General features: G+C 57.7%; 49 protein-coding genes and 3 pseudogenes (2 of these 52 only partly in view). 27 read left to right on the plus strand and 25 right to left on the minus strand.

From position 1 onward, the window contains the following. Nucleotides 1-717, minus strand: partial view of an ABC transporter ATP-binding protein gene (locus ACIQUH_RS11350; protein ID WP_400814905.1) — the 5' portion only. It extends 477 nt beyond the left edge of the window; the window shows 717 of its 1194 coding nt (coding positions 1-717); its start codon is at nt 715-717; the stop codon falls past the left edge of the window. A 678-nt stretch (nt 718-1395) separates the two neighbouring features. Between ACIQUH_RS11350 and ACIQUH_RS11355 the strand changes: the two genes are divergently transcribed. Genes ACIQUH_RS11355 through ACIQUH_RS11375 form a run of 5 tightly spaced genes read left to right on the plus strand, consistent with a single transcriptional unit; the run spans nt 1396 to nt 6313 of the window. After that, the gene (locus tag ACIQUH_RS11355; protein WP_400814907.1) at nt 1396-2670 is read left to right on the plus strand and encodes a flavin-containing monooxygenase; all 1275 of its coding nucleotides are present in this window, start codon (nt 1396-1398) and stop codon (nt 2668-2670) included. Between the two features lie 59 nt (nt 2671-2729). Continuing rightward, entirely contained in the window at nt 2730-3143 is a 414-nt protein-coding gene (locus tag ACIQUH_RS11360) for a RidA family protein (protein ID WP_400814909.1), read from the plus strand. 12 nt (nt 3144-3155) lie between these two features. Beyond that, nucleotides 3156-3830, plus strand: a complete 675-nt coding sequence (locus ACIQUH_RS11365; RefSeq protein WP_400814911.1) for a DUF1028 domain-containing protein — start codon at nt 3156-3158, stop codon at nt 3828-3830. A gap of 32 nt (nt 3831-3862) precedes the next feature. Beyond that, on the plus strand, nt 3863-5344 hold the full coding sequence (locus ACIQUH_RS11370) for an aldehyde dehydrogenase (RefSeq protein ID WP_400815196.1): 1482 nt from the start codon (nt 3863-3865) through the stop codon (nt 5342-5344). A 48-nt stretch (nt 5345-5392) separates the two neighbouring features. Then, nucleotides 5393-6313: a LysR family transcriptional regulator gene (locus tag ACIQUH_RS11375; RefSeq protein WP_400814913.1), complete on the plus strand. Its 921-nt coding sequence runs from the start codon at nt 5393-5395 to the stop codon at nt 6311-6313. A 23-nt stretch (nt 6314-6336) separates the two neighbouring features. Here the strand turns inward: ACIQUH_RS11375 and argE are convergent, their stop codons facing one another. After that, the gene (gene argE / locus ACIQUH_RS11380; RefSeq protein WP_400814915.1) at nt 6337-7506 is read right to left on the minus strand and encodes an acetylornithine deacetylase; all 1170 of its coding nucleotides are present in this window, start codon (nt 7504-7506) and stop codon (nt 6337-6339) included. 262 nt (nt 7507-7768) lie between these two features. Here argE and ACIQUH_RS11385 point away from each other — a divergent pair, with 262 nt between their 5' ends. The 9 genes from ACIQUH_RS11385 to ACIQUH_RS11425 all read left to right on the plus strand — a co-directional run bounded on the left by ACIQUH_RS11385 (nt 7769) and on the right by ACIQUH_RS11425 (nt 19384). Continuing rightward, nucleotides 7769-9838 carry an NAD(P)-binding protein gene (locus ACIQUH_RS11385; RefSeq protein ID WP_400814917.1) on the plus strand — a complete coding sequence of 690 codons (2070 nt, stop codon included), beginning with the start codon at nt 7769-7771 and terminating at the stop codon, nt 9836-9838. Nucleotides 9839-9856: 18 nt separating this feature from the next. Next, on the plus strand, nt 9857-10258 hold the full coding sequence (locus tag ACIQUH_RS11390) for a cupin domain-containing protein (protein WP_400814920.1): 402 nt from the start codon (nt 9857-9859) through the stop codon (nt 10256-10258). A gap of 85 nt (nt 10259-10343) precedes the next feature. After that, nucleotides 10344-11738: an aspartate ammonia-lyase gene (locus ACIQUH_RS11395; protein ID WP_400814922.1), complete on the plus strand. Its 1395-nt coding sequence runs from the start codon at nt 10344-10346 to the stop codon at nt 11736-11738. A gap of 48 nt (nt 11739-11786) precedes the next feature. Next, on the plus strand, nt 11787-12536 hold the full coding sequence (locus tag ACIQUH_RS11400) for an electron transfer flavoprotein subunit beta/FixA family protein (RefSeq protein WP_400814924.1): 750 nt from the start codon (nt 11787-11789) through the stop codon (nt 12534-12536). 24 nt (nt 12537-12560) lie between these two features. Next, nucleotides 12561-13493: an electron transfer flavoprotein subunit alpha/FixB family protein gene (locus ACIQUH_RS11405; RefSeq protein WP_400814926.1), complete on the plus strand. Its 933-nt coding sequence runs from the start codon at nt 12561-12563 to the stop codon at nt 13491-13493. Nucleotides 13494-13500: 7 nt separating this feature from the next. Beyond that, nucleotides 13501-15165 (plus strand): electron transfer flavoprotein-ubiquinone oxidoreductase, encoded by a 1665-nt coding sequence (locus ACIQUH_RS11410; protein WP_400814929.1) that lies wholly within the window; start codon nt 13501-13503, stop codon nt 15163-15165. An 850-nt stretch (nt 15166-16015) separates the two neighbouring features. Next, nucleotides 16016-17938 carry a methyl-accepting chemotaxis protein gene (locus tag ACIQUH_RS11415; RefSeq protein WP_400814932.1) on the plus strand — a complete coding sequence of 641 codons (1923 nt, stop codon included), beginning with the start codon at nt 16016-16018 and terminating at the stop codon, nt 17936-17938. Continuing rightward, a complete protein-coding gene (locus ACIQUH_RS11420; protein ID WP_400814934.1) occupies nt 17938-18420 on the plus strand; it encodes a chemotaxis protein CheW in 483 nt (160 codons plus the stop codon). Before ACIQUH_RS11415 ends, ACIQUH_RS11420 begins: the two co-directional genes overlap by 1 nt. A 370-nt stretch (nt 18421-18790) precedes the next feature. Beyond that, a complete protein-coding gene (locus ACIQUH_RS11425; protein WP_400814936.1) occupies nt 18791-19384 on the plus strand; it encodes a beta-class carbonic anhydrase in 594 nt (197 codons plus the stop codon). A gap of 82 nt (nt 19385-19466) precedes the next feature. Here ACIQUH_RS11425 and ACIQUH_RS11430 read toward each other — a convergent pair. After that, nucleotides 19467-19698 (minus strand): annotated as a pseudogene (locus ACIQUH_RS11430) (IS630 family transposase); the annotation flags it as partial. 17 nt (nt 19699-19715) lie between these two features. Next, nucleotides 19716-20000 carry a hypothetical protein gene (locus ACIQUH_RS11435; RefSeq protein ID WP_400814938.1) on the minus strand — a complete coding sequence of 95 codons (285 nt, stop codon included), beginning with the start codon at nt 19998-20000 and terminating at the stop codon, nt 19716-19718. Nucleotides 20001-20394: 394 nt separating this feature from the next. Between ACIQUH_RS11435 and ACIQUH_RS11440 the strand changes: the two genes are divergently transcribed. Further along, nucleotides 20395-21810, plus strand: coding sequence for a purine-cytosine permease family protein (locus ACIQUH_RS11440; protein ID WP_400814940.1), 1416 nt, complete (start codon nt 20395-20397; stop codon nt 21808-21810). A gap of 103 nt (nt 21811-21913) precedes the next feature. Here the strand turns inward: ACIQUH_RS11440 and ACIQUH_RS11445 are convergent, their stop codons facing one another. Continuing rightward, entirely contained in the window at nt 21914-25591 is a 3678-nt protein-coding gene (locus tag ACIQUH_RS11445; RefSeq protein WP_400814942.1) for an EAL domain-containing protein, read from the minus strand. Nucleotides 25592-26213: 622 nt separating this feature from the next. Here ACIQUH_RS11445 and ACIQUH_RS11450 point away from each other — a divergent pair. Next, nucleotides 26214-26310 (plus strand): annotated as a pseudogene (locus ACIQUH_RS11450) (transposase); the annotation flags it as partial. Between the two features lie 370 nt (nt 26311-26680). Here the strand turns inward: ACIQUH_RS11450 and ACIQUH_RS11455 are convergent. From ACIQUH_RS11455 to ACIQUH_RS11470, 4 genes are read right to left on the minus strand one after another with little or no spacing between them, the layout of a single operon-like run. Continuing rightward, entirely contained in the window at nt 26681-27382 is a 702-nt protein-coding gene (locus ACIQUH_RS11455; protein ID WP_400814944.1) for an ABC transporter ATP-binding protein, read from the minus strand. Next, nucleotides 27375-28160 (minus strand): ABC transporter ATP-binding protein, encoded by a 786-nt coding sequence (locus ACIQUH_RS11460; RefSeq protein WP_400814946.1) that lies wholly within the window; start codon nt 28158-28160, stop codon nt 27375-27377. Before ACIQUH_RS11460 ends, ACIQUH_RS11455 begins: the two co-directional genes overlap by 8 nt. Next, nucleotides 28157-29326, minus strand: a complete 1170-nt coding sequence (locus ACIQUH_RS11465; RefSeq protein WP_400814948.1) for a branched-chain amino acid ABC transporter permease — start codon at nt 29324-29326, stop codon at nt 28157-28159. The genes ACIQUH_RS11460 and ACIQUH_RS11465 overlap by 4 nt, the downstream gene beginning before the upstream one ends. Before the next feature lies 1 nt (nt 29327). Beyond that, nucleotides 29328-30248: a branched-chain amino acid ABC transporter permease gene (locus tag ACIQUH_RS11470; RefSeq protein WP_400814951.1), complete on the minus strand. Its 921-nt coding sequence runs from the start codon at nt 30246-30248 to the stop codon at nt 29328-29330. A 186-nt stretch (nt 30249-30434) separates the two neighbouring features. On the opposite strand from ACIQUH_RS11470, the gene ACIQUH_RS11475 reads away from it, so the two are divergent. The 4 genes from ACIQUH_RS11475 (at nt 30435) to ACIQUH_RS11490 (ending at nt 35089) form a co-directional block, all read left to right on the plus strand. Further along, complete coding sequence (locus tag ACIQUH_RS11475) at nt 30435-31562, plus strand: branched-chain amino acid ABC transporter substrate-binding protein (protein WP_400814954.1); 1128 nt, start codon at nt 30435-30437, stop codon at nt 31560-31562. 380 nt (nt 31563-31942) lie between these two features. Next, nucleotides 31943-32497 (plus strand): recombinase family protein, encoded by a 555-nt coding sequence (locus tag ACIQUH_RS11480; protein ID WP_400814957.1) that lies wholly within the window; start codon nt 31943-31945, stop codon nt 32495-32497. A 110-nt stretch (nt 32498-32607) separates the two neighbouring features. After that, nucleotides 32608-33708 carry a serine hydrolase domain-containing protein gene (locus tag ACIQUH_RS11485; RefSeq protein WP_400814959.1) on the plus strand — a complete coding sequence of 367 codons (1101 nt, stop codon included), beginning with the start codon at nt 32608-32610 and terminating at the stop codon, nt 33706-33708. Between the two features lie 106 nt (nt 33709-33814). Beyond that, nucleotides 33815-35089, plus strand: coding sequence for an IS1182 family transposase (locus ACIQUH_RS11490; RefSeq protein ID WP_400814961.1), 1275 nt, complete (start codon nt 33815-33817; stop codon nt 35087-35089). 150 nt (nt 35090-35239) lie between these two features. Here the strand turns inward: ACIQUH_RS11490 and ACIQUH_RS11495 are convergent, their stop codons facing one another. Next, the gene (locus tag ACIQUH_RS11495; RefSeq protein ID WP_400814963.1) at nt 35240-36265 is read right to left on the minus strand and encodes a GlxA family transcriptional regulator; all 1026 of its coding nucleotides are present in this window, start codon (nt 36263-36265) and stop codon (nt 35240-35242) included. A gap of 97 nt (nt 36266-36362) precedes the next feature. Between ACIQUH_RS11495 and ACIQUH_RS11500 the strand changes: the two genes are divergently transcribed. The 3 genes from ACIQUH_RS11500 (at nt 36363) to ACIQUH_RS11510 (ending at nt 39048) form a co-directional block, all read left to right on the plus strand. Further along, complete coding sequence (locus tag ACIQUH_RS11500) at nt 36363-37142, plus strand: MBL fold metallo-hydrolase (RefSeq protein ID WP_400814965.1); 780 nt, start codon at nt 36363-36365, stop codon at nt 37140-37142. Nucleotides 37143-37149: 7 nt separating this feature from the next. Beyond that, nucleotides 37150-38334, plus strand: a complete 1185-nt coding sequence (locus ACIQUH_RS11505; RefSeq protein WP_400814967.1) for an MFS transporter — start codon at nt 37150-37152, stop codon at nt 38332-38334. Between the two features lie 168 nt (nt 38335-38502). Then, nucleotides 38503-39048 (plus strand): cysteine hydrolase family protein, encoded by a 546-nt coding sequence (locus ACIQUH_RS11510; RefSeq protein ID WP_400815199.1) that lies wholly within the window; start codon nt 38503-38505, stop codon nt 39046-39048. 254 nt (nt 39049-39302) lie between these two features. Here ACIQUH_RS11510 and ACIQUH_RS11515 read toward each other — a convergent pair whose 3' ends face one another. Continuing rightward, on the minus strand, nt 39303-39497 hold the full coding sequence (locus ACIQUH_RS11515; RefSeq protein ID WP_400815201.1) for a transposase: 195 nt from the start codon (nt 39495-39497) through the stop codon (nt 39303-39305). A gap of 6 nt (nt 39498-39503) precedes the next feature. Continuing rightward, nucleotides 39504-40742 carry an IS1182 family transposase gene (locus tag ACIQUH_RS11520; protein WP_400814969.1) on the minus strand — a complete coding sequence of 413 codons (1239 nt, stop codon included), beginning with the start codon at nt 40740-40742 and terminating at the stop codon, nt 39504-39506. Nucleotides 40743-40822: 80 nt separating this feature from the next. Between ACIQUH_RS11520 and ACIQUH_RS11525 the strand changes: the two genes are divergently transcribed. The 3 genes and pseudogenes from ACIQUH_RS11525 to ACIQUH_RS11535 form a co-directional block, all read left to right on the plus strand. Beyond that, entirely contained in the window at nt 40823-41500 is a 678-nt protein-coding gene (locus ACIQUH_RS11525; protein WP_400814971.1) for a hypothetical protein, read from the plus strand. 155 nt (nt 41501-41655) lie between these two features. Next, nucleotides 41656-42438 (plus strand): inositol monophosphatase family protein, encoded by a 783-nt coding sequence (locus tag ACIQUH_RS11530; RefSeq protein WP_400814973.1) that lies wholly within the window; start codon nt 41656-41658, stop codon nt 42436-42438. 213 nt (nt 42439-42651) lie between these two features. Then, nucleotides 42652-43005, plus strand: a pseudogene (locus ACIQUH_RS11535) (recombinase family protein); the annotation flags it as partial. 65 nt (nt 43006-43070) lie between these two features. Here the strand turns inward: ACIQUH_RS11535 and ACIQUH_RS11540 are convergent. The 12 genes from ACIQUH_RS11540 to ACIQUH_RS11595 all read right to left on the minus strand — a co-directional run bounded on the left by ACIQUH_RS11540 (nt 43071) and on the right by ACIQUH_RS11595 (nt 55294). Beyond that, the gene (locus ACIQUH_RS11540) at nt 43071-43568 is read right to left on the minus strand and encodes a recombinase family protein (protein WP_400814975.1); all 498 of its coding nucleotides are present in this window, start codon (nt 43566-43568) and stop codon (nt 43071-43073) included. A gap of 313 nt (nt 43569-43881) precedes the next feature. Continuing rightward, nucleotides 43882-44523, minus strand: a complete 642-nt coding sequence (locus tag ACIQUH_RS11545) for a LysE family translocator (RefSeq protein WP_400814977.1) — start codon at nt 44521-44523, stop codon at nt 43882-43884. A gap of 26 nt (nt 44524-44549) precedes the next feature. Then, nucleotides 44550-44876: a putative quinol monooxygenase gene (locus ACIQUH_RS11550; protein ID WP_400814979.1), complete on the minus strand. Its 327-nt coding sequence runs from the start codon at nt 44874-44876 to the stop codon at nt 44550-44552. Between the two features lie 130 nt (nt 44877-45006). Continuing rightward, nucleotides 45007-47700, minus strand: coding sequence for a Tn3 family transposase (locus ACIQUH_RS11555; protein WP_400814982.1), 2694 nt, complete (start codon nt 47698-47700; stop codon nt 45007-45009). 767 nt (nt 47701-48467) lie between these two features. Next, entirely contained in the window at nt 48468-48806 is a 339-nt protein-coding gene (locus ACIQUH_RS11560; RefSeq protein WP_400814985.1) for an FAD-binding protein, read from the minus strand. 71 nt (nt 48807-48877) lie between these two features. Beyond that, complete coding sequence (locus tag ACIQUH_RS11565; RefSeq protein WP_400814987.1) at nt 48878-49231, minus strand: hypothetical protein; 354 nt, start codon at nt 49229-49231, stop codon at nt 48878-48880. Nucleotides 49232-49347: 116 nt separating this feature from the next. Then, a complete protein-coding gene (locus tag ACIQUH_RS11570; protein WP_400814990.1) occupies nt 49348-50106 on the minus strand; it encodes an SDR family NAD(P)-dependent oxidoreductase in 759 nt (252 codons plus the stop codon). A gap of 11 nt (nt 50107-50117) precedes the next feature. Next, on the minus strand, nt 50118-51077 hold the full coding sequence (locus ACIQUH_RS11575; RefSeq protein WP_400814992.1) for an NAD-dependent epimerase/dehydratase family protein: 960 nt from the start codon (nt 51075-51077) through the stop codon (nt 50118-50120). A gap of 138 nt (nt 51078-51215) precedes the next feature. Next, a complete protein-coding gene (locus tag ACIQUH_RS11580; protein ID WP_400814994.1) occupies nt 51216-51977 on the minus strand; it encodes an SDR family NAD(P)-dependent oxidoreductase in 762 nt (253 codons plus the stop codon). Nucleotides 51978-52142: 165 nt separating this feature from the next. After that, on the minus strand, nt 52143-53957 hold the full coding sequence (locus ACIQUH_RS11585; RefSeq protein ID WP_400814996.1) for an NAD(P)-binding domain-containing protein: 1815 nt from the start codon (nt 53955-53957) through the stop codon (nt 52143-52145). 89 nt (nt 53958-54046) lie between these two features. Then, nucleotides 54047-54361: a hypothetical protein gene (locus ACIQUH_RS11590; protein WP_400814999.1), complete on the minus strand. Its 315-nt coding sequence runs from the start codon at nt 54359-54361 to the stop codon at nt 54047-54049. A gap of 144 nt (nt 54362-54505) precedes the next feature. After that, complete coding sequence (locus ACIQUH_RS11595) at nt 54506-55294, minus strand: IclR family transcriptional regulator C-terminal domain-containing protein (protein ID WP_400815001.1); 789 nt, start codon at nt 55292-55294, stop codon at nt 54506-54508. A 315-nt stretch (nt 55295-55609) separates the two neighbouring features. Between ACIQUH_RS11595 and ACIQUH_RS11600 the strand changes: the two genes are divergently transcribed. After that, the gene (locus tag ACIQUH_RS11600) at nt 55610-56485 is read left to right on the plus strand and encodes a transporter (protein ID WP_400815003.1); all 876 of its coding nucleotides are present in this window, start codon (nt 55610-55612) and stop codon (nt 56483-56485) included. Nucleotides 56486-56982: 497 nt separating this feature from the next. Here the strand turns inward: ACIQUH_RS11600 and ACIQUH_RS11605 are convergent, their stop codons facing one another. Next, a protein-coding gene (locus ACIQUH_RS11605) for an MFS transporter (protein ID WP_400815005.1) crosses the window boundary here: on the minus strand, nt 56983-57671 show its 3' portion. 520 nt of this gene lie beyond the right edge of the window; only the last 689 of its 1209 coding nucleotides appear in the window; its start codon lies off the right edge, out of view; the stop codon is at nt 56983-56985.

The following is a 57671-nucleotide window of genomic DNA, read 5'->3' on the forward strand; positions in this document are numbered from 1 at the left end:
CTCCTCTTGATCGTGGGTGACGAAGACGAAGGTAATGCCGGTTTCGCGCTGGAGGCTGCGCAACTCGTTGCGCATTGCCTGACGCAACTTGAGATCAAGTGCAGATAGCGGCTCGTCCAAAAGCAGCACTTGCGGTTCGGGAGCAAGGGCGCGGGCGAGGGCGATTCGCTGGCGTTGACCGCCGGACAACTGTTGCGGCTTTCGATTTGCAAATTTTTCCATGTGAACGAGGCGAAGCATGTCGCCAACGCGGGCATCGCGGCGGTCTTTCGACCAACCGAGATTCTCGAGCCCGAAACCAACATTCTGCTCAAGGGTCATGTGCGGAAACAGCGCGTAGCTTTGAAACACCGTATTGACCCGTCGCTTGTGAGGCGGCAAGCCTTGGATGTTGGCGCCATGCAGAGAGATTTGCCCAGTGGTTGGCTGCTCAAACCCGGCGATCATGCGCAGCAGGGTGGTCTTGCCACATCCGCTCGGACCAAGCAGCGTGAAGAACTCGTTGCGGTAAATATCGAAGGAAACCGGCTTCAATGCCTGATAGGCGCCGTAGGCCTTCGATACAGTATTAATTTCGACGGCCTTTAGATGAGGTAGATGACCGCTGGTGTCATTCATGGCGGAGGGCTCCCTTGGCAATTTCATTTTGGTATTGAGTGGCAAGAGTTCCTTGAACGCACTCATTCCCGGCTGTTCCGTCGTGGTGTTGGTCACCATTCCCATTGTCTCTGCAGGCCGCTCGGAGGTTGCCAGCGATCCGCAAGCTGTACTCCTAGTCTAGGCGTACGACCGGGACGGGGAAATTCGGAAATTGCGACGCCTTGCTTCAGAGTTTACGTGGTATCGCCTGAACATCGATTGCTCGACGTTCCCCGACACTGCCTATGTTTCAGCATGTGCCGGCTCACTCGATGAGGGGCGACGAAGAGTGTGGGGCGCACGACAATCGGATACTCGGGCCTCGAGGTCGAGCCTGCCGCCTGAAAGCTGATGGCACCCATCCGTCTCGATGAGCAAGGGAGCTAGTTGTGCATTTTCCTGGCATCTGTAGGGGGAGCCGCACCGCGGCGGAAGCTTTTCAACGTGACTACGAGCTGACGCTGAGGTGATATGTGTCGGCGTCCGTTCGGCATCACGGCAGTTGGTAAACCGAGCGCCGGAGCGTGAACCGGCGTCCATGCAGGGTTACAACCAATCGCTTTTGTCCCGACCTCAATGATTGCCGGACATTGCGCCTGCGTTCACATCGTAGGCGATTTCGCCCGGTATGAGGGGCAGGCTAATTACTGCCACAGGAAATATTAATTTCCGTGCCCCGGTCCCTCCAATAAACCACAACAACAGGTTTTGTCGCATCCGTAGAAGCTTTTCGGATAGCCAGAAAAGGACGCAGAAATGACGGTTGAAAAAGTAGACACACTCGTTGTTGGTGCTGGCCAAGCCGGGGTGGCTCTCAGCGAACATCTGAGCAAGAGCGGTGTGCCTCATCTTGTCGTTGAGCGGCATCGCATTGCCGAACGCTGGCGTTCCGAAAGGTGGGATTCTCTGGTGGCCAATGGTCCGGCTTGGCATGATCGATTTCCGGGTATGGAGTTCTCTGATGCCGATCCGGATGCTTTTGTCCCCAAAGAAAAAGTGGCGGACTATTTTGTCGCCTATGCAGAAAAGTTCGCGGCTCCAATCCGCTGCGGAGTGGAGGTGAAGGAGGTTCGCAAGATACCCGGCCGCCCCGGTTTCCGTGTCGAAACCTCGGATGGCGTGATCGAGGCCAACAATGTCGTCGCCGCCACTGGACCTTTCCAGCGACCCATCATTCCCCGGGTTGTTCCCGATGATGCAGAGGTTCTGCAGATCCATTCCAACACCTACCGCAATTCCGACCAACTCCCGGATGGCGCAGTGCTCGTGGTTGGCGCAGGATCGTCGGGGGTGCAGATCGCGGACGAGCTGCTGCGTTCGGGGAAGCGCGTCTACCTCTCGGTCGGGCCGCACGATCGTCCTCCGCGTGCCTATCGCGGACGTGATTTCTGCTGGTGGTTGGGGGTTCTCGGCAAATGGGATGCCGAAACCCCTGGGCCGGGCACGGAGCATGTCACGATCGCGGTTAGCGGCGCCCGTGGTGGCGAAACGGTCGACTTTCGGCGTCTCGCGGCGCAGGGGATGACGCTTGTTGGCCTGACGCAGGCCTACGAGAACGGTACGATAACCTTTGCGCAGGATCTCGCCGACAATATTGCCCGTGGCGATGCGAACTACCTGTCGCTTTTGGATGAGGCGGACGCTTATGTAGCACGCAATGGCCTCGATCTTCCGGAAGAAAATGCCGCCCGTGAGATCGGGCCGGATCCGGAGTGCGTAAGCAATCCAACTCTCAAACTGAATCTGGCGGAGGCTGGAATCACGTCGATCATCTGGGCGACAGGCTATGCCGTCGACTACAGCTGGTTGAAGGTGGATGCTTTCGACGAAAAGGGCAGGCCGAAGCATCAGCGCGGTGTTTCGGTTGAGCCCGGTATCTATTTCCTGGGACTGCCATGGCAGTCCAGAAGGGGGTCTAGCTTCATCTGGGGCGTCTGGCACGACGCCAAGCATTTGGCTGACCGAATTTCCACGCAACGCAAGTATCTTGCGTACCATGCTTCCGCGAAACGCGAGCCTGCAACCGCATAGATAGAAATATCAGCCAACCACCCCCAAGGCCGACCAAAACAGAGAACAGGACACAGTTGATGGAACATCGCAGACACCGCACTTTCAATACCAAGATCACCTATCCCGAGCAGAATCTGGACAATGATCTTTGCCAGGCTGTCGTGGCGCGGGGCACGACGATCTTCCTGCGCGGCCAATGCCCGCAGGAACTCGATACCGCGAAGAACATCGACAGCCACGATCCGGTCGAGCAGACCCATAAAGTGATGCAGAACATTCGCCAGTTGATCGAAGAATGCGGCGGCAAGATGGAGCATCTGGTGAAGGTCGTGGTCTACATAACCGATGTTCGTCATCGCGAGGCCGTGTATCGCACCATGGGCGAATACATCAAGGGCGTCTATCCCGTATCGACCGGCCTCGTCGTTCAGGCGCTCGCCCGACCGGAGTGGCTTGTCGAAATCGACGGTACTGCCGTCATTCCAGACTAAGAGGCGATTGCCATGACCTTTTCAATTGTTGCCCGCTGCAATCAGACCGGCATGTTCGGAGTAGCCGTTTCCTCTTCGTCGCCGGCCGTTGCGGCGCGGTGCGCCTATGCGCAGGCCGGCGCTGGGGCCGTGGCTAGTCAAAACATCACCGATCCGATGTTGGGCACGCAAGGTCTCCTGTGTCTTCAAAGAGGCGATTCCGCATCTGAGGCCATGGCTTTCCTCAAATCTAGCAACGCCCACCTCGATTATCGCCAGGTTTTGATCGTCGATCGTGAGGGGGCGACGGCCGTTCACTCCGGTCCGAACGCGCTAGGCATTTGGGGACATGCGACGGGTGAGAACGTCGCATGCGGCGGGAACTTGCTGGCAAACTCCGATATACCCTCCGCGATGGTCAATGCATTTTTGGCCTCGAAGGGGCATCTGGGCGACCGGCTTATTGCAACGATGCGGGCAGCGATTGCGGCAGGGGGTGAAGCGGGTCCGGTTCATTCGGCCGGTATGAAGCTTGTACGCGACGTGGCATGGCCCGTGGCTGATTTGCGTTGCGACTGGACGGAGAATTGTCCTGTCGAAGAACTGGCGCAGCTTTGGGAAATATACAAACCGCAGTTGGATGCCTATGTCCAACGCGCCACCAACCCTTCGGCCGCACCGAGCTACGGCGTACCGGGAGACGAATAATAGACCTCTTATTGAAGGAGTGGTTCACTGTGCTGAGTCATCAAGACTGGATTAAACGAGCAGCGGCGATACGGTTTCGGGACAAGGCGTTCATAGACGGCAAGTTCGTGTCGGCCCGCTCGGGCAGAGTCTTCAACAGCGTTAACCCGGCGACGGGCTACACGTTGGCGGAAGTCGCTTCGTGTGGCCAGGACGATATTGACATCGCCGTGGCGGCCGCTCGTCGAGTGTTCGAGGCGGGGGTCTGGTCCCGGAAAAGTCCGGCTCAACGCAAGGAAGTGCTGCTGCGGCTTGCCGGCTTGTTGCGGGAAAATCAGGAGGAGCTCGCGCTTCTCGAATCGCTCGATATGGGAAAGCTGGTCAGCGACGCCGTGACCATCGATGTCCCAGGCTCGGCCGCAATATTCCAATGGTATGCCGAAGCAATCGACAAGATCTACGACGAAATCGCCCCGGCCGAGGAAGGCAATCTCGCTCTGATCCGGCGTGAACCGCTGGGGGTTATCGGCGCTGTCGTTCCCTGGAACTTCCCCCTCGACATGGCAACTTGGAAATGCGCCCCGGCTTTGGCTGCGGGAAACTCGGTCGTGCTGAAGCCGGCTGAACAATCGCCGCTCTCGGCTTTGCGACTGGCGGAACTCGCGCTGGAAGCGGGCGTGCCCGCGGGGGTTCTGAACGTCGTACCGGGTCTCGGTGAGACGGCTGGCCAGGCGCTCGGACGTCATCCGGATGTCGACAGTCTCGTGTTCACGGGATCCACCGCGATTGGTAAATTGTTCCTGCAGTATGCCGGCCAATCCAACATGAAGCAGGTTTGGCTGGAAACCGGCGGAAAGAGCCCGAACCTAGTCTTCGACGATTGCGCTGACCTCGATGCAGCAGCCGACATGGCAGCGTTCGGAATATTCTACAATCAAGGCGAACTCTGCTCAGCGAATTCGCGCCTTCTCGTACACCGCCGGATCAAGGACAAGCTGGTCGAAAAGTTAGTTGCGCGGGCCGCGGCAATGCAGCCTGGCGATCCGCTCGACCCCGCGTCGAAAATGGGCGCGCTGGTCGACGCACACCACGCTACGAATGTCATGCGCTTCGTCGAAGCGGCAAAGAAAACCGCAAGGCTTGTGGCGGGTGGCGAACAGGTAACGGTCAACGGGCTCGGCAGTTTTGTGACTCCGACCATCTTCGACAACGTTCGGCATGACGATATGATCGCTCGCGAAGAAGTCTTCGGCCCGGTTCTCGCGGTGATCCCCTTTGATGATGAGGACGAGGCTGTTCGTATGGCCAATGACAGTCCATACGGTCTGGCGGCGTCGTTGTGGACCAACGATTTGTCTCGTGCTCACCGTGTCTCCGCTCGGCTGAAGGCCGGGACCGTTTCCGTCAATACGGTCGACGCCCTCAGTCCGATGACGCCTTTCGGTGGCATCAAGCAGTCTGGTTTTGGCAGGGATCTATCGCTTCATTCGTTCGATAAATACACGGCATTGAAAACGGTATGGATTAAATATTAGACTGCTCGGGACTTGCGCCCTTAACCTGAAACGAAGCACAGTCCCGCCATGCCCTTACGCTTTACATTTCGCCAGCTCGAATATTTCGTCGCCGTCGGCGAGGCCGGCAGCATTGCGAAGGCGTCCGAGCAGGTGAATGTGTCGCCGCCGTCGATTTCCGCCTCCATTGCGCAGCTGGAGGCGGAATTCGGCATAGAACTCTTTGTGCGCAAACATTCGCATGGCCTGTCGCTGACCGCTGGAGGACGGGTATTTCTCAAAGAGGCTCGGCGGCTGCTCAGCGCCGCGGATGCTATGCATGATGTGGCCGGAGACATCGCCGACAAGATACGCGGACCTCTTTCGGTTGGTTGCCTCCTAACCTTCGCCCAACTGGTGCTACCGGCCCTGCGACGCAGCTTCGAAAAACAGCATGGCGAGGTGCGATTTCGACAGTTTGAGCGAAATCAGGGGCAGCTTGTGGAAATGCTCTTGCGCGGTGAAATCGACGTCGCCCTGACGTACGACCTCGACGTGTCCCAAGATATCACCTTCGAGCCCCTCATGCCGCTGCCTCCCTATGTAATGCTGCCAGAGGGGCATCCTTTAGGCGCACGTGATGTCGTGATGCCGGAAGAACTTGCAGATGAACCCATGATCCTTCTCGATCTCCCCTTGAGTCGGGAGTATTTTCTCTCGGCCTTCCGTGAGAAAGGCCTCCGCCCGAATGTCGCGGAGAGAACCAGCGATATTGCGATGATGCGGTCAATGGTTGCTAACGGCTTCGGCTACGGTATTGCCAACATGCGGCCGCTCAACACACTTTCACCAGATGGAAAGCCTCTTATCTTCGTGCCGATGGGAGGCAATTTGCGCCCCTTGATCATGGGAGTTGCGCTGCCCCAAGCCGAACACAGGACACAGGCGGTCGACGCTTTCATCAAACATTGCCGGGACTTCCTCAGCGAACAGGGCGTCATACGAAAATAGGGCGGTCAATCCACGGTGCGCCATCACAAAGATGTCAGACCCGACTCATTGCTGAGTCGGTCAAGCAGTGCGTCAAGCATTCGATCGCAACGCCGCAACTGGTCTATCGAAACGAACTCGTCAGGTTTGTGGCCCTGCGCCATGAAACCCGGACCGCAGATCACGACCGGGATGGCGAGCCGCTGATTGAACAGACCACCTTCAGTTCCGAAGGCAACCCTGATCGTACTGTTTGCGCCCGTCAGCGACTTGACGAACGTGACGGCATTCGACGTGCTCGGCACATCTAACCCTGGATATGCGTTGGTGACGTCGACTTCGATCGCCGCTTCCGGTGCGACCTCACGAGCGTTGTCTGCAATTTTCCCCGCTGCAACGCGCAGGCGGTCGATGATTGCATGCGGATCGTCGGCGGCAACGTTGCGGATTTCGAAGTCGAGCGTACAGAGATTCGGCACGATATTGAGAGCAACGCCGCCGTTCATTTTTCCGACGTGCACCGTCGTGTAGGGAATGTCATAGTCGTCGTCGCGGGCACCGTGAACTGCAAGCCTTTCCTGCTCAGCGCGCAGTTCGCCAACGAAATCGCAACCCATGTGAATGGCGTTGACGGCAAGAGGTGCCTGTGCCGAATGGCCTTCGCGGCCGATGCAAGTGCAACGCGCAGCCGTTTTGCCCTTGTGCCCGGTCGCAACCTCCATGCCCGTCGGCTCCCCCACAATGCAGAGATGCGGCCGTACCGGCGACAATTCCAGTATGTCAATCAGGCTGCGCACGCCTATACAACCGATCTCCTCATCATAGGAAAGTGCCAGATGCAGCGGCGCATGCAAGGTCATCTCTGCTGCCCGGAGCGCCGCCGCGAGTGCGCCTGCAATGAAACCCTTCATATCCGCTGCGCCGCGGCCGTAGAGCCGCCCCTCGCGATTTGTCATTTCGAAAGGCGGGACGGTCCATTTCTGTCCATCGACCGGTACGACGTCCGTATGTCCGGACAACATCACGCCGGGTCGATCCGCTGGGCCGATGGTTGCGAAGAGGTTTGCCTTCCGTTTGTCCCGGTCGTGGACAAGCTCGCAGGCGATCCCCCGTTGCGACAAAAGCTCCTGGACGAAATCGATCAGTGTGAGATTCGACTCATGGCTGACGGTAGGAAATGCGATCAGCCGTTCAAGGATTTCGATACTGTCCACGTTCGTGCACCTCGTTTTCGTTGCCCCTATGCCTAGCATGCGGCCCGCCTGAGGCTCAGTCGAATTTCTTTCATCCGTAATTCAGCGAAACCTAAGCCGATGACCTCTTCGGCCGTTGTTAGGCCTGGCCTAAGTCCTGAGAAAGAAAACTATTGTTTCCTGCATGACCCGCAGTCTCCACAGTAGTCTGCAACAACGGGCCTCTGCCCGCATGTCGCATCACTGTTGCGCCGATAGACCGCGACCAAAAAGGGGAGTTAAATTGCGCGACCCACGCTACGATATTTTGTTCGAGCCGATGAAGATCGGTCCGGTAACCGCCAAGAACCGCTTCTATCAGGTGCCGCATTGCAACGGCGGCGGTTATCGCGATCCCTCCGCAGCGGCGCAGATGCGCAAGACCAAGTCCGAGGGCGGCTGGGGTGTCATCTTTACCGAACAGACGGAGATGCACCATACATCCGAAATAACGCCGTTCATCGAATTGCGGTTGTGGGATGATGCGGACGTTCCAATGCTGGCAAAGATGGCTGATGCCATGAAGGAGCACGGCGCGCTGGCCGGAATCCAGCTCGCTTACTCTGGCGTCAATGGCCCCAACCTTTACAGCAAGGAAGTTCCGCGGGGTCCGTCTGCGCTGCCGATCCGTACTTTCACCAATGATCCCGTGCAGGCGCGTGCGATGGACAAGCAGGACATCCGCGACCTGCGTCGTTGGCACCGCAATGCCTACAAGCGCGCCAAGCAAGCCGGCTTCGATCTGGTCTGTCTCTACGGCGCTCATGGCTTCGGCATAATCCAGCACTTTCTGTCCACAGCGACCAACCAGCGTACCGATGAATATGGCGGTTCGCTCGAAAACCGCACACGCCTTATGCGCGAACTCATCGAGGAGGGCCGCGACGCCATCGGCGAGACCTGCGGTCTGACGCTGCGCATTTCGCTCGACGAAGTGGTTGGTGAACTCGGCTTCGCCAATTCCGAAGTTCGCGACATGATCGAGATGCATGGTGACCTGCCGGACCTCTGGGATCTTGCCCACGGTGCCTGGGAAGACTGTTCCGGGCCGTCGCGTTTCAAGGAAGAAGCCGCGCAGGAAGATCTTGTTTCCGGCATCCGCAAGCTGACCTCGAAGCCCGTGGTCGGCGTCGGACGCTTCACTTCACCGGACGTCATGGTGCGGATGGTCAAGTCCGGCACTCTGGACTTCATCGGCTGCGCTCGTCCATCGATCGCCGATCCGTTTCTGCCGAAGAAAGTCGAGGAAGGCCGCATCGAGGATATTCGCGAGTGCATCGGCTGCAACATCTGCATCACCGGCGACATGACCATGTCGATTTCGCGATGCACGCAGAATCCCACTTTCATGGAAGAGTGGCGCAAGGGTTGGCACCCTGAACGGATGCAGCAGAAGGGCGCGTCGGAAAGCGTCTTGATCCTCGGCGCTGGCCCCGCAGGACTGGAGGCTGCCCGAGCGCTCGGCCTGCGCGGCTACAAAGTGGCGCTTGCAGAGGCCGGGACTGAGCTCGGTGGGCGCGTCGCCCGTGAGTGCAGGTTGCCGGGGCTCTCGGCTTGGGGTCGCGTACGCGATTACCGCCAATACCAGCTCAGTCAGATGCCGAATGTCGATATCTATTTCGACAGCCGTCTTTCCGCCGACGATATCATGGATTTCGGCTTCGAGAACATCGCGATCGCCACTGGTTCGACGTGGCGGAACGACGGTGTGGCGCGTGCGCACGTCGTTAGGATGCCGATCAATTCTTCCATGCCCATTTACACACCCGACGATCTCATGGCCGGTACGATGCCGTCCGGTCGCGTCGTACTTTTCGACGATGATCACTACTACATGGGGGGTGTGCTCGCGGAGCTAATGGCTCGACAAGGTGCGCAGGTAACTTTGATCACCCCTTCGGCCTATGTATCCGATTGGACCCGCAATACACTTGAGCAGGGCGCGATCCACAAGCGACTGGCCGGTCTTGGCGTTGATATCGTTCTCAATCGCACCGTTACATCGGTCGAGGCAGGTGGTGTGGCGACGGCTTGTATCTACACCGGCGTCGAGCGTGATTTCCCCGCCGATGCAGTCATTCTCGTTACCTCACGGCTTCAGGATGACACCGTCTGGCGTGAGCTCCAGGCACGTCAGCTGGATTGGGCGGCACAAGGTATTCGATCGATCAAAGTTATCGGCGATGCCGAGGCGCCTGGGCCGATCGCCTGGGCGACTTATGCCGGGCACCGCTACGCACGCGAGCTGGATGAGGCCGATATCGGCGATGCACTGCCGTTCCGCCGTGAAGTCGCCGCGCTGGCGGCAGATTGATTGCAAGGGATGAATGTCATGAAGCCTTATGTTCTCCTGTCTGACCAATCGTCGCTAGACAGTTGGGGCACGCCTGAAGATATCGGTGCCACAACCCTTGAAGGCGACGTCCGTGTATCCGGACGCTTCGATATCGGCACAGCGGAAACGGCGATTTTTGGTGGGCTTTTTTCCGCTACACGTGGAAAATACCGTGTCGTCTATCCGTTCCACGAGCACGCAACGGTTCTCTCCGGTCATATCGAACTGACCGACGAAGTCAGCGGCACAACCGTCGTCTATGGACCGGGGGACAGCTGGATCATTGCCAAGGGGACTGCAATCATCTGGACGATTCGCTCGGAGACGGTGAGCAAAAGCTACATCGCCACGACGACGGATCTGCCCATCGATCCGTCGATAGCCGCAAAACACGCTTAGCCTAAGGACGCTGTGCCGTCTTGTGCTTGACCTGCGTCGGACAGGTAGGACGCCCAGTAGATACGATTCAGTGAGATGTATCATTATGACCGAACTGCAAAGAACAGAGCATGATTTTCTTGGAGATATGGTCCTTCCGGCCGAGACGCTCTATGGAATTCAGACGGCTCGCGCCCTCGCTAATTTTCCGATTACCGACGTGCCCTTGAGCCACTTTCCTGAGCTCGTCGTTGCGCTGGCAATGGTCAAGAAGGCGTGTGCGCTGGCCAATCGCGATTGTGGGGTGCTTCAAGATCGCTTCGTGGATCCCATTCTTGGGGCGTGCGATGAGATCATTGGCGGCCTCCATCACGGCTGGTTTGCCGTTGACATGATCCAAGGTGGGGCAGGGACGTCCACCAACATGAACGCCAACGAGGTTATCGCCAATGCGGCGCTCCAAAACCTCGGCCATCCGGCGGGTGACTACCAGCGGCTGCATCCGAACGATCATGTCAATCGCTCGCAGTCGACAAACGACGTTTATCCGACAGCGATGCGTCTCGCGGTGCTAAGCCAGACAACTGCGTTGATAAAGGCTCAGGCAGAACTGAGCGCTGCTTTTTCCGCGAAGGCAGAACAGTTTGCTGAGATCGGCAAGGTGGGTCGCACACAGTTGCAGGATGCCGTTCCAATGACCCTCGGCATGGAATTTGCCGCCTTCGCTGCCACAGTTGACGAGGACATCGAACGCATCGTGCAGCTGGGTGATCTGCTGACCGAGGTCAATTTGGGCGGAACCGCGATTGGCACGGGGATCAATGCACCCCCCGGCTATGCAGAGGTAGCCGTCCGGCATCTTGCGAACATCAGTGGTCGCAAACTCATCCCGGCAAAGAATCTGATCGAGGCCACCTCGGACGTCGGCGCTTTTGTCACTTTTTCGGGTGTCTTGAAACGCATCGCTGTGAAACTGTCGAAAATCTGCAACGACTTGCGGCTCCTCAGCAGCGGCCCGCGCGCAGGCTTCGGAGAAATCAGACTGCCGGCTGTCCAGCCTGGTTCCTCGATCATGCCAGGAAAGGTCAATCCGGTGATCCCGGAGGTGGTCAATCAGGTAGCCTATCAGGTTATCGGCAATGATCTCACCGTGACCTTCGCCGCCGAAGCGGGTCAGTTGCAGCTGAATGCCATGGAACCGGTGATGTTGTTCAACGTCTTACAGTCGATTCGGATCCTAACGCGGGCGATAACGGTCCTGCGCGAGCGCTGCGTCGAAGGCATAGAAGCGGATAGGGCCCGGTGCGAGGAACTGGTGGATAAAAGCCTTATTCTCTCAACGGCGCTCGCGCCTCATATCGGATATGAGGATGCGGCCCGCGTTGCCAGGCTGGCCGTCACTGATGGCCAAACGATCAGAGAGGTTCTGCTTCGCCTCGGGATCATGTCTGCCGATGATTTCGATGAGGTGAAACGCCGTTCCTGGGCTTTCCCTGCGTAGAACGCGGAAGTTGCCTGCGGAACTGGGAAGGGTTGGAAAGGGATGCCGATGAAAATTCTGGTCACCGTCAAGCGGGTCGTCGACTACAACGTGAAGATCCGGGTGAAGCCGGATGGATCTGGCGTCGAGCTATCGAACGTGAAGATGTCGATGAACCCGTTCGACGAGATCTCGGTTGAAGAGGCGCTGCGTCTGAAGGAGCAAGGCCAGGCCGAGGAAGTGGTGGTCGTTTCGATCGGCCCGGCCAAGGCCGAGGAGACGTTGCGCACAGCGCTTGCCATGGGCGCGGACCGCGCCATCCTCGTGGAAACCGACGATGCGGTCGAACCGCTCGCCGTTGCCAAGATCCTGAAGGGCGTGACCGAAGCCGAACAGCCCGGCCTGATCATCGTCGGCAAGCAGGCGATCGACGATGACTCGAATCAGACCGGCCAGATGCTGGCAGCATTGCTCGGCACAGCGCAGGCAACCTTCGCCTCGAAGATCGAGATCGGTGATGGCAACGCCAAGGTCACCCGCGAAGTCGACGGCGGTCTGCAGACCATCGAGGTCAAGCTGCCAGCCGTTGTCACATCAGACCTGCGCCTGAACGAGCCGCGCTATGCCTCGCTGCCGAACATCATGAAGGCGAAGAAGAAGCCGCTCGACAAGAAGACCCCTGCTGACTTCGGCGTCGATACGGCCGCTCGCCTCAAGGTGCTGAAGACCGAGGAGCCAAGTGGCCGCAAGACCGGCATCAAGGTCAAGACGGTCGCCGAACTGGTCGACAAGCTGAAAAACGAAGCCGGCGTCCTCTAAGAGATCGCGAAAGGAAATACGACCATGACCATTCTTCTTCTCGCGGATCACGACAACGCAATCCTGTCCGACCAGACCGCCAAGGCATTGACGGCCGCTTCCAAGATTGGCGGCGACGTGCATGTGCTGGTCGCAGGCTCGGGTGCCAGGCCTGCCGCAGATGCAGCCGCAAAGCTCGCCGGCGTGTCCAAGGTTCTGCTTGCCGAAGGCGACGACCTTGCCAACAACCTCGCCGAGCCGCTGGCAGCCCTGATCGTTTCGCTGGCCGGTTCCTACGACACCATCCTCTCGGCCGCCACCTCTGTCGGCAAGAACGTTCTGCCGCGCGTCGCAGCGCTGCTCGACATCGCCCAGATCTCGGAGATCACCGAGGTCGTTTCGGCCGACACGTTCAAGCGGCCGATCTATGCCGGCAATGCCATCCAGACGGTGCAATCGACCGACGCTAAGAGGGTCATCACCGTGCGCACCGCCTCGTTTTCCCCGGCCTCCCGAGGCCCGCTTGCTGCCGTTGAGTCTGTCTCAACGGCAGCTTTTTCTTCCGAGCTCTCCACGTTCGTCTCCGACGCCCTTTCGGCATCAGACCGCCCGGAGTTGACCTCTGCCAAGATCATCATTTCCGGCGGTCGGGCGCTCGGCTCGGCGGAGAAGTTCCAACAAGTCATCCTGCCGGTCGCCGACAAGCTGGGTGCCGCTGTCGGTGCAAGCCGCGCCGCCGTCGATGCCGGCTACGCCCCGAACGACTGGCAGGTCGGCCAGACCGGCAAGGTGGTCGCGCCCGATCTCTACATCGCTTGCGGCATCTCGGGCGCCATCCAGCACCTCGCCGGCATGAAGGACTCGAAGGTCATCGTCGCCATCAACAAGGACGAGGAAGCCCCGATCTTCCAGGTCGCAGACTACGGCCTCGTCGGAGATCTCTTCACCATCCTGCCCGAGCTCGAAAAGGCGCTCTGAGCAAATCATGAGCGAGCCACAGGAACCGCCCGAGCGCGAGAGCATGGAATTCGACGTTGTGATCGTCGGGGCGGGTCCGGCCGGTCTGTCGGCGGCCATTCGTCTGAAACAGGTCAATCCGGAGCTTTCCGTCGTCGTCCTGGAAAAGGGCGCCGAGGTCGGCGCGCATATCCTGTCGGGCGCCGTCGTCGATCCGATCGGCATCGACCGCTTGCTGCCGGGCTGGCGCAAGGAGGAGGGGCATCCCTTCAAGACGGTGGTCAAGGATGACCGGTTCCTGCTGCTCGGCCCCGCCGGCTCCATCCGCCTGCCGAACTTTTTGATGCCGCCACTGATGAACAATCACGGCAACTACATCGTCTCGCTCGGCAATGTCTGTCGCTGGCTGGCCGGCAAGGCGGAAGAACTCGGCGTCGAGATCTATCCGGGCTTTGCCGCCACCGAAGTGCTTTACGACGACAAGGGTGCGGTGATCGGGGTTGCCACCGGCGACATGGGCATCGAGAAGAACGGCGAGCCCGGCCCGAACTATACCCGCGGCATGGAGCTCATCGGCAAGTACACGCTGATCGGCGAGGGCGTGCGCGGCTCGCTCGCCAAGCAGCTGATTTCGAAATTCGATCTCTCGAAGGATCGCGAACCGCAAAAGTTCGGCGTCGGCATCAAGGAACTCTGGGAGGTCAAGCCCGAGAACCACCGCCGCGGCCTCGTGCAGCATTCCTTCGGCTGGCCACTCGGCATGGCGACCGGCGGAGGCTCTTTCCTCTATCACCTGGAAGACAATCTCGTCGCCGTCGGCTTCGTCATCCACCTGAACTACAAAAACCCTTATCTCTATCCTTTCGAGGAGTTCCAGCGGTTCAAGACGCATCCGGCGATCCGCGGCACTTTCGAGGGCGGCAAGCGCCTCTCCTATGGCGCGCGCGCCATCACCGAGGGCGGCTACCAGTCGGTGCCAAAACTCTCCTTTCCGGGTGGCGCGCTGATCGGCTGTTCGGCCGGCTTCGTCAACGTGCCGCGCATCAAGGGTAGCCACAACGCCGTGCTCTCGGGCATGATGGCGGCAGACCGTGTCGCCGAGGCGATTGCTGCCGGCCGCGCCAATGACGAGGTCGTCGAGATCGAGACCGACTGGCGCAAGAGCGATATCGGCAAGGACCTGAAGCGCGTGCGCAACGTCAAGCCGCTCTGGTCGAAGCTCGGCACGGGCCTCGGCGTGGCGCTCGGCGGCTTCGACATGTGGACCAACACGCTGTTCGGCTTCTCCTTCTTCGGCACGCTCAAGCACGGCAAGACCGACGCGCAGTCGCTGGAACCGGCAGCCCAGCACAGGAAGATCGACTATCCGAAGCCGGATGGTGTGCTCACTTTCGACCGCCTGTCCTCGGTGTTCCTGTCGAACACCAACCACGAGGAAAACGAGCCGGTGCATCTCAAGGTCAAGGACATGGCCCTGCAGAAATCGTCCGAGCACGACATCTACGCCGGACCGTCCACCCGCTACTGTCCGGCCGGCGTCTACGAATGGATGGAAAAGGACGGGCAGGACGTCTTCGTCATCAACGCCCAGAACTGCGTCCACTGCAAGACCTGCGACATCAAGGACCCCAACCAGAACATCAACTGGATGCCGCCGCAGGGCGGCGAGGGGCCGGTCTATCCGAATATGTGAGTGTCGTTGGAACCTTAGTTCGAGACCGAAGGCCCTTCCTTGTGGTGTCCGTCAGCGGTTGTCCGGTAGTCGGCGCTACATCTGGCGAATGCCCGAGCGCCCATCCTGAAGCCGAGTGTTTTGCGTTTGGCTGGGCCAACCATCGCCGTTGGACCCGATGGCTCAGTTCCGCGCTTTCGTCACCTCGGCTAAGTGATTTCAAAACCCATTGCGCGAGACAACCGCCGCCGGGTGCGCTTGTAAAGGCGGGGCTTTGACGTCACAGGGATCCGGCCTCACTGGTGCACTAGACAAACACCCACCCGACGATAGTTGCAGCAGTTGTCCGGGCCTTTGGGGTCTCCAAGCGATTCGGTTGCGCGCCACTCGAAGCGACCTGCTGGACCGCTCAAACCAGCACTCCGTGCAAGAGATCTGTCTGGTGTGGAGTTTCCTTTGCTTCGGTGGTTTTCGGCAACCTAGAGGGTCGTCTCCGGCCTGAAGCCCGCCGACGCCGGAAAGCGGTCTGCGTCTAGCTAGGGGTTGAAGCTGCCCGCCGGAGGCATGTATCCATTTTCAGTTGGGATATCCAGCCGCCGCACGGATATCCAACCGCCGCACGGAATGTCTTTCCTGCTCGATGCGCAACGGATTCTATTAATATTTCTAGTCTCTTAGTGGTCATGCGCACGCACCGCATCGAGCATGATTTCGCTCTGAAAAGCGTGCTGCCCGAGGGTGTCGGCCGCACCGTCAAACCGTCTCCGCCGCTTGAATGATTCGGGCGTCAGTCAACAAACAAAGCTGGAAGTGTCACGGCTCTTCGTTGAGATCCGAGAGGCACGTTGCTGTCGCGCAAAGAGGAAAAACAATGAAACGGCCAAGTGTGAAACTGTCGCTCATCGGCTCCGCCGCCGTAATGGTCCTGGTAACCGCGATACTCTCTTGGGTATCGATCAGTTCGCTGTCGAGGATCGACGCCGCCAGCAATGAAATTGTCGACAACTGGATGCCTAGTGTTGAGACCTCCAAGGACATGGATACGGCCCTCTCCGATTTAAGGGTAGCCTTCAACCGCAATGCGCTGACAAGCACGGCTGAGGAAGAGCAGGCTGCCGAAAACCTAGTCGAAGAGGAAAAGATACGCTTTTCCAAGGCGGTTGACGACTACGCTAAGTTTGTCACCGAGGACGGCGAGAAGGCGGAATTGCCGAAGATCAGGCATGATCTGGATCAGCTCATTGAAGCAGGAACCAGATTGACTTCGGCTATGGCAGGAGGTCACCGAGACGAGGCCAAGAGGATCATCGCTAGCGAAATGCGGCCTCACTTCTCAGAAATCAACAAGTCAATCGACACGATTGTAGGCATCAACAAGGAGGGCGCTGCCCGCTCAGGCGCGAAAATTCAGCAGCTTCTGACTAGTACCCTCAATCTCGTCTATGTCCTTTGCGGCGTCTCCATTCTCCTCGGAATTGGTGGGGTAACTTTCGCAGTTACCGGGATTGCGAACCCTGTCACCCGGATCACAACAGCGATGCGCAAACTTGCATCCGGCGACGCTGAGTCGCCAATTCCTTTCGCCGGACGGCAGGATGAGATCGGGGCGATGGCCGAGGCCGTCGAGGTCTTCCGCCAGAACGCCATCGCCAATTCGCATCTGGAGCACGAGGCGACGCAGTCCCGCAGTGTCCAGGAAGCGGAGCGGGCAGACGTCCAGCGACGCACCGAGCGCGAAGCCGAAGAGTTGCGCTTTGCCTCCGACAATCTCGCCGCCGGCCTGAAGCGGCTCGCGGCCGGCGACCTCGCCTTCCACCTAAACGACGCTTTCGCACCAGACTTCGAGCCGCTGCGCCAGGACTTCAACCAGTCGATCCGTCAGCTTGGTACCGCACTATCCTCCATCGCCGAAAGCATCGGTACGATGGACAACGGCACCCGTGAGATCGCATCCGGCGCACAGGATCTCGCCAAACGAACCGAACAGCAGGCCGCCGCCCTCGAGGAGACTGCCGCAGCTCTCGATCAGATCGTCGCCAATGTCGGCTCGTCGACAAAGCTGACGGAAGAGGCCCGCACGGTGGCGACCCAGGCAAACTACAGCGCCACCAAGTCTGCTGAAGTCGTGTCGCATGCAGAAGAGGCGATGCGACGCATCGAGCAGAGCTCGCAGCAGATCTCCAACATCATCGGTGTCATTGACGAAATCGCCTTCCAGACCAACCTGCTGGCGCTGAACGCGGGTGTCGAGGCAGCGCGGGCAGGTGATGCCGGCAAGGGCTTTGCGGTGGTGGCGCAGGAGGTGCGTGAGCTCGCCCAGCGTTCGGCCCAGGCGGCCAAGGAGATCAAGGGGCTAATCCAGAATTCGACCACCGAAGTCGAAAGCGGCGTCAAGCTGGTGCGTGATACCGGCGAGGCCTTGAACGTCATCGGCGGTTTCATCGGCCAGATCAATAGCCACATGAACTCGATCGCCGTCTCCGCCAAGGAGCAGTCCACCGGGCTGGCCGAGATCAACACCGCGGTCAACTCGATGGACCAGAGCACACAGCAGAATGCGGCGATGGTGGAAGAGGCGACCGCAGCAGCTTCGAGCCTCGCGCAGGAGGCCACCAAGCTTCGCGATCTCGTCGCCCGCTTCAAACTCGACGGTACCAGAGGACCGCGGGCTGCCGGCGAAACAGCGAAGCCGGTCGCTTCACCCGCCCGTGCCCTTGGTCAAAAACTTGCCGGTGCGTTCGGCGGTGGCCGGACCGCGACTGCCGCGGCCCCCTCCACATGGGAGGAATTCTGATGAACGATAGGGATCACGGTGGCAACCTTCCTACGAATGCGACGCTGGAAATCATTGCCTTCCACTTGGGTGAGCAGCAGTTCTGCATCAAAACCACCTCGATCCGGGAAATCCGGGGATGGGCAGCGGCCACACCGCTGCCCCATGCACCGCGCCATGTCCTCGGGGTGATGAACCTGCGTGGTTCGGTCATTCCGGTGATCGAACTGGCGGCAAAGCTCGGGGTACCAAGCTCCATCGACACCAGCCGTAGCGCCATTGTCGTTGTTGAGGTGGGGCAAGGTGTTCTCGGCCTGGTGGTCGATCGGGTCTCTGATATCCTGTCTATCGGAACCGACCGCATCCAGCCTGTGCCCGATTTCGGGGCCGCCTTCGACCCCGCTTTCTCCTACGGCATCATCCCTCTCGATCATGGCATGGTCTGTTTCCTCGACCTCGATCACATGTTCGTCAACCTTGATGATGCGGCGAATGCCGCCTAACGGCCCGTATCGCTCAGCACGCCGTCTTTCCGGGCTACGGGTGACATCAATGAATGAATTAACCCGATGCAAGAGGTCAACCAGCCATTGGCACGCGCATGGATATGAAATTCTTGATATTGACACAGTATTGGTTGCGTCTGACAGTTCCACTTGTTTTGGGCACAGCCAGTCGGCTGCAACTGCCCGAAAACGACAGTAGTCAGAATACGGACGGGTTTTCACCACGGCCAAGAACGAGGGGCAAAATTTCCTCCTCAAGTTAGCGGCTTTAGATTACTATTTCTCTCGATTTAAACGGCAACAAGTCATTCTGCGGCCGAGAACTTTGGAGCGACTCCTTGAGGAGTTAGAATGTCCAGGAGAGACGATGGTTGTCGCAAAGTCACAAATCCACAATGAGGTACTGGCTGCCAATGAGCTGTACGCAGGCAGCTTTGGGGAGAAGCAAAAGCTAAAACTGCCACCAGCGCGAGGCTTTGCCATTCTGACATGCATGGACGCCCGACTGGATCCGGCTAAGTATGCCGGACTGTCCGAGGGCGACGCTCATGTTATTCGGAATGCGGGTGGGAGGGCAAGCGACGACGCTATTCGTTCGCTTGTGATTTCCCACAAGTTGCTTGGCACACGCGAATGGTTTGTTATTCATCACACCAACTGTGGTATGGAACTTTTTACCGACGAAATAATGGGCGATCTACTCGCCGATAGTCTCCATACTGCAAATTTCGACGGCGAAACATGGACAAATCCTATACACGGTCAGGGATGTTCGCACGGTAGATTCCTGAAATGGCACACGATAACGAGTGTTGAGGGAAGCGTCGTATACGACGTGCAACGCATTCGCGAACATCCCTTGGTGCCGGGCCATATCCCGATCTATGGCTATATTTTCGACGTGCGCACGGGCAAACTCAATTCGGTGGAAGCTGCCAATGATGCGGGAATGCCCATCTGATACCACCGTGGCTCCGTCGGCCCGAAGTTGATGAGGTGAACAGCCCTTTTCAAACGGCATCAAGTGGCCAACGTGGTCGTGTTGAGACGCTGACCTGCCGCTCAACGGACAGGCGCTCGACCATTTCATCGAGCGTCGCGTCCTTTACGGTCGTAGATCATATCGACAACAAACACCTCGGGCGCGTCCAGGATCGAGGATCGTCTCCAACCCTCCGGCGGGGATCCCGGCGCGCCGTTTTTCACTCTGGCAATCCAGCGGATTGCCGTCGAAATTCCGACCCCGAACCGGGCGGCAGCCTAGTGTGCAGACATGCCCGCCGCAGCCGCTTTCAATACGCGCAATCGAAGATCATCGCAATGCTCGGGCCCATCAACCGTGCCAGCATTTCCGCATTGCGCCCATCTGTCCTAACCGATCTCCAGCGCGACAACGGACCTGCTTCGTAGCAAAACACCGGTCGCGCACCTGTAGCCGAAAGCCGTTTTGTTGGTCGTAAAACTGCATCAGCGTTGTTTTCGATAGTGCCGTAAAACCGCACGTCACCATTCCGGCCATCATCCGCTGTCGCAACGGCAATCGTCTCAGCGTGAACATCAAGGCCGACATAAACCATTCTTTCAATAAGCTTCTGCCTTTCCAAACCAATCCGTTTGACAAGGAAAACCTAACGGCTTTGCCGCCGTAAACGCTCATCTGGTCTAATTTATCAATACAGGCCCCCGATCGCCTGAGCAGCGTCGGAAAAACTGAACTAAAGCAACGGTTAATCTTTCTTTTCCGCAAAAGCGCACTGAGCTTTATCCTTCATTGAAATGTCCACCCTTTCGGGTGCGCGAAGCGGGAAGGTCATAAACCAGCTTGGCTCGCACGAGCCGAGTTACGGGGCCAAGCAGGAACAAGCACGCCTTTGAAGGAAGCAGAACAGATCCCGATCACGTCGGGCTTATTGAAAACAGCTGGCATCATGTCGGCGCGCTCGTTCCAATCAAAGTCCGAAGGGGAGCTAAATGAACGCGAAAATACCTGGAACAACTTCCACCGATGCTGCAATCAGTTCGGCAGAAGCACTGAAAATCGAGACAAGAAGTATTGACTATATTCCGGACTCCGAAAGGCGGGGTTCGGCAAAAGATCTTTTCTCACTTTGGTTTGGCGCGAACGCGATGGCGATCACGCTGGTCACAGGTGGCATTGCATCGACAACCGGGCTCGGTTTGTTTTGGAGCACCATGGCCATCTTGATTGGTACGCTCATCGGGGTCGTCTTCATGGCGTACCACTCTGCTCAAGGCCCGAGCCTTGGTCTCCCCCAAATGATCCAGAGCCGGGCGCAGTTCGGCTTTTACGGTGCAAACTTCCCACTATTGATCGTCGTTGCGATGTACCTTGGATTTTATGCGGGAGGATGCGTTATCGGCGCCCAAGCGCTACAAATTCTGCTGGGGCTTTCGAAGGCGGCAAGCGTAGCAATCGTCACAATCATGGCAATCTTGCTGGCGATTTTCGGCTACAAGATGATGCACGTCGTAGCACGGATATTGGTACCGATCTACATCCTCGTGTTCGGCGTCCTGACATACGCGCTCGTTAAGGGCTGGTCGTCTTTTCCGTCCAGCACAGCTGTAGCAACTGATACCTTCCAAATGACTGCGTTTATGATGGTACTGTCGATCGTCGCGGCGTATTACATTTCCTATGGACCTTATGTTGCTGACTATTCGCGTTATCTTCCGCGCTCTACCAAAACCAGCCACGCTTTTTGGTACACCTACGCTGGGGCAGGTGCCAGCGCGCTCTGGATCATGACATTGGGTGCCGGCGTTCAGGCTGCTTTTGCGAATGTTAGTACGATCGAGGCAACGGCGAACGTCGCCAACACTCTCGGAGCACCCTTTCAGATCATTACCCTGATCGTGCTGGTCGTGGGTGTCATCAATATCAATTCCCTCAACATCTACGGCTCACTCATGTCGACGCTGACGATCACTACGACGGTGTTTCGTACCTCGTCTCCCTCCCAGACTACACGAAATACCCTGATCATCGTTCTGGGAAACATCGGTGGCGGTCTTGCCGCTATCGCCTCAACCGACTTTGTCTTGGCTTATGAGAACTTCATCTTCTTCCTCATCACGTTCCTCATTCCTTGGTCTGCGGTGAACTTGGTCGACTACTATTGCATTCGTAACGGCAAGTACGACGCCGAGAGCCTGTTCAAGCCGAACAGTCGTTACGGCAGAGTGAACAAGATCGGGATGATTTCCTACCTGATCGGTTGCGTATGCCAGATCCCGTTCATCAATCAGATGTTTTACACGGGATCGATCGCCGGGAAGCTTGGGTATGACGTAGCCTGGATCGTTGGTCTGATCGTCCCTAGTGTAGTCTATTACGTCTTGGCGAAGAAATACGTTCGCGACTAAGCTGATAGTGAACGGATTACGTTGAGAGGCGGGTTTTGCCCGCCTTTCGAGTTTGTGACGGGTTTACTCCCCAAGAATGTCGTCACAGTTGATGCGAACGATCTCACTCACCCATGATCTCGACAAACTCGTTCTGCGGCACAGGCTTGCCGAACAGATAGCCCTGAGCGACTCTGCAACCGAGTTCAATCAGGGCGTCGGCCTGTTCCCTGGTTTCTACGCCTTCGGACACTGTCGTCATGCCCAGCGCGCTGGCAATCGAAATGAAGGCACTCACCAACTCCCTGTCTCTCGGATGTTGACTCATGCGGACAATGAAAGATCGATCGATCTTCAGGACGTCGATCGGAAAGCGGTTGAGGCAGGAAAGGGCGGAATGGCCGGTGCCAAAATCATCGATAGCAATGGAGATACCGATCGCGTGCAGCTTCTCAAGCGACGCTTGCACATGCAGCGAATCTTCCAACAGAAGGCTCTCTGTTATTTCACACTCAACCCAGTCGGCAAGGCAGCCAGTATCGCTCAGGATTGCTTGGATTTGGCAAGCGAGATCATTTGCAGCGAATTGTCGGGCCGAGAGGTTGACGGCAACCTTTAGCGGATGCTTTCGGCCGCGGTTCCAATCAGCTATTGTGCGTGCCGCATTGCGGATTACCCAGTCGCCGATTTCGATGATAGTGCCGTTCTCTTCGGCAATGGGGATGAAGGTGCTCGGCATCACCAGTCCAAATTCCGGGTGCCGCCAGCGCAAGAGAGCTTCGGCTCCGACAACACGTCCTGTTTCAAGCTCTATCTTGGGCTGATAGTGCAATTCCAACTCATTTCTGGTGCACGCAGTCCTAAGAGCATTGCCCAGCCTAAGACGCAACTCGATCTTCTTTGTAAACCCCGGATCATAGAATTGGTAGTTATTCCGACCCCGCGCCTTGGCCTCGTACAGCGCGGCGTCTGCCCGGGCGAAGAGATCGTCACCTGTCGTTCCGTCGTCGGGATGGGAAGCAATGCCGAAGCTTGCTGAGACAAATAGGTCCCTCTCCCCAATATGAAATGGTTGTCGCACGCAGCCAAGCAACCGGTCTGCGACTTTTGCAAGCTCGTCCCGAGCGCGCACGTTTTCGAGAAGAATGGCGAACTCGTCGCCGCCAAGGCGGGCAAGCATGTCACCGTCATGAAGCACCGAGGAAAGCTGCGTGGTCACCTTCCGGAGCAGTTCATCGCCCGCAGCATGACCGAGCGTATCGTTGACGTCCTTGAAGTTATCTAGATCGACAATAATGAGCGCGAAGCCCTGTGTGGCGGAGGAAGCCTCCGCGAGAACACTCCCAAATCTCTCGTTGAAGCGCGCGCGGTTGGGCAGGCCCGTTAGAGGGTCGCAGAAGGCGAGTTCCTGAACTTTTTCGCGCTGCCGTACTATCTCGCTAGTGTCGCGTATCAGTACCAGCACGGTCGATACCTCGCCGTAGCCGTCGATTTCTGGTGTGAAATGCGCGTGAAGCCAGCGCTGTTCTCCTTCCAACGAGAGATAGCGGGCCTCCAGTTCCGCTTCCCGCCCGGATGTAAAGATATTCTTTAAAGTGGCGAGGTAGGTAGGCGGATCGTAGATGATTGTTTCTTCGACGAACGGTTGGCCAATCACGCTTGCTGGATCGACCCCCCCCATGAAACGTCGCATCGCGGGGTTGGCGTGAAGACGTCGGAGCTCCCGATCATAGCGGATGATGCCGTCTGGAGAATGCTCCACCAGAGTACTCAGCTCATACGATTGGCGCTTGAGCATTTCCTCCATGATTTTGCGATGATGGATATCCAGAAATGTCCCGACGACCCGCTTCGGAGATCCGTCTTCACTCCGTTCGACGACTTTGCCCAGATCTTCGACCCATCGGTAGGTGCCATCCTTCCGACGTATCCGAATTTCTGCCCGATGTATGGACTGTCCACCTTCCAGATGTCGCGTCCGCATCTCTGTATAAGTTGGCAGGTCCTCGGGGTGGATGAGGGCGAACCAGGCCTCTTTCGAGATGATCTCATTCGGCTCGACCTCGAGAATCTCGCAGGTACGCTGCGAATAAAACCCGTTGTTGGTTTTGGCGTCCCATTCCCATATGCCAATTCCTGCGCTTTCCAATGCAAGTTCCGAACGCAGTCGTGAGGTGTGAAGCTCCGCCTGCGTCTTTCGCAGTTCGGTTGGGTCCTGAATGAACGCGAGAAACCGCAGCGTTTCATCCGGTTGTTCGATATCTCCGGAAATCGCCCTCATCGCAACGCGGGCGTCAATGATGTGGCCATCACGATGTATGTACTTCTTGGTCAGCATGACCCGGCCATCGCCCTTTTTCAGCAAGGCCTCCATGGCGGGCAGATCAATGTTAATGTCGCCGGCGGGGGTGACGTCGTGCGAACGAAGGTCGGAAAGTTCTGCCACTGTGTAGCCTAGTAGATTGGCGAAGGCATCATTCACCCGAAGACAGCAGCCATGAATGTCTATGATCGCGGCACCTATGGGGCCGAATTCGAAAACTTCTCGGAAAATGCGTTCAGAGGCGCTCAACGCTTGTTGGGTCGCCTTCAGCCCCGTGATGTCATTGGCCTCGGGCAAAAGTAGCGTGACTTTACCGCAGGAATCACGGATCGGGGCGACGGAAAGATCGCTCGCTATGATCTCACCGTTGCCGGCTCGTTGGCTGATCTCGAACTGAACGGTCTCGCCGGCCGCTGCACGTTGCACAGCATCCTTAACCAGCGCTCGATCGCCATCGTTTAGCCACCGGTCGCCCTCCCAGAAATAGACGGCACTCGTCTCATCTTCGACGAGTCCGGTGAAGGCGTAACCGGCGGGATTGGTGAAGATGTTTCTCCCTTCGGGAGTAATCAACGCCACTAGCCGACGGGTGTTTTCGAAAATGCCTCGGAAAAGCGCTTCGTTTTCCGTCGATTTGAGTTCTGTCAGTTTCCAGCGATGGATGTCTCGAAAGACAAAGGCCACCCGGGTTGACCGACCTTGTGCATCCCGCTCGATTACCTTGCCGCGTGTATTGCACCAACGATAGGAGCCGTCTGCGCGCAAGATACGGCAATCGACGTCGAGCATCGCGCTGTTTCCTTGAAGATAGGCGGTGAAGGCAGCCTCGTGGGGCTGCCGGTCTTCGGGATGAAGCAGGTCCGACCAATCGTTGTAGGAAAAACCCTTGCGCTGTGTTCGCATGTCCTCCGACCCCGGACCAAGCAACCCCAGGCAGTTTTCGACGTGGGTCACCTCTCCCTTTGTAGCGTCCCACTCCCAAATACCGATTTCGGTCGCCTCGATCGCGAATTCCTGGGAACTGTTGAATTCCGTGAGGCGTTTCGTGGCCGGTGGCGTAGTCGGGAGGAGGGGGATGCCAGCCCGTTCGGATTTTTCGAAGGCTATGCCAAATAGTCTTTGGGGAGGAAAACCCTGAGCTCCCAGAATACAGCAGAAGCGGAGGGTCTTGGTTGCCTTTCCGGCAGCTCGGATATCGACATCAAGCTCGAACTGACCGCCTGCATTTGGCGTCATGGAACGCAGTGCAACCGCCTGCATCCAAGACAAAAGCGCTGAGTGTGTCGAAGTTACCGCGGCGGCATGGCCATCATCAGAAGAAATACCGTGGAATCGGTCAATCTCCTGCGACCACCATATCGTCCCGCTCTGCAGGTCGAACGACCATGCGCCGGGTGCAGCCGATGGATCGCTTGGCGTAAAATGGGGGACGTGTTCATCTAGACCACTCCTTTGCACCGTGCCTGCCTTTGCGGTCATCTTCATACCTCCGTATAACTGTTGCGAGACGGCATCGATCGACGACTTTCATTCCGCGGGTAGCCTGCTCGCACAGTTGGTTCAAACGAAACAGCTTTGAAGAACGAGGTGCTAGCACATCTTCCTTGTCCTGGCTGCTGAAGGAACGATCCCTTCTAGAAACCATTGCTTGGCGAGAGGTCCAGCGCACACCATCCGCTGAAAGACTAACGCGGACGGAAAATTCCAGCCCATAGATTTTTGCCGGTCAAACCGACCGGCCGTCGAAGAAGCAGATCATCTCCACTCCAAGGCAATCCGGTCGCCAATAACGGCTGCCTTGCTTTCGACAAAACATGAATCTCACGAAGTAAGTTAACAATGCTCTACGTCATGGCGTAGTGCTCAGAGGAAGTGCAGAATTTGGATGCAACAAGCGGAAAATGGACACAATGCGGAGGTATTGACGGTCCCTTTACAAAAATAGAAATACAGGCGTAGCGGGTATACTAGGTTCGCAAACGGCGAATCCTGGAGGAAGTCGTGCAGCCGGCAAAAACCGTCGGCCATCGCAACCATCTGCTGGATCCGCTCCTCATCGGCAAATAAGTTGAGCGTCTCGCATGTGGCATAGAGAATGAGCACCAAATATTGCGATCATCTTCCGCTCTATCGCCAGTCCGAAATTTACACTCGCGAAGGCATCGATCTCAGCCAGTTCAACCATGGCCGACTGGATCAGCGTGATATTCGACGGGGGAAATGGCGAGGCTTAAAAACGCCATGGCCCGCAACGCGAACATGTTGCAGCAAGCGCGTGGCCATGGCGTCGATCGTCATCATGGCGATCGAGCAAGAGTGAGGCAGAATGAAACTATCCGTTCAAGCATGGTGGTTTCCCCATCCCCTCGGAATCGAGCGTAGCATACAAGATGGCAGCGTAAGACGGATAGTATCACGGCTTTCGGATGAGCGGTGGCGTGCGGTCGAGCATATCGCCGGGCCGAAGCGGATTCCGGCGGTTGTCGGTTTCGCCGGCGTACCGATCATCTCCAGCACGGAGTGAACACGGGCCCCTCGCCACCATCGCAAGGGAACAGATACGTTTCGCTATAGGTAGAGTCCGGCCGTTACTCTTGACGCGGCAAGGTCTTTGGCCGGTCCCTCCTGCGCGACTTTTCCCTTGACGAGAACATAGGCTCTGTCAGCGATCTTAAGGCCCATTTCAGCATTTTGCTCGATGAGCAGAATAGTTGTGCCACGCCGATGTATTTCCGCCGTAATCCCAAAATACTCGCTGATCAACTTCGGCGAAAGCCCCAGCGACGGCTCGTCCATCACGACGAATTTGGGATTTCCGACCAGGGCTCTAGCAAGCGCAACCATTGCTTGCTCACCACCCGACAGCGTACCCGCGGCCTGTTTCAGCCTTTCACGAATCCGAGGAAACAGTTCGCACATCCGATCCAACTGCTTGTCGAACTGATCTCCGTGATTGGACACCGCATCATATCCCAAACGGATGTTCTCTAGCACACTGAGACCCGGAAAGAGACGACGACCTTCGGGAACCACACCAACACCCAACCCTGCGAGGTTCTCCGTACCGATCTTTGCTATATCGTTGCCCATGACATGGACCGCGCCACGACGGGCGCGAACAATCCCGCAAATGGTCATGAAGGTTGTTGTCTTGCCCGCGCCATTTGGGCCAAGCAGACAAACGAGCTCTCCCGGTCGAACCGCCAGCTCGAGCCCGCGCAACATGGGAACAGACCCATAGGCAGTATCGACGTTCCTGATATCAAGCATGTGCAGCAGCCTTTCCCAGATAAGCTTCCTGAACGCGCGGATCACTCCGAACGGTATCGAATCCGCCTTCGGCAACGCGAGAGCCATAGTCGACACACAGCACATGGTCCGGAAAGGCTTCAACCACCCGCATATCATGCTCGATGACGACGACGGCCAGGCTAGAGTTGGCCGCTCGCACACGTCTGATGTCATTGATCAATGCATCCGTCTCGTTGTCGTCCATTCCAACAGAAGGCTCGTCCAGCAAGAGAAGCATGGGCTCGGACGCCAAGGCACGCGCGATTTCCAGACGTCGTCGATCTGCCTGTGCGAGCGCTCCGGCCGGACGGTAACGCTGTTCGAATAGATCGCCAGAACTGTTAAGCAGCAGCGCCTCCGCCTTTCTGACCGAAGCTGCCATCTCTCTCCGAGAGAACCCAGGATGGAAAAGGGCCCGGAGCACGCCGGTCTTCGTTCGTGAATGCATTCCGACTATGACGTTGTCGATCACGCTGAGATCCGAAAATAGCCGTGACGACTGGAAAGTCCTTGCTATACCGCGTCTGACAATCTCATGAGACGGTTTGCCTGTGATCTCTTTCCCGTTGAAGTGCACGTTTCCCGCCGTTGGACGATAAACGCCCGTGATCACGTTGAACAACGTCGATTTGCCTGCACCGTTCGGCCCGATCACAGCAAGCACTTCACCGGTTTGCAGTTTGAAACTGACGTCTTTTACGGCCGTCAATCCTCCGAAACGCATTGTAATATTCTCTACGTCGAGTACTATGGTCATTGATCGTTCCCATACTGTCTAATCCGCTGCGGGAACAAACCCTGCGGCCGGATCATCAAAAACCCGATGATTACAACCCCAAAAAAGAGAAGACGGTAATCTGAAAATGCACGGAGCTTTTCTGGCAGAATAGTAAGGAGAAACGCGCCGACGATTACACCGAAGATGTTGTCCATGCCGCCCACGATGACCATCGTCATGATCGTCACCGACACCAGGAAAGTGAAATTGTCAGGCGAAATGTAGGACACATAGAACGCGTAGATCGTGCCGGCGAAGGCTGCGAGAAAAGCATCGACTGCAAATGCAAGCACCTTGAACCACGCAACGTTGATACCCTGTGCCTTCGCAGCAATCTCATCCGCCCGAAGAGCGTTCCAGGCAAGACCGATCCGCGATTCATGCAGGCGTTTGGCGGTTGCGATGGCAACGACCACGAGTGCGGCCGAAAGATAGTAGAAATTCGCCTGGCTTGGCAGTTTCCAGCCAAGCACGTAGATCGGATCGGCGAACGAATGGCCGAACAGACTTGGAGCAGGAATGCCAACCAGCCCGTTTGCGCCGCCCGTCCAGGTGAAATTGTTCAAGAGCTGCTGGACAACAACCCCGAATGCGATAGTCACGAGGGCCAGATATGTCTCGCGCGTACGCATCGAGGGGATACCGATCAAGAACCCGAACAGAGTGGCGGCCAAAGCCGCGATTGGCAGTGTCAGCCAGAAACTCACACCGAAATTGATAGCCAACAGAGCCGAAACGTATGCGCCGATGCCATAGGACGCGCCGGTGGCGAAGTTCGGGATATTGGCGCTTCCGAGTTGGAAGTTCAACGCGAGAGCGAGCACCGCATACAAAAGAGCGACGATCAAGAGATGTAACACGTACGTGTCGGTTCCGACGAGGAACGGGAATCCTAGCACAATCGCAACTGCGGTGATGACGGTGGAAATGCGAGCGGTGGATACCGAGGAGATCATGTATTCAGCGATCTTGGGCCACTTCTCAAGGGCCAGGAACCCTAGTCCGAGCAATGCGAGAAGCGCAAGGACCTCCCAGCCGTCGTCGGCCTTGAGGATCGAGTAGAGATAGGCAGCGCCGCCGATCTGGGCGACCACGCTGACGAGCGCCGCGATGGCTTTGGTTGGAGTGTGCCGTTCGTTCTGCATGTCAGACCTTCTCCATGACTACGCGCCCCAGGATTCCACTTGGGCGCAGGACGAGAACCACGATCACCAGAAGGAATACAAGTACGAGCCGGTACGAGGCCCCATCCGCGATAAGGGTCTGGGCAAGTACTTCAATGCCGGCAATGATCAATCCGCCAAGGATAGCCCCTGGCATTGAGCCGAGGCCTCCGATCACTGCTGCAGAGAAGCCAATGAGACCGGCCATGACACCGAAGTCAAACCGAGTCACACCGGCATAGCTCGCAAAAAGCAGGCCGGCGACTGCCCCTATGGAGGAGGCGATAAAGAACGTCGCCCGAAAAACGTTCGTATCCCGGATACCCATCAGTCGTGCGACAACTCTATCCTGCGAAGCCGCACGGATTCGAAGACCGAGCCCTGTGTAACGCAGGAAGGCAAAGAGCGATCCAACGATGACGAATGTCAAAACAGCCACAAGCAATGAAAACCAGCTGACCGACACTCCGGCCGCTTCGAACGCGGTGCCGGAAACGAGTCGCGGGAAGGCTTGGGGATTGGAGCCCTGCGGATAGATGTGACGGATGAGCTCGCGGACAACGATTCCCAGAGCGACGGTAGCGACGAGTGCCATCATCGCAGGCGCCTCACGAAAGCGGCGAATAATGATTTTGTCGAGGAGGATGCCAATCAGTCCGACGATTAATATGGCGGCAATCACCGAAAAGATTAAAATCAGTCCCGGCGCGGATGCGCCAATGAAAATGACAATAGATTGGCTTACACCCAAAGCTATGAACGGCGCCGTCATGGAAACGTCTCCATGGGAAAAGTGGATAACGTTCAGAATTCCGAATATAAGACTGAAACCAATCGCCAGAAGCGCATATATGCTTCCAAGCGTTATCCAGTTGATCAATTGTTGTACGATTAGCTCTGTCATGGGTCTCCTCCATCCTCACGAAGAGAGATATCATCCGTTACCCCCAGCGGACATAAAGAATCTTCTAATTAACAGATCGCAATTTTCGAATTTCGGTGCTCTCTACCTCAAAATACTGTGCCCGCTGGTGCCAACGACGAGCATCCGGACCGCCACGGTGGCGGGAAAAACAGATGAGGTGGAACTGTGTTCAGGACAAAATTATTTGCAAAAGTCTCCTACGGACTTTATGCGACCGCTCTCGTGTTCGCGCTTGGATTCTCGCAGGCGCATGCCGAAAAGATAAAGCTCGGGTTCATTGGCCCTCTCTCGGGTGGGAACGCACAACAAGGCTTGGGCGCTCGCAACGGTTTCCTCCTCGCGATCGATGAGGCCATGGCTGCGGGATATCCATATGAGGTCGAGGGGGTGGTGCTCGACGACGCGTCTGATCCAGCAGTAGGCGTTTCCGCGGCGCAGAAGCTCATCAACGATCCCGAGGTTGTGGCTGCGATTGGTCACTGGAACAGTTCTGTCGCACTTGCCACCATACCGGTTTTCAATCGCGCCCAGCTCCCATTCATCGTCTGGGGCGCCGTCAGCCCGAAGATCACCGAGCAAAATCTGCCGAACGTGACCCGCGTGACGCCTACGCTGGTCAACGAAAACAAACCGTTGGCCCAGGCGATTGCCACTGGTGGTAAGGTTAAGAAGATCGCCGTGATATCCGACACGACGGACTACGGCGTTGCCAACACCAAGTGGTTCAGCCAGTTCTTCACTGAGGCCGGCGGCGAGATCCTCTCCAGCGACGCGGTTGCCATCGGAACGACCGACTTTCGCTCGATCCTGACGACCATTAAGGCGGCCAAACCAGACGCCATCTATTTCGGTGGTGTGGTCACCGAGGCCGCTTTGGTGCGGAGCCAGATGGCGGACTTGGGCATGGGCAACTTGCCGATGTATGGCATCTCCGGAATCTATGATCCCAAGTTCATCGAGATCGCGGGCGCCGCGGCCGAAGGAACGATCGTAGGAACACCTGCCGTTCAGTCGAACCCTGAACTCGAAGCGTTTAATAAGGCCTATCAAGCCAAGGGTTACTCCGATCCGGCAGGTTCTTATGCCAAGTACGCTTATGAGGCTACCCAGATCCTTCTTCAGGTCATCAAGGAGAAAGGCACCCAGGATAAGGAGGCACTTGCGCTGGCGATCCGTTCGATCGAGCACAAGGGCATCTTGGGATCTGTCTCCTTCGACGAGACAGGGCAGACCAAGATGGCTGTCGAGATCGATCTGTATGTCGTGCACGACGGCAAGTGGCAGAAGATGTGAACCCTGTGGCTGTGCAGGCCCAACTGTCGTGGTTTTCCGCAGACAGATAAGCAGACTGTGTTGCCGCGATCGCGGACGATCGCGGCAAAAAAACACATTGAAACAGGGATTGGTTGTAGCCAACACGTACAGCGTGATCCCAATCGGTCGGCTCGCACACGATTGCATTCGCTTCAGTTCCATAAATTCGGTTATGCGATATGTTATACAATAACAGTGTTATAGCTCCCGGCCTGCGCCACTGTCGTCGTTAACGACACGGCGCCGTCGCACGCAATGAGCGTTTCGCGGTTTCCACAGATTTTGTCCGTAAACCTTGCCATCTAACGGCAAATCGGACATTGTCCGAATTGAACGAGAAAGCGGACAGATCAGACATTATGACGGCGATCGGCTATGCAAGGGTGTCGACCGGGGACCAGGATACAGCGTTGCAGCTTGATGCCTTGCAGAAGGCGGGCTGCGAGAAGCTGTTCGAGGACAAGGCATCGGGTGTGAAGACCGATCGGCCCGGCCTGACTGACGCTATCCGCTATGCGCGTGACGGCGACACGCTGACGGTCTGGAAGCTCGACCGTCTCGGTCGGTCGATGAAGCACCTGATCGAGATAGTCACCGAATTGGAGGCCAAGGGTGTTGGCTTCCAGTCTCTCACCGAAAACATAGACACCACGACCTCGGGCGGTCGTCTGGTGTTCCATTTGTTCGGGGCTCTCGCGCAATTCGAGCGTGATCTGATCAGGGAGAGGACGCGCGCCGGGCTGCAAGCCGCCGAGGACCGCGGTCGGCGCGGGGGCCGTCAGCCAGTAGTCACGCCTGACAAGCTTGCCAAAGCCCGTCAGCATCTGGCGGCCGGTCTCAACGTGCGCGAAGCTGCCGCGCGTGTCAAAATTGGAAAGACCGCGCTTTATGAAGCTCTCAAGGTTGAAAAATAGCGCTGTCGCCGAAGCTGAAAGCTGGCTTGCAAGACGGCCAAGTTGATAGGTTGCCAATGATGATCCGAGCAAATCGAAGAGAGATCCTCAAGTACATGGGAGCAACGATAGTGGTCAGTACGATCCCAGCCATCGCGGACGGAAAGCATACCGATTGGCAGGTTGCCGCTTCGGGTGAGACAGAGTTCAAATCCGACCCCGCAAGGCGTTTCGATGATCTGGCGAAAAGCGGAAAGTTATCGGGTGTGCACGGAGTTGTCGCCTTGTGCGGCGGTCGTATCGCCTTTGAACGTTATATCGACGGCAACGACATGAAGTGGGGACAGACGCTAGAAAATGTGAAGTTCGGGCCGGAAACCCTTCACGACATCAGATCCGTTACGAAAAGCATCGTCGGTCTGCTCTACGGTATTGCGCTTGCTAAGGGGCGAGTGCCGGCGCTTGACGAGCCGATCATCGCGCAGTTTCCCGAATATGCTGATCTTGGCCGTGATCCCGAGCGCGAGCGTATCACCATTCGCCATGCACTGACCATGACGCTGGCCATGGAATGGAACGAAGACGCCCCCTACACCGATCCTGCCAATAGCGAGATTGCCATGGAGCAAGCGCCGGATCGCTATCGCTTCATCCTGGATCGGCCGATCCTTGCCAAACCGGGAAGAGGCTGGATTTACAGCGGCGGAGCGGTTGCGCTGATTGGCAAGATCATTGAGCGAGGCACCGGGCAGAGTTTACCGGACTTCGCGAAAGAAGTGCTGTTTGATCCCCTCGGCATCGACGCCATGGAATGGATCCGAGGCCAGGATGGTGAGCCATCGGCTGCATCGGGGCTACGGCTGTCGCCTCGTTCACTGGCCCGCATCGGGCAGGTGATCTTGCAGGGCGGCGAGTGGCAAGGCCGCAATGTCATTCCAAAATCCTGGCTCGATGAAAGTTTCCAGCCTGCCGCCATCGTTGATATTGGCTGGCGGGGAATGCATTATGGTTATCTCTGGTATCTCGGTGAGGAGGCTATAACAGACAAGACAGGAACCTATGGCGAGCGTTTCATCGCTGCGTTCGGCAACGGTGGGCAACGGCTGTTCGTCTTCCCCGGTTTTGACTTTGTCCTCGCCATCACCACCGGCAATTACAATTCCCCGGATCAGTGGATGGCACCTGCCGCGCTGTTGTTCGACGTGTTCCTGCCCAGCCTCGCTAAGACGTGAAAGGGGGCGTCTTTCCGTTCCTCTGACGGTTAAACACCATTGACATTTGGGATTGGGAAATCGTCTTGCGGCTTTAGGCTGAACGCCGTCGGGCGCATCCAGTTCTTTGTTCGTTCTCAAATGTCGGACAGATCGATCACTTTCGTGTCGTGACGCCTATCTGAACCGGGTACGCTCCAGCCGCCGCCTGGAGGCCGAAGCGCATCGCAACATCGAGGCGATCTGGCTGCTCAGGCGCTTGACACTGGACTTCCGCACCATCGCCGCCTTCCGACGGGTGAACCGTTCGGCCTTCCGGAAGGTGTTCCGCGAATTCGTGATCCTGTGCCGCCAGCTCGACCTCTTCGGGCGGGAACTGCTGGCGGTCGATGGCACACGCATCAAGGCGGTCAACAACAAGGATCGCAACTTCACGCGTGCCTCGCTCTCGAAGTTCATCCATGAGGCGGATGAGAAGCTCATCGATTGCATGAAGCGCCTCGATGAAGGCGATGCCGACGAAGATGGTGCAGGCGCTGGCAATGGTTCTGGCGATAGCAAGCTCGCCGAGAAGATCGCAGCGATCGGCGGCAAGCGCGCCCGGCACAAGGCCATGATCGAGGAACTGGACCATACAGATGAAGACCAGATATCGCTGACGGACCCGGATGCCCGCGCCATGGCGCGCATGACGAAGGTCGGTGTTGGCTACAACGTCCAGCTCGCCGTCGACACGAAGCACAAGCTGATCGTCGAACAAGAGGTGAGCAACCAGGTGCTCGACATGGGGCTGCTGGCGCCGACGGCCGCGGCGGCGATGGAGGCGCTTGGCGTCGAGCGGATCGAGGTTGTCGCCGACCGCGGCTACTTCAAGATCGAGGACATCGAAGCCTGCGAAGCCGCGGGCATCACTGCCTACGTGCCCAAGCCGATTCGCGGTCCTGCAGTGCGCGAGGGTTTTTTCTCAAAGGAGGAGTTCCGCTACGATCCGGTCAGGGACATTTTCCATTGCCCCGCGGACCAGGTGCTCTCGCCGCGCCATTACGGCAAGTCACGCGACAATGTGAAGATCGACTATACCAATCGTGCCGCCTGCAAGGCTTGCCATCTGCGCGAACGCTGCACCAAAACCTTCCGCCGCGTTTCGCGACTGGAGAACGAAGCCATTCTCGACCGCATGGCGGCACGGCTCGCTGTCCGGCCGGATATCCTCGACCGGCGGCGTGAGAGCGTCGAGCATCCGTTCGGCACTATCAAGCAGTGGATGAATCGCGGCGCATTCCTGATGCGTCGGCTGGAGAACGTACGAGGAGAGTTCAGCCTGACCGCGCTCGCCTACAATATCAAAAGGGCCATCACCATCATCGGCGCGCCGGACCTGATCGCCGCCGTGAAGGCATGATCGCCCTGAAATCCGCCTTATGAGCATATGAATGCCGTCCAGCAGCGCTCCATTGAGGCCATATGCTGCTGCCAAACGCCGATCCCTGGAAATTGCTGGAAAGCTCTCCGACCAAGATCTCGCCCACGCAGGGGCCATGCCCGCAGCGTTTTAGGACGGTCTGTAGGAGTTCTGCGACATTTTACGTCCGCGTCGAGGTTCCTTTTGTTTGCCTGTTTGGCTCACATAAACGCGAAAACGCTGTCGATACCCGGCCGGTGTCAGCCCGACTATCTTGGTAAAGACCTTTCGGAAAGCACTCGTATCCCCATAGCCGACTTCCCAAGCGATCTGATCAACCGTCAGGGAACCGAATTGCAGCAACTCGCGTGCCTTGGATATGCGCAGGCGCTGAATGTATTCGGTTGCCGTAAGGTCCGTTGCCTTTTTGAATCGGCGCAAGAAGGTTCGCTCCTGCAATCCGGCTTCCTCGGCCAGACGTGAAAGCTCTATCTCCCTCGCGCCGGTCGCTTGCAGCCAATGCTGCACCTTCAGCACGTCCGCGTCGCCATGCGACAAATGCGGGGCGAAGCCGCTGTAGTAGCGTTGCTCGCGGTGTGGTGGATCAACCAGAAGCGTGCGCGCCGTTTCAACCATTACGTCAGGACCGAGGAAGCGATCCACCAGCTTCAGCCCTACATCGACCCATGACATCGCGCCGCCGCCCGTGATGATATCGCCATCCTCGATGACCATGCGATCCAAATCCAGCCGCACTTTTGGAAAGCGTTCCCGCATTTGTTCATCGAAGGTCCAATGCGTCGTTACTGTGCGACCATCCAATAGCCGTGTCTCACCCAGCACGAACGCCCCAGTACAGATGGAACCAAGCGCCGCACCGTTCGAATGACACTTACGGAGCCAATCAGCATGGAGCAGCGCCGCCTCTCGCGGAATCGGCTCACCGAAGGACGGCGGCACAATCAGAACGGCGGGTGTGGTTTCGGCCTCGGGCAAGGTGTCGTGGATACGCACACCGTCCTGCCAGTGCGCGATCCGTAGCACCCGCGCGGCACCCTGTCGCCGCCGGGCCACGACGCCATTCGCGGCGCCAAACAGGTCCGACATGCCAAGCACCGCCGCCATCTGCACGCCGGGATAAAGGATAAGCCCGATTTCCGTGACTTGATCCGTCATGTCTATACCAACCTCTTCTTTGTCGTTCTCGCCACTTATAGTATGCGCCTTCGATCTTTAGCTAGAGGCTGCAAACCATAAACAACGGAACGACCTCATGCAGATCACGCAAATCCGCAATGCCACACTTCGCCTCGACTTCGGCGGCGTACGCTTCCTCATTGATCCTGTGCTGGCCGAAAAGGGAGCCTATCCGGGCTTTGCCGGAAAGATCGACCCCGCGCAGTTCGATCCTACCGATGTGCCGCGCCATCCGATGGCTGAACTGGTCGTACCAATGGCGCAGATTCTCGATGTGGACGCCGCTATCGTCACCCACACCCATGACGACCATTGGGACGAAGCCGCAATTCGTCTGGTGCCGAAGCACCTTCCGTTGTTCGTGCAGAATGAGTCCGATGCCCAAGCGATCCGGGGTCAGGGCTTCGAGGACGTGCGTATTCTGACCACCGAAACCACGTTCAACGGTGTCTCGCTAATCAAAACCCCCGGCCAGCACGGTTCCGATGAAGCGGCGAAGCTGATGGGCGATGTGATGGGGGTGGTTTTCCGCCACCCGGAAGAAAAGACGCTCTACATCGCAGGCGACACGATCTGGAACGATTTTGTCGCGCAGAACCTCAAGAATTACACCCCGGACGCCATCGTCGTGAATGCTGGCTTCGCGCACTGGTTCGGCGTCGGCCCAATCATCATGGGCACCGAGGACGTTCGCAAGGTCTGCGAGGCCGCACCCAAGGCCACTGTCATCGCCAGCCATATGGAAGCGGTAAACCATGCTGAACTGACGCGCGCTGCGCTGCGTGAGGATTCCGACGCACACGGCTACACCACCAACCTGCTGATCCCCGCAGACGGTGAAACCATCAAGCTTTGAGGCTATCATGTCCATCTTCGGAAATGGGCGCGCTGCTATCTGGCGTCTTGCGGTGGCAGCGGCGCTGACGGGCGCTCAAACCACCGCAATATTCGCCACCGGCGCGGTCGTCGGTGCCGATCTCGCGCCCGACCCGGCGCTGGCAACGCTGCCGGTCTCGATCCTGATCGCTGGCATGGCGGGAAGCACCTTACCCGCTGGCTATGTCACCGCGCGGTATGGCCGTCGCACGACCTACCTTTTGGGCGCGGGACTCGGTATCCTTTCCGGCCTGACCGGAACTGCGGCGATTATCGTCGGCTCCTTTGCCCTCTTTTGCGTGGCGACGCTTCTGGGCGGAATACTGGCGGCCGTGGCGATGAGCTTTCGCTTTGCCGCAGCGGAATGCGTTCCCGAAGGCGCGCGCGCCCGTGCGCTGGCGACGGTGCTAGCCGGCGGCGTCGTTTCTGGTGTTTTGGGCGGTGAAATGGTGACGGCTACGATGAGCCTCATCCCCGGCCATGACTTCGCCGGCACCTATCTTGCATCAGCGTTCTTTGCCTTGGCCGGGATGATCACTCTGGCCGGCGCAAACTTCCCGAGTCCGGGTATCGTCGTCTCGGCGGGGCGCTCACTGCGCATCATAGCGCGCCAACCGCTGTTTATCGCCGCCGTCACATCGGGCGCGATCACCTATCTGTTGATGAATTTCCTGATGACTTCCGCGCCGCTGGCCATGCGGATGCATGACATGCCGCAGCATCAGGCGAACTTCGCTGTGCAGTGGCACGTTGTCGCGATGTATGCGCCAAGCTTCGGCACCGGCTGGCTGATTACCCGGTTGGGCGCGGCGCGGGTCACGGTTGCGGGGCTGATCGTCACCGCTGCCGCTGCCGCCATTGGTTTAGTGGGCGAGACATTCGCATATTTCACCCTGTCGCTGCTGGTGCTGGGTGTCGGCTGGAACTTCGGTTTCGCCGGTGCTTCGGCAATGGTGCTCGACACCCATCGCCCCGATGAACGCGCCCGCGTGCAGGCGCTCAACGACTTCATCGTCTTCGGAACGGTGATGGTCGGATCATTCCTCTCCGGCGGCGTGCTGTTGCATTACGGATGGGCCGTGGTCTGTTGGCTGGCCTTCCCGCCAATCCTTGCCGCACTGGCGGTGCTGCGGCTGTTTCGTGAAACAAGGACGGCTCAGCCGGCATGGTGACGTTATTGACATGAATTTTGTCGATCCCGCCTCTGCCCTTGGCAATGCGGGATCGCGACATTGAAATCAACAGATCGTGAAAACCTGAATGCTCAATCGCAGAACTTTCATTGTCGCAAGCGGGCTGGCAGAACTGCCGCCCAGACCTCAAGCACCAAGGAGAACACCATGAGCAAACGCGCCGTTATCGTTGTTGATCTACAGAAAGATTACCTGACCTCGGGCCGATTCGCGCTCGAAGGGATCGATCAAGTTGTCGCCAATGCCGCTAAGATCGTTGCCGCCGCGCGCGCTGCTGGCGTCAAGGTTATCAACATTCGTCACGAAAACCCTGCCGGTGCGCCCTTTTTCGCGTCGGGCACCGAGGGTGCGGAGATCGTTCCCGAAATGACGCCGCAGGCCGACGAAACCGTCATCACCAAGCACTACCCCAATTCGTTCCGCGACACCGATCTGAAATCCGTACTGGATGCGGAAGACATCACCAATGTCGTGATCGTCGGTGCGATGAGCCATATGTGCATTGACGCCACGACCCGCGCCGCTGCCGATCTGGGTTATGGCGTGACGGTCGTGGCGGACGCCTGCGCAACGCGGAATCTGGAGTTCGATGGTAAAAACGTTGCGGCTGCGGACGTTCATGCCGCATACATGGCTGCTCTCGCCTTCGCTTATGCCGAAGTGAAAAAAACGGGCGAGGTAGCTTTTAGCTGATCAGGATCAAATTTCGGCTGGCACTGCCAGCCGGGTTCTTATTGGGGGCATCTGAAATATTGCCATCCTGTCGCAAAACTCCCGCAGACCGTCCGAGAACTCTTTGCGTGATAGAGGTTAGCTTGTTCCCGGCGTGTACGGCAGCAGTTTAGTCAATTTCGAGGATTTTCCGTCTCCGGGGGCGCTTGGGCGGCCTTGATGGCGTGTGGCAGGCCCATTTTTTGCCAGTGACAGCGCAAGACAAGGCAGGCATCTTATGCCCGTAGTGCCGCTATCAGACCGGAAACGCCGATGAGAGTGATGGCTCGCCGGATGTTGTAGGCAAGCGCGGTCAGACTGAACTCGCCACGAACATTGTCGAGCCGACGCATCAGGAATGCGCCCTGGTTCATCCATTGCTTGATCGTGCCGAAGGGAAGCTCGACGCTTTCGCGTCGTCGGTCGAGAATGTCCGGTCAGGCGGCAAGCCGCGCCGCCATGCGATCGAGAACGGCTTCGTTCTCCAGTCGTGAGACGCGGCGGAAGCTTTTGGTACAGCGTTCGCGCAGATGACACGCCTTGCAAGCATCGCGATTGACATAATCGATCCTCACATTATCGCGCGATTTACCAAAATGACGCGGCGAAAGCACATGTTCACCGGGACAGAGATATACGTCCTTTTCCAGATCGTAGCGGAAGTCCTCCTTGGAAAAGAAGCCTTGAGCGACGGCGGGGCCGCGGATCGGCTTGGGCACATAAGCGGTGACGCCCGCTTTCTCGCAGGCCTCGATGTCCTCGATCTTGAAGTAGCCCCGGTCCGCGACTGCCTCGATGCGCTTGACCTCCAGCGTCTCCATCGCCGCCGCGGCCGTCGGCGCCAGCAGCCCCATGTCGAGAACTTGGTTGCTGACTTCCTGTTCGGCGATCAGCTTGTGCTTCACATCCACGGCGAGCTGGACATTGTAGCCGACGCCGACCTTGGTCATGCGCACCATGGCGCGGGCATCGGGATCGGTCAGCGAGATCTGGTCCTCGCCGGTGCGATCCAGCTCGTCCAGCAGCGCCTTGTGGCGATCCCGCTTGCCCTTGATCGCCGCGATCTTCTCCGCAAGGTCGCCGCCACGACCGTCAGGACCAGTGTCGCCGCCAACCTTGCCCTCATCGGCATCGCTCTCGTCGAGCCGCTTCATATAGTCGGCCAGCTTCTCGTCCGCCTCACGGATGAACTTCGCCAGCGACCTGCGCGTGAAGTTGCGATCCTTGTTGTTCACCGCCTTGATGCGCGTGCCATCAACGGCCAGCAACTCCCGGCCGAACAGGTCGAGTTGCCGGCATAAGATGACGAACTCGCGAAACACCTGCCGAAACGCGGAGCGGTTCACCCGGCGGAAGTCCGGCCTCAGGTGCCGCAGCAGCCAGATCACCTCGATATTGCGATGCGTCTCGGCCTCCAGCCGCCGGCTCGAACGCACCCGGTTGACATACCCGTAAACGTACAGCTTAAGCAGATCGGCAGGATCGAAACCCGGACGACCCGTCTCCTTCGCCGTCACGCGCTCGAAGCCAGCAGAGGCAAGATCAAGGCCATCAACGAAGGCTTCGATGAAGCGAACCGGATTATCCGGTCCGACATAATCGTCCACTGATTCAGGCAGAAGGAGTAGTTGTGAGCGGTCTGTTCCTAGTAGATGTGCCATGGAGAAATATATCATGGCAGGCTAGCGTAAGGAATCTCCGTTGAGGTTTTTAGGCCGCCTGCGGGAATTTTGCGACAGACGAGAAACGTGATGCGATGAATAGCTATCAATCGATTTCTGACCGAACGGGAATTCCTCTCCCAATGCTCTTGGTGCATTGGGTGGAAGGTGGCCTGACCGTTTATGAAAACTGGCAGGAGACGTGGCGGGAACGGATGCTCAATTCACCGCCGGCTCTTGCCAGCATCTATGATTTTCAATGGCTCAATGCGGATCAATCGCAAGATAATATCGGTCGGTGGTTAAATCCCGATCGTCAAAACGGCATGCGCTTTCTGCCCTTCGGGCGGGGCGGCGCTGGTGACTGCTACAGTCTGATTCCTATTACGCCTGACACGGCTCCGGTCGCTTTGATCTTTCATGATTCCGGCAAACTCCAATGGTGCGCCCGATCATTTGCCGAGTTTGCGTACATCAAACTCGTTGAAGCCTGTGCCGACTTCGATCACCTGCTAGATGACGATTTCTCGGAAGAGGAAGCTCTCCTGTGTCTATCAGCCGATCTGGCCAATGTTCGCCCGTCATTGCCCTCGGAACTGGCTCAACGGCTAGAACCTATTCTCACCCGAATTGAATCTGCAAGGAATGGCTCCAGCGCGGGGAATGGGATGGTGAGTTTGGTCAACGATCAAGAGCTCTCCGAGATAAATGAGCGTTTCTCCGTCGCGGGGTTTCCAGAGCAGAACTGCGTACCTCGGTGGCAGTGCCGATGAATTTCCTCCGTTCGTGATCGCCAATAACGACGCGAGGCTTTCGTCGCAAATATCCTATCTGTAGGAATTGTACGACAGTCACTTTGAGCCCTTAACCGTCACTCAGCCGTTACGCTCTGGATGTTATGTTGGCCCCCTTTCTCCAAGGGGACACCATGTCCGAACTCGAACGCTTCATGGCAGCGGCTTTGAACCTCGCAGAGGTAGCGGCTGACCTTTCCGCCAAAGCGTGGACCAGCGACTTCGCTGTGAGCTACAAGCCGGATGGTTCGTCATTGACTCAGGCCGACCTGTCCATTGAGGCGCGCTGGCGAGAACAAATAAGGCATCAGTTCCCCTCTCACGGCATTCTGGGCGAGGAATATGGGGTCGACACGGGGAGCAGCGCCTTCACCTGGGTACTCGATCCTATCGACGGAACCCGCCAGTTCGGGGCGGGCTTGCTGAATTTCGCCTCGCTGATCAGCCTATGCCGCGATGGCCTGCCGGTTCTGGGCATTATTGATTTGCCAATGCCGGGCGCACGCTACCTGGCGACGGAGGGGAAAGGCACCATGTTTTCAGGCCGCCCTGTCCGCAGCAGCGCCCAGCAAGACCTGGCGGAATCCGTGATCAGCCTTGCCAACCCGGACAGCTTTCGGGGAGCGCGCGCCGCAGGATACCAGAACTTGCACTCAACCGGGCGTGTCAGGGTATTTGATGGTGGCGTTGCGGCCTACGGTGCGCTTTCCCGAGGTCTTATAGACATCTGCCTGAACGGGGATGATCTGGACACCTACGACATTTGCGCCCTGTGCCCTGTGGTGCAAGAGGCCGGTGGCACGATCACCGATTGGAAGGGGCAGCTACTGTCTTTGGAATCAAGCGGGGCCATCGTCGCCTGTGCATCCTCCGAGCTTCATGCGGCGGTTTTGGATCAGATTTCGCCGACAAGCTGACCGGCAGCTTCGTCCGCAAAGCGGACTATCTGTCGCAAATATCCTGCAGACCGTCTGAAAACCCTTATCAGGAACCGCTCCGAGGGTTTTCGGACGGTCTGCCCGAGTTTTGTTGGGGTTTTGCGCCTGATATTTGCGCCGTCGCAGAATATGGATTTCCGCGACGGATTGCACGCGGTAGATTCCGGGCCGAACCACAGGAACGGAAGCGCCTTGCTCATCGGATATGCCCGCGTATCGACCGACGACCAGACCCTGGATCAGCAGCGCGCGGCGCTGAAGGCGGCGGGGTGCAAGCGCATCTTTGAGAAACAGGCGTCGGGAGCGAAGCGTGATTGGCCGCCGCTCGCCGCCATGCTCGACCAGCTCCGCGCCGGCGACGTGGTGACGGTGACACGGCTGGACCGCCTCGCCCGATCGACGCGTGACCTTCTCGACATTGCCGAGCGCTTGGACGCGGCCGAGGCCGGCTTGCGATCCTTGGCCGAACCATGGGCCGACACCAAATCGCCGGCCGGCCGTATGGTGCTGACGGTCTTCGCGGGCATTGCCGAGTTGGCCCAGTCGGCCCGAAGCTGCGATTTTGGCCAAATGAAGAACAAAGACGGAACACGGATTTAGGCAGGCCTGCTTTACGCGCCTGATTGATCGTCGACGCTCACCAGTGCTCGGTAAACAGTCATCCTGGAAACATTGAGATCACGCGCGACGCTGGCTTTGCTGGCACCGGCGGCAATGCGGCGTCGGATTTCATCGTCGTCAATGTTTTTCTTCCGGCCCTTATAGACGCCTTCGGCTCGTGCCGCATCGATCCCGGCGCGCTGACGGTCCTTGATGAACTTCAGTTCCATATCGGCAACCATGCCGAGGATGGTGACTACCATCTGCCCTATGCTTCCAGCCGTTGTGACTTCCGGCTCAAGCACGCGCAACGAAGCTCCCTTTTCTTCGAGTTCATGGAGCAGGTTGAGAACATCGCGTGTGGAACGGCCGAGCCGATCGAGACGCAAGACGACAAGCTCATCTTCGGCGCGCAAGAACTGCATGATCGTCTCCAGCTCCGTACGCCCGGTTCGCGATGCACCCGATCCTGTTTCCGAACGAACGGTCTCACAGCCTGCTGCCTTCAACCGGGCGACCTGGATGTAGAGATCCCGGTCCGTTGTCTGACACGGGCATATCCGACGCGAGCCATGGGGAGAATCCGTCGCATTAGGGTGGTTTCTTTCCTATATCGTCACATTGGTGGCGAATCCACCCTTTCGTGACATGTCTCTTATGTCACTTTCGATTGTTACTCTGAGGTGCACCCAAAAGCTACATTGCAATTCGGCCGAACGCGGTAAGGGCGCCCCTACCGCGTTCGAGAATTGCTGAGTAATTTTAGCGTGAGCCATTCAGCACCGGAAAATCAGGATTTTCGCGAAACGCAGAACGCGCCGGTCAAATCCTGGCCGTAAGCATTTTGATCCCGGCAAACGTAAAGAACGCCCCCAGAGCCAATTGAATTGGCCTTCGCGCTCTCGCGTAAAGCCGAATCATCGGCTGTGAAGAAAAAATAATCGCATAGCTCAGATGGATGAGCACAGAGAGCGCAGTGGTCCCAACGACGATCAGACCGGCAACCCAAGCTGGCGCATGAGGTTGCAGCCCAAGAGAGATAATCGCTACCCACGCCAGCGCAGCTTTCGGATTGGTCATCTGCACAAGACCCCCCCGCAGGAAGTGCCGCGGACCTGTCGTCCCCGCATCGTCAAACACTCGCGCGGCCACAGCCTGTTCTGCGGCTGCCGCTCGAAACGCTTTGTAGGCCAGCCACAAGAGATACATACCACCGACGATCTTGATGATCGTGATCATTGCGGCATAGCTGGTGAGCAGCGCCGACAATCCCGTCGCGGCGAGCGTTCCCCACAGGAATGATCCTGTCGATATTCCAAGCGCCAAGGCGATGCCTTGCGACCGCCCAAAGCTCATTGAAGTGCCCATGATGGCAAGCACATTAGGCCCGGGGCTCATCATTGCGATCAGAAATGCCGCGTATGCGAGCAGGATGCCGGGCAGGTAGACAAGCAGTTGATCCAAAGTCGTGCTCCTAGAATCTGACCAAACTATTCAAAATACGGGATGAACGGAACACGCTCACGCGTGGCCGTGCGTGGCAGCAGCTCAGCAATGGCCGCTTTGAAGTGAGCCGTCTCCTGGTGTTGTTGCCAACCGGCCTCGTCAACATAAAGCTCGTAGAGGAAAAAACTCGCGGGGTTACTCGGCGAGCGATACGGCAAGAAGAGCTTGACGCCGGGCTCAGCCGTAGTCGGGGCCACGAGGCCCTGCAGGATTGCGCCGACGGCATCCTCCTCCCCTGGTTTGGCTTCGATTGCGATTGCGACGACGAATCCAATGTTGAGGTCGGCGGGTGTATAGGATGGCTTTTTCATTCTGGCCTCTATCGGGGAGCATAATAAAAAGAAGGATAGCGCAGCATCGACATACAATGCTTCGGTCCCAATCGAAGTGTCCCAGTCTTAACCGGAGTACGAAAGGTTGAGTTGATCTGTCGCAAGGATGTCACGCGGCAAGCCGTCCAAAATCGATCCGGCTATTCAGGTCGAGGTCGAAACGGCCATAAGGATTGACGTGACGGTAGATCAGCGGTGTGAGGCCGCGATAGTCCTCCTGCGTCATCCGGCCCGCCCATTTCGGCTCCACGAGCACGGTCTGAAGCATGCGGTTATTCACATAGACAAGCGACGCCTGCAGCAAATGCAGCGCGAAGGCGGAGACTTCCTGTTCGTCAATCCGGTTCGTGGCAATCTCGCCACCCTTGCCGAAGAAAACGAAGCCGTTGGCACTGTTCCAGTTCTCGACGACATTCAGGCCCTCGTGGATTTCCCGGCGAAACGCTTCCTGACGAAGATATCGGCATAGGAATATGGTCTTGACCGCACGGCCTAGCTCACTCAGCGCCTTGTAGGTCGGGTGCATCACTTCGGCACGGGCGAACCGGCGCAGGATTGCTTCCGGGTCGGCCGTTCTCGTCTGCATGGCAGCGGCATATTTTACCATCTCGTCATATTGCTGCTCGATCTCCTCCCAATTGATCGCACCGGAGAGGATCGGCAGGAGATTCGGCAGCCGCGTACGCATTGACGCTTCCGGGAGTGCTAGCTTCTGGCGAGCAGTTGCTTTCAGGCGCGGAGCGAGCTCGAATCCCAGAAGGCGGCAAAACGCGAAGCCGACCGCGCTCTGACCATGGCTGTCGACATACTTGCGCTGGATTTCCATGTCGGTGCAGTGACGAAGCACTCCTTCGATCATGGAGGCGACCTCCGAAGACGAGCACCGCTTGAGCTGGGAATAAACGCAAGTCGCGCGTTTCTCGACATGCCAGTAGATCATGACGCCTCGGCCGCCATAGCGAGCATGCCATTCTGTCATGAGATTGCGATCCCAAGCGCCGAACTTCGTGGAATCGGACGCGCATGCCGTACCGGCGTCACCCCAGACGGCAGCATTGCGGATCGCCAGGATCGCGTTTGCAACCCGTGCGCACGCCTCCCTCAGCGCCGGCGCGTGGATAAAGCGGCGGTGAACATGCAGCAACTCGTCGTAGCTGACATCATTTGTCGCGCCGGCGATCCGCTTGAGCCCGGCATTCGTGCCAAGACCATAAAGGCACAACAGAAGCCGCCGATCCAGCGCCTCGCGCGACAGGGCAACTCTCGACGCCGACGTTTCGAAGGCCTCCAGCAGACCGGTATCGAGTGCGGCCTCCTTCAGAACGTCGAACAGTCCCGTCATCGGCCAGCGCTGACCGATCTCGCCCTTGATCGCTTCAAGCCCCTTTGGCTCCGGCAGAGGCTTGAACGGTGTGATCGATATGCGATTTTCGCCGCGACACAGAATCCGGACCTTATCGTTTCGAGGGATCGTTGCGTTCAGAAGCAGCAACTCATGCTCAAGCTTCTGGCGGATGCCGGTCGTGAACGCTCGCGCATCCGGGGTCAGGTTCAGGCCTGTGGAGTAGGCGTCACGGCGGATTTCGAAGTCCTTGGGAAGATCGTCGTCAGGGTTGCGATAACGGTCCGCGCCGACAATCCAGATCTCCTTGGAACGGATGCGGTCACGCAATTGGGTGAGTACGCAAAGCTCGTAGCTGATCCGGTTAACACGACCATCGTCATCGATGACCGAACTGCGCCATCTGGCCGGAATAACCTCGTCGATCGGCACATCCTCCATCGGCACAAACCGGCAGCCATCATCCACTTTGCTCCTGATCCAATCCAGCGCCGCCAGAACAGGGCGCCACACGGTGTTGTTCGACCGGAATTCCAGAACGGAAAGCAGGCTTGGCAGCATGCGCCGGTAGTGATTGGCCCAGGACGAGCGCATTACCTGATATATACGCCGGTCGAGAGCCCCTTTTGCCTGGCTCTCCTTGACGATCGCCGCCAGCTTGTCCCTACCGACGATCGGGAAGATGACATCGCAGACGCGCCCCGCGGGCTCGTCGATCGAAGCGCTGGCGATCTCGACCAGCAGCCGTTCCTTGCCGTAGACCCGTTCGATGTCCTTCGCGATATCGCCTACAACCTTGCGTTTCGAGCGCGTCCCGATCTTGTGGACCGTCTCGATCAGGAGATCGATCATCGCGTCCGTCAACTGTGTCTCGCGGGACAGAAGATAAATCGCATACAGCCCGATCTGTCGCGCAGGTGCATGTCGGCGCATCTCCGAGGCCTTTTCTCCTCCGACACGACGAACGACTTGCTCTACCCAGGACTTTCCGACGATCGAGAGAAGGTCCCGCGGCAGATCGAGTTCCTTGCGCGAAGGTCCGTAAATATGCCGGTCCCGGCACCACAGGAAAACATGCTCAAGAATGGCGCCAATCGACTGCCCGGTCGGGCACAGTTCATCAGCTATCCACGATGTCAGTTGCTCTCGATCTTCCCGCTTCAGACGCCGAAAGCCGAGGTGCTGCAAAATCTGCCCGCAATGTCGGCGGGCGGTCCGACCAGAGAAATCGTAGTGGTTCACCGCTTCAGCTGTGAGGCCGAGTTGCTCAGCCAGATACAAAACGCCATCAGGGGGGATCGCCGCATGATCCGGCACAAAGAAGCCGTGCGCGACGAAGAACTTAAGCTGGACCGCAAACCCCAGCTGCGCCAATTCCGGTATGCCATTCACTAAAGCAATGTCGGAAAAGTTCAGGCTCCAGCGATTAGCCAGATCCTCACTCGAAAGACCAAAACTCATAGTTCCACTCCGGTTACCGGAGCGGACCGTCATTCCTCCTCAGGCAAGCCGTCAACTACGTCCGCGATGTTCCCACAACGTTCTTCACTTGGCCAAAATCGCAGCTTCGGACCGACTGGGCCTACATGCGCGATATGAAGCTGAGATGCCACGCGGAGCAAGCTTCCAGCCGCGAGGATTTTGATAGGGCATTTAAATTGGCGAAGGTTCATCACTTGTCCATGCGTCACGATCCGCCCCACATACTTCAGCTACAATTTCATGCTCGCTTTCACCAGACGAATCCAAAGGCATTTGTGTCCAAATGAACTTTCCCTACCCCTACATTTCGAAACAGCTGCATAAATTAGGCTCTGCGAAATGCTATAACGTGACAAAATATGGGGATGCGGCGAGATATGAGATTGTCTGTTGGTTTCCACGCGGAACTGAGCCGTTTTGGAGTGAACCCTTCGGGCTGGACCACGGGACACGGAAAAACTGATACGCCCATTCCACGAAGCTCCTGGCCGCGAAGTTTTCCCGACCAGATCCGCGCGCCCACCCGAAGGGCCCGTGTCGCCCCGCGCAAGTTCTTGAAGCCGCGCGCCAGATCAGCAAAATCGTCCAGATTGAGAGGAAGAGGCATTGTCTCTTCAGCACGGGTCTCCGCGTACCAGTCCCCCAGCTTCTTAATGTCGAATGCCTTGACTTCAAGGCACACCCGCCGACGCTGCCTCCTGGCAAGTGCGAAACGTAGTCAGGGTAGACCTTGCTGCGAATCCATTTCAAACCATACTTTCGAGCGTCAGGACCGGATCATCGACACCGTTCACAAACGCCTCTTTACGTGCCCGCGATGATGCCGGGTCAACGTCTTCGACGATAGCTTCTATGTATTTCAAGGCAGCCTCGGCGGTGTCCGTGGCTCCTTGCCGACGCATTACCGGATTGTTGGGAAACCACACCCCTCCGCCGGAAAGGAATGTCGTGCCGCCCCATTTGTCGGTGCTTTCGACGACAAGCACCTTTGCACCATCGTCAGCAGCGGCAATTGCGGCAGCCAATGCAGCCGCACCGGTGCCAGCGACCAACAGATCTACGGTGGTGTCCCATTCTTGCGGCATCACGAAGGTTCCTTATTCTAGGCACGAAGCAAGATTCGCGTGACGTCTTTCAATCTGCTCGACATCGCGGACTAGAACGCCTCGAAGCACATGGTTGAGGCTTCCAGAAGCGTCTCGGAGATGATCATCTCGGGCGTACCCGCCCTTGTTCTCACCTCGTTCAGGACGCGAGGCAGATCGTCGGTCTCTATGTGATAGAGCGCCAGGTAGCGATGCGAGATAGGGGCGTTTCCGGCGTCGACGATCTCGATACCCTGGTCCGTCATCACCGATTGATAAGGCGCCAGCTTGGACCGCTCAGCGCCGACCACGCCCGGAATCTTCAACAGGTCCGGAACGTGTACGGTATCATACCAACGGTTGAACTCTTCATCCGTGCGCTCGACCGCATTGGTCAGCACGATCCATGTATATCGCTTCACCATAGCCTACTCTCCCGATCTGATGTTGATGTTTGTCTCAACCGCGGCCACAAGCGCGAAAGCTCTATCTTCTCCCGCGTGAACCGACGGCATCTGTTGGCCTGTTCTTTTCTGTGCAATCAGACCAGGGAGTCTGGATATTTGACAAGGAAGCCTCCATCGACGGCCAGTCCATGCCCCGTCGTAAATCCCGAATTGGGGCCAACGAGATAGAGGGCGGCTTGGGCGATCTCATCCACCGTTCCCAGGCGATTCATCAGGCCCTGGCCCTCCATGTCTTTTCGGCGACCGGCCTCGGTCATCAGCTCGCGAGTGATGCCCGTCAGGATCGTGCCGGGATTGATCGAGTTGGCGGTTATCCCGTATTTGGCGAGCTCAACGGCGAGGCTGATCGTCAGGCCGGCGATGCCATGTTTGCTGATGGTATAGGCACCCATTCCCGCACGGGCACGCAGTGCGTTGGTGCTCGCAATGTTGACAATCCGGCCGGCGCCCGACTTCTTGAGTTCGGGGATAGCACGCAGGCATAAGCGAAATGGTGCGTTCAGATTGACATCCATCATCCTGTCGTACTGCTCTAGTGTCAGTTCCTCGAGCCCGACGAACTGGAAGATGCCGGCGGCATTGACGAGAATGTCGAGACCACCCTTAGCGACAGCCGCCGAGACCAATTGTTCCGGGGCACCAGCCGCGGTGATGTCAGTGGCGACGGTGGTTATGTTGCTGTTCTGGCCATGCGCGAGTGAGAGCTTGTCGCCATGGATATCCGTGGCGACGACATGAGCGCCTTCGCGCGCGAACAATTCGGCTATCGCCCGTCCCATACCGTCCGCCGCTCCGGTGATGACTGCGACCTTGCCCTTGAGAATATCGGTCATGGTGGCCTCCTTTATCCGTGGGCGGCCCAGGAGTAGCCCTGGACGGTGCCGCTCTGCTTCGCGTCGTCATATGCCTTCTTGTAGGATCCTTGGCGGATGTCGGCGACGAGATCGACATGGGCCGGCGTCCAGCCGAGCTCGGATCTTGTTTTGGGGGATCTGATTCGGCTGTTGACGGCGAGGCCGAGATCCACCCAGGGCGCACCCCAAAGCTCGACGGCTTCGTCGTAGGTGAGACTGCGGGTAGGGCAACCGGTGACCTCACCGACGGCCTCAGCGATCGTGCGGAAGTTCACTTCGCCGGCTACGACGTGGTAGACGCTGCCGGGAGTGCCCTTCTCGAAGGCAAGGCGTGACACCGTCGCCACGTCGTCGACGTGAACATGCGAGTAGAGATTGAGCCCTTGGCCTAGATAGCAGACGGTCCCGGTCTTGCGTGCTGACTCGAACAACTGCGGGACCTGGATGCTGCCTGCGTGACCCCAGATCAGCGGAGGCCGGATGATGAACGTGCGCAGGCCTTCCGCTGCCGCGTCGCTGAGGAGCTTTTCTGTGGTCAGTCTGATGGCTCGATTGCGAAGCGGCTCGAAAGGGTAGGGGTCGTCTTCGGCCGCCGTATAGTCGTTCCAGCCGCCGTCACGAGCAGGCGTGGAGACAACGCCGGATCCGGAAATGAAAACGAACGATCGGCCCGGCCTGCCGAAGCTGCCGATCAACTCGCCGATGACCTGCCGTTCGTCCTCGAACGGGATGGTTGCGGCGAAGGCGATTGTATCGAAGTCTTCAAGCTGACCTTTGAGGCGGTCAATCGCAGTCAGATCACCTTCAATCGGCGTGATCCCTGCAGACGAAAGAGCGTTTGTGCTCTTCTCGCTACGCGCCAGCCCATAGACATCGCTGCCCGCTGATTTGAACGCATGCGCTAGACGTCCTCCGACATATCCGGTTGCGCCAATAACGAGTGTCTTCATTGCTTTTCCTCCCATTTAGAAAAGGTAGACGCGCAGTCGGTAATATGCAGCCGATGGGCGCTTCTGATTGTGTTGTCGATGTCATGCTCGCCTGCTGGCCAAGTTCCTCCGACCAGGCCTGCAAGGATCGTCTATTCTTCAGCGGGCCGTGAGCCCTCCGTCCACGACGACAGCCTGTCCCGTTATGAAGGAGGCGTCGTCGGAGGCCAGGAAGGCGACGACCTTCGCGATTTCCTCGGGCTTTCCCCAGCGCCCCATGGGCACACGCAGCGTTTGGGTGATAAGGACCCGGCTCTCCGCCTGGGTGGGACTCATCCGGGCGGTCATCGGTGTTTCGATGTAGCCGGGGCAGACCACGTTCGCGCGGATTCCGTCCTTAGCATATTTGAGAGCTGTGTCCTTCGTCATGCCAACGACGCCATGTTTCGCGGGGCCGTAGCCGACGGGACCGATCGAACCTGTGATCCCCGCTATCGAGGCGATGTTGATGATCGACCCGCCACCGGCTTGCTGCAAATGAGGGATACATGCGCGTACGGCGCGCCAGGTCCCGAGGAGGAACATGTCGACGTTGCGTTCGAAATCCTCGTATTGGTCCGTGCTGGTCTTGCCGGCAGAGTTGACGACGATGTCGAGCCGTCCGAACCGGGAAACCGCGTTCTCGATGCTGGCGCGAACGGAGCCATCATCGAGAACATCTGTCTGGCTGAAGATCGCCGCTCCGCCGTCGCCGACAATCTTATCCACGATCACTTGTCCCGCCGTCTCGTCCACGTCGGAGACGACGATCTTTGCACCGCTAGCAGCAAGGGCCAGTGCGGTGGCTCGCCCAATCCCGCTGGCTCCGCCAGACACCCAACACACCTTGCTTGCCAGGCTGGCGTAGATCGTGTGCTCCATATATTCAGCCTTCCGTAGATTTCATAAGTTCATGCGGTCACGACGATTAAGTTCGGGAGATCGCTCTGTAGCTGCGCGTTCGGCGGTCTGTGGAACTGCCAGACGCAGATGCTATCTATCGTTCCCTTCGGTGGAGAGCGATAGCTACGGGCATTGGTCAGACGATCAGGCGGCTGGCTCGTAGACAGCGCTCGTGACCGAGTTTTTGGGTGAACGGCGGAACCGCTCGGTTATCAGGCCATCGAGATCGGCTTTGACGAGGAGTGCGAGGCGTTTCGATCCCGGACGGATCTGGTTGATGCCGCCGCCGTTCAGCCACAGGCCGCGCTGACCGGTCTGCCCCCAGATGTTTGCCCATTCGCCTTCGGCATCGAGCGTAGCGATATCGCCGACACGTTCCGCGACGTCTTCGCCGAACCATTCGGCAACCTCGACCTTGCGGTTCTGGTAGCCGGTCGCAAGAACGACAAGATCGGCCTCGATGATCGTGCCGTCGTCGAGTTTCACACCGTTGGAAACGAATTCCACGACACGGCTGAACTGTTCGATCTTGATGCCGCCATCGACAATGATCTCGGACGTACCCTTGTTCAGATAGTAGCCGCCACCGGTTCGCAGGAACAGGTCGAGCCATCCCATGCCATTGACGCCGTCGCCGAGGCGCAAGCCGGCCGCAGTCAGCCCCTCCAGCAATTCGGCATCGAGCCCGGTCGCCATCTTGTGATAGCTCTGGCTGAGATATTCGCGAATGGGATTGATCAGACCGATACCGTAGCGGATGTCGACCAGTTCCGTCGGAATGTTCGGATCAATATAACCGGCATAGGCCAGATTGGCGGTGTCGATGTTGCAGACGATAACAGGGCTACGCTGCAGCATCGTAACTTCGACGCCATTCTTGTACAGATCGCCGGCAATATCGTGCGCGCTGGTCGCCACGCCGACGATGATCGCCTTTTTGCCTCCGAGTTCGGACGCCTGTGTGTAGTTGGCCGAGTGGAAAACCTTCCCCTTGAACGTTGAAAGACCGGGAAACTCCGGAACGGACGGCTTTCCACCGATGCCGCCGGTCGCAAGAATGATATGGCGCGGATGAAGGATGCGCGTGCTGCCGTCCGCCAGCTTGATGGTTGCCGTCCACTGGTTGGCCTTGTCGTCGTACTTGGCATCGAGAAACTCGGTTGACGTCCACACGTTGAGATCCAGATATTGTGCGTAGATCTCGAGCCAATTCCCCACGACATCCTTCGGCAGATACTCCGGATAATGTCTGGGAAACGGCAGGAAGGGGAACCCGTTCATTTCCACGGGGTTGTGAAGGACAAGCGAACCGTAGCGCTTGTACCAGTTGTCGCCAACCCGCTCGTTCCTGTCGATGATGAGCGGGCTGACGCCCAGTTGTTCGAGATGGGCGGCCGCGACGAGACCTGCTTGGCCCGCGCCGACGATCAGAACTTCGGGATCGCGATCGATGAACTGCCGCTTCAGGGCGTGGTGTTCTTTCCATGTTTGCCCGGGAACATCCGGCGTGAAGCCGCTTCCACGGGGATGGAGTTCCGGCTGTTGTGCTCCGTTCAGGCCTTCCAGTCGCGTGTATAGCGCGCGCACCTTAAACCCGAACGGGGATTGGTCGTCCGGGATGCCATTGAAAAGCGCTACGCCGGAGCCATTCGCAGTGTCGAACTCGAGGAAGGCCTCGACTACGGTCGAACCGCCGACATCGAGGAAATGCGGAGCCGGCCAGCTTTCCGAGGTCCTGAAGTTATGCGGACGGATCTCGTCCGCGACGGATACCAGGGCTTCGAGCACGGCATCTCTGCCATGGAACTGACGGAAGTCCCATGTGAGAGCACCGTTGTCCCGAAAGTACGATACCTCGGTGAACAATTCTTTCAGAGCTTGCGTGCTCTTTGCTGAAATCGCTTTGTCGAAAGCCGTCATCCATTTTTCGACCTGGCCACGAACTTGTATATCGTTCAACGTTATTCTCCTTCTTACTAACTTTTATTGGCTGAACCAGCCTGTCTTGAGCGCAGTAAGTTGCCATGCCCATGCAGTCTCAGCCGAAATCAGGCGTGTTCAGAAGCCCTGAACGCGCTGGCAGGTTTCTTGTCAGTGGGGCTGATTGAAAATGCTGGTCGGTCTCGCCGCGTGTTGCCCGGCCGTACCATCGCGTCGATACGCGGGGGCACGGACCGCTCGTGGCAGGACACGGCAAGGCAGCCTTGATGCGATTGCAGAAACTCGGGGGAAATAGTCAATGCAGGACGAAACATCGGCTTGCAGAGCCGGTCCACATCGCCTTTGTCGTTCATAGAAATTGGCGTCGCTGCGCCGCCAGCAAGATGAAGCGCAAAATAGCGCGCCCCGCTGAAATCATGCATGGACAATCCTCCCTGACGTCCATACCGGCAGCGGCACCAAACGTACCAATCTGCCGGTTTCTCCCATGTTTGGAGAGTCCGACAGAATGATGACAGCGGCAACGTCATTCCAGGATTTGTTCGCAGAGAGAACAGCGGGTTAGACTAAGCCGACAGATTTGCGATCGCCGACTCCACGTCACGGATGCAGCTTCTGAGCCGGTCAAGATGCCGCTCCGCGGCTTTCGTGGTGGTCATGGCGGATCGAAAGAAGACGATGTTGATCGCACCAACGACCCCCGAAGGGCCGTGCACCGGTAGCGCGATAGCACTGATATTGGCCTCCATTTGACCGGAAGAGGAGGCATACCCGGTATCGCGTGTGGCATTGAGTGTCTGGGCCAGTATTGCCCTGTTGATGATATCCTTGGCGTCCGGGCCTCCCTGGCTTTCTACGATCGCCAGTGACGCCTCCAGTTCCTGGGGTGTCATGGCCGACAGGATTGCCTGTCCAAGCGCAGACCGCACAAGGAGGCGTTTCTTGCCGACCACACGTCGATGTATCGACATCGGGCTCATCTTGTGCGTTGAACAGCGGATGGTAACTGCACCTCCCATGAAGCTGGCAAAGTCCGATGGCCACAGGATATCATGGGTTAGCTCGCGCAGGTGAGGTGCGACTGCCTGGGCTATAACGTCGTCATCTTTCACCCCTTCAGCTATATGAGCCATTCTGGCGGTGAGGGCGATCGCACCGTCCTCCTGACGGCGCACCACATAACCGAGCCCTACCAGAGTACTGACAATCCTGTAGAGCGAGGAGCGGTCGATATCGACATGGCTCGCAAGGGTCCCGATCCTTGTCCAGCCCAACTCACTGAGTGTTTCCAGCACATTAAGTCCACGGGCGAGTGATCGTACGTCCTTATATGGACCTTCGCTGATAGCATCCACGTTCAATATCTCCTCATGTTCTCCCTGAGAACATTTTCACAATGCCGATTGTTGTTGGTCAATCGTTTTTTCATCTTCGCGCATATGCCGACATTCAGGTGTATTCGCTTGCGGAGGCGGAGGCTGCGCAAAGGACTGGGCTGGAAGTGCGGCCCAGATGATCTGGTTCATGCCTCGAAAGGAGGTTCGAGGAAGCGGCGAGGCGCGTTTGGGAGCGCGCCAGCAAAAGTGCCGAGAGGCCCAACCTCTTGTGTTGAGCGACGAGATTGAGGTCGCTCCCATCAGGGCAACTTGTGAAATTATGGGGAGGACTAGATGAGAAAACTGAAACTCGCGCTGTCGGGAAAGTTCATTCTGTTTTGCGGTCTGGCTGGCACAGCAAATGCCCTGGACATCCAGCCTTACGACGTTTTGCCCGCACCACCGGGGACGGCTGCCTGGACGACCTATATTTTTTACGGCAAATCGAATACCGCGTATCTCAACGGCGATGAAGTCGGCGGCGATCTCAAGACGCTTTCCGTTTCACAGCGTCTGACCTACTATTTCGATATTCTGGGTCATCCTGCCCTGATTACAGGCATCGTTCCCTATGTCGATCTGAGGGATGCCAATCTTGCCGGAGTTCCGCTCAACGATACGAACGGGATCGGCGATACCACGCTCGCTTTCACCTACTGGCTCTACAGCGACACCAACACCAATCGTCATCTCGATATAACCGCGTATCTTGGTATTCCGACCGGCAAATACGAGCCTGTTGACGCATTGAACGCCGGCAGCAACCGCACCTCCTACGCATTGCAGCTCAATGGTGCGTATGGTTTGGGGTCTGACTGGCTACTGGAAGGTTCCATGGACGTTTCGTTCTACCGAGACAATACGAATTCCGGCGGGGCAGGCGATGTTCTGGAACAGGATCCGACTTACTCCGCCCAACTCTGGCTCAGCTATGCAGCAACACCCCAACTATCGTTCTCGGCCGGTTGGGGTGGGTTCTGGGGCGGTGAGCAGAAGTTGAATGGAATTGCCAACGGTTTCGATTCTGACCGTCAGCAGTTGCGTGCTGCGGTCTCTTGGTGGATCAACCCCACGCTGCAGGTTCTGGGCCAAGTCAACAGGGATTTCGAAGTCAAAGGCGGCTTCGAGGCCGATACCTCTTTTCTATTAAGGATCAGCAAGCTGTTTTGATGGCTCGGAGCAGACCAGCTTTCCACTGAATTTATCTGGAGCTGAACGGGCCTAGATAGAGATGAGGAGTAGAGAAGTCTATGGATAACGCTGAGATCGTGGTGTAGCTGGATAAAGGCTGTCACCAATGGTTTTCGGTATCGTCGGGTATCAATGGCTCAGAAACTCCCTACATCATGGGCGGAAACCACAGGAGGCCTGAGTTTCGTAAACACCCTCGTGTTAGATTTTCTGCTGCATCTCGAACTCAACGAACGACAACATCCCGTTCCGCTGAGACGCTTTATCGGATTGAACGTATCAGAAAAATCTCGGTCTGCATTGCAGACGACGTGAGGCGATCATTTGATCTCAACGACGCCGGGAGGATGCTGGAGTTCTGATGATGACGCGGGCTAGAATTCGAGTTCAAGCGGGATCGCCAACGGTGCTCACATCGACGACAATGAAATGCGGGTTCTGGTCTCTGACGTACGACCATAGGTTAATGGGAACTTTTACGTGTTTGTTTTCATGTCACTCCCAGCGGTCAACAGCAATGGCACCAGAATCAAGGCAATGACAGGAAAAGCAAGGCTGTTGAGGCCACTCCATCCCGATGTGCTGAGAATTGGCCCCGATGAAAGTGAAGCAAGTGCGACAGAGCCAAAGACCAGAAAGTCGTTAAGCCCCTGCGCACGGCTACGCTCACCGGGTTGATGTGTCCCGGCAAGCATACTAGTCGCACCGATGAAGCCAAAATTCCACCCGATGCCAAGTAGAATCAGCGAACCCCAGAAATGCGCTACTTGCAGTCCAAGCAGACCAACTATAGCAGCCGCCGCGATTAGGAGCAAACCAAACGCGGCGACTCGCTCCGCCTTAAACCGTTGAATGAGGTGCCCGGTGGCAAAACTCGGCGCAAACATGGAAAGCGCATGCCACTGAATACCTAATGTTGCATCATCGATCGAGATACCACAACCGACCATCGCCATGGGTGCAGCGGTCATCATCAGGTTCATCAGCGCGTAGGATACCACGCCTGTTGCGACGGCCAGAAGGTAGCGTGGGCTTCGAAGGAACGCGCCGACGGTTCGCCCTCTATCGCGGGCTTGAACCGGTGTGACATCGTGATCGACCGCCCTGAGTTGAGAAAGCACCAAAATCGCAAGAACCGCGAGACCGGTCTGGCTGACAAACGCGC

The sequence above is a fragment of the Agrobacterium sp. NPDC090283 genome, assembly GCF_044769685.1.
GTDB lineage: Bacteria > Pseudomonadota > Alphaproteobacteria > Rhizobiales > Rhizobiaceae > Agrobacterium.

Bases quoted from the DNA above. Each gene is read 5' to 3' on its own strand.
- ACIQUH_RS11575 (WP_400814992.1), bottom strand. From the start codon at position 51,077: ATGAAGACACTCGTTATTGGCGCAACCGGATATGTCGGAGGACGTCTA.
- ACIQUH_RS11355 (WP_400814907.1), top strand. From the start codon at position 1,396: ATGACGGTTGAAAAAGTAGACACACTCGTTGTTGGTGCTGGCCAAGCC.
- ACIQUH_RS11590 (WP_400814999.1), bottom strand. From the start codon at position 54,361: ATGCATGATTTCAGCGGGGCGCGCTATTTTGCGCTTCATCTTGCTGGC.
- ACIQUH_RS11400 (WP_400814924.1), top strand. From the start codon at position 11,787: ATGAAAATTCTGGTCACCGTCAAGCGGGTCGTCGACTACAACGTGAAG.
- ACIQUH_RS11435 (WP_400814938.1), bottom strand. From the start codon at position 20,000: ATGGTTTATGTCGGCCTTGATGTTCACGCTGAGACGATTGCCGTTGCG.
- ACIQUH_RS11560 (WP_400814985.1), bottom strand. From the start codon at position 48,806: ATGCCGCAAGAATGGGACACCACCGTAGATCTGTTGGTCGCTGGCACC.
- ACIQUH_RS11360 (WP_400814909.1), top strand. From the start codon at position 2,730: ATGGAACATCGCAGACACCGCACTTTCAATACCAAGATCACCTATCCC.
- ACIQUH_RS11580 (WP_400814994.1), bottom strand. From the start codon at position 51,977: ATGGAGCACACGATCTACGCCAGCCTGGCAAGCAAGGTGTGTTGGGTG.
- ACIQUH_RS11455 (WP_400814944.1), bottom strand. From the start codon at position 27,382: ATGCTTGATATCAGGAACGTCGATACTGCCTATGGGTCTGTTCCCATG.
- ACIQUH_RS11470 (WP_400814951.1), bottom strand. From the start codon at position 30,248: ATGACAGAGCTAATCGTACAACAATTGATCAACTGGATAACGCTTGGA.
- ACIQUH_RS11520 (WP_400814969.1), bottom strand. From the start codon at position 40,742: ATGATATATTTCTCCATGGCACATCTACTAGGAACAGACCGCTCACAA.
- ACIQUH_RS11510 (WP_400815199.1), top strand. From the start codon at position 38,503: ATGAGCAAACGCGCCGTTATCGTTGTTGATCTACAGAAAGATTACCTG.
- ACIQUH_RS11500 (WP_400814965.1), top strand. From the start codon at position 36,363: ATGCAGATCACGCAAATCCGCAATGCCACACTTCGCCTCGACTTCGGC.
- ACIQUH_RS11525 (WP_400814971.1), top strand. From the start codon at position 40,823: ATGAATAGCTATCAATCGATTTCTGACCGAACGGGAATTCCTCTCCCA.
- ACIQUH_RS11440 (WP_400814940.1), top strand. From the start codon at position 20,395: ATGAACGCGAAAATACCTGGAACAACTTCCACCGATGCTGCAATCAGT.
- ACIQUH_RS11420 (WP_400814934.1), top strand. From the start codon at position 17,938: ATGAACGATAGGGATCACGGTGGCAACCTTCCTACGAATGCGACGCTG.
- ACIQUH_RS11460 (WP_400814946.1), bottom strand. From the start codon at position 28,160: ATGACCATAGTACTCGACGTAGAGAATATTACAATGCGTTTCGGAGGA.
- ACIQUH_RS11555 (WP_400814982.1), bottom strand. From the start codon at position 47,700: ATGAGTTTTGGTCTTTCGAGTGAGGATCTGGCTAATCGCTGGAGCCTG.
- ACIQUH_RS11365 (WP_400814911.1), top strand. From the start codon at position 3,156: ATGACCTTTTCAATTGTTGCCCGCTGCAATCAGACCGGCATGTTCGGA.
- ACIQUH_RS11395 (WP_400814922.1), top strand. From the start codon at position 10,344: ATGACCGAACTGCAAAGAACAGAGCATGATTTTCTTGGAGATATGGTC.
- ACIQUH_RS11405 (WP_400814926.1), top strand. From the start codon at position 12,561: ATGACCATTCTTCTTCTCGCGGATCACGACAACGCAATCCTGTCCGAC.
- ACIQUH_RS11565 (WP_400814987.1), bottom strand. From the start codon at position 49,231: ATGGTGAAGCGATATACATGGATCGTGCTGACCAATGCGGTCGAGCGC.
- ACIQUH_RS11415 (WP_400814932.1), top strand. From the start codon at position 16,016: ATGAAACGGCCAAGTGTGAAACTGTCGCTCATCGGCTCCGCCGCCGTA.
- ACIQUH_RS11495 (WP_400814963.1), bottom strand. From the start codon at position 36,265: ATGACGGATCAAGTCACGGAAATCGGGCTTATCCTTTATCCCGGCGTG.
- ACIQUH_RS11375 (WP_400814913.1), top strand. From the start codon at position 5,393: ATGCCCTTACGCTTTACATTTCGCCAGCTCGAATATTTCGTCGCCGTC.
- ACIQUH_RS11530 (WP_400814973.1), top strand. From the start codon at position 41,656: ATGTCCGAACTCGAACGCTTCATGGCAGCGGCTTTGAACCTCGCAGAG.
- ACIQUH_RS11445 (WP_400814942.1), bottom strand. From the start codon at position 25,591: ATGACCGCAAAGGCAGGCACGGTGCAAAGGAGTGGTCTAGATGAACAC.
- ACIQUH_RS11465 (WP_400814948.1), bottom strand. From the start codon at position 29,326: ATGCAGAACGAACGGCACACTCCAACCAAAGCCATCGCGGCGCTCGTC.
- ACIQUH_RS11600 (WP_400815003.1), top strand. From the start codon at position 55,610: ATGAGAAAACTGAAACTCGCGCTGTCGGGAAAGTTCATTCTGTTTTGC.
- ACIQUH_RS11390 (WP_400814920.1), top strand. From the start codon at position 9,857: ATGAAGCCTTATGTTCTCCTGTCTGACCAATCGTCGCTAGACAGTTGG.
- ACIQUH_RS11570 (WP_400814990.1), bottom strand. From the start codon at position 50,106: ATGACCGATATTCTCAAGGGCAAGGTCGCAGTCATCACCGGAGCGGCG.
- ACIQUH_RS11425 (WP_400814936.1), top strand. From the start codon at position 18,791: ATGGTTGTCGCAAAGTCACAAATCCACAATGAGGTACTGGCTGCCAAT.
- ACIQUH_RS11505 (WP_400814967.1), top strand. From the start codon at position 37,150: ATGTCCATCTTCGGAAATGGGCGCGCTGCTATCTGGCGTCTTGCGGTG.
- ACIQUH_RS11410 (WP_400814929.1), top strand. From the start codon at position 13,501: ATGAGCGAGCCACAGGAACCGCCCGAGCGCGAGAGCATGGAATTCGAC.
- ACIQUH_RS11480 (WP_400814957.1), top strand. From the start codon at position 31,943: ATGACGGCGATCGGCTATGCAAGGGTGTCGACCGGGGACCAGGATACA.
- ACIQUH_RS11550 (WP_400814979.1), bottom strand. From the start codon at position 44,876: ATGAAAAAGCCATCCTATACACCCGCCGACCTCAACATTGGATTCGTC.